Annotated in this window: 50 protein-coding genes; 23 read left to right on the forward strand and 27 right to left on the reverse strand. The window is 66.7% G+C overall.

Annotated features, from left to right (window positions below):
* The 5 genes from GSQ76_RS22710 to gluQRS all read right to left on the reverse strand — a co-directional run.
* A partial coding sequence (locus GSQ76_RS22710) for an antitoxin (RefSeq protein ID WP_216851240.1) occupies positions 1-125 on the reverse strand: 125 nt, incomplete at its 3' end.
* Between the two features lie 50 nt (positions 126-175).
* Positions 176-1,069, reverse strand: a complete 894-nt coding sequence (locus tag GSQ76_RS22715) for an ABC transporter permease (RefSeq protein ID WP_158746397.1) — start codon at positions 1,067-1,069, stop codon at positions 176-178.
* On the reverse strand, positions 1,033-2,091 hold the full coding sequence (locus GSQ76_RS22720; protein WP_158746398.1) for an ABC transporter ATP-binding protein: 1,059 nt from the start codon (positions 2,089-2,091) through the stop codon (positions 1,033-1,035). Before GSQ76_RS22720 ends, GSQ76_RS22715 begins: the two co-directional genes overlap by 37 nt.
* A 4-nt stretch (positions 2,092-2,095) precedes the next feature.
* A complete protein-coding gene (locus tag GSQ76_RS22725) occupies positions 2,096-3,187 on the reverse strand; it encodes an extracellular solute-binding protein (RefSeq protein WP_158746399.1) in 1,092 nt (363 codons plus the stop codon).
* Positions 3,188-3,219: 32 nt separating this feature from the next.
* On the reverse strand, positions 3,220-4,065 hold the full coding sequence (gluQRS, locus tag GSQ76_RS22730) for a tRNA glutamyl-Q(34) synthetase GluQRS (RefSeq protein WP_158746400.1): 846 nt from the start codon (positions 4,063-4,065) through the stop codon (positions 3,220-3,222).
* Between the two features lie 50 nt (positions 4,066-4,115).
* Between gluQRS and GSQ76_RS22735 the strand changes: the two genes are divergently transcribed.
* Positions 4,116-4,766: an alpha/beta hydrolase gene (locus GSQ76_RS22735; protein ID WP_158746401.1), complete on the forward strand. Its 651-nt coding sequence runs from the start codon at positions 4,116-4,118 to the stop codon at positions 4,764-4,766.
* 144 nt (positions 4,767-4,910) lie between these two features.
* Positions 4,911-5,474 (forward strand): HNH endonuclease, encoded by a 564-nt coding sequence (locus GSQ76_RS22740; RefSeq protein WP_408837111.1) that lies wholly within the window; start codon positions 4,911-4,913, stop codon positions 5,472-5,474.
* 6 nt (positions 5,475-5,480) lie between these two features.
* Here GSQ76_RS22740 and GSQ76_RS32855 read toward each other — a convergent pair whose 3' ends face one another.
* From GSQ76_RS32855 to GSQ76_RS22750, 3 genes are read right to left on the reverse strand one after another with little or no spacing between them, the layout of a single operon-like run.
* Positions 5,481-5,705 (reverse strand): HepT-like ribonuclease domain-containing protein, encoded by a 225-nt coding sequence (locus tag GSQ76_RS32855; protein WP_408837126.1) that lies wholly within the window; start codon positions 5,703-5,705, stop codon positions 5,481-5,483.
* Positions 5,669-6,211, reverse strand: a complete 543-nt coding sequence (locus GSQ76_RS22745; protein WP_158746402.1) for a demethoxyubiquinone hydroxylase family protein — start codon at positions 6,209-6,211, stop codon at positions 5,669-5,671. The genes GSQ76_RS32855 and GSQ76_RS22745 overlap by 37 nt, the downstream gene beginning before the upstream one ends.
* Positions 6,208-6,708, reverse strand: coding sequence for a disulfide bond formation protein B (locus GSQ76_RS22750; protein ID WP_158746403.1), 501 nt, complete (start codon positions 6,706-6,708; stop codon positions 6,208-6,210). Before GSQ76_RS22750 ends, GSQ76_RS22745 begins: the two co-directional genes overlap by 4 nt.
* A 76-nt stretch (positions 6,709-6,784) precedes the next feature.
* Between GSQ76_RS22750 and GSQ76_RS22755 the strand changes: the two genes are divergently transcribed.
* From GSQ76_RS22755 to GSQ76_RS22770, 4 genes are all read left to right on the forward strand, one after another.
* Entirely contained in the window at positions 6,785-7,411 is a 627-nt protein-coding gene (locus tag GSQ76_RS22755; protein ID WP_158746404.1) for a glutathione S-transferase family protein, read from the forward strand.
* Between the two features lie 2 nt (positions 7,412-7,413).
* Complete coding sequence (locus GSQ76_RS22760; protein ID WP_158746405.1) at positions 7,414-8,382, forward strand: glycosyltransferase family 2 protein; 969 nt, start codon at positions 7,414-7,416, stop codon at positions 8,380-8,382.
* Between the two features lie 145 nt (positions 8,383-8,527).
* The gene (locus GSQ76_RS22765; RefSeq protein WP_158746406.1) at positions 8,528-10,195 is read left to right on the forward strand and encodes a Hint domain-containing protein; all 1,668 of its coding nucleotides are present in this window, start codon (positions 8,528-8,530) and stop codon (positions 10,193-10,195) included.
* The gene (locus GSQ76_RS22770) at positions 10,192-10,770 is read left to right on the forward strand and encodes a fasciclin domain-containing protein (protein ID WP_158746407.1); all 579 of its coding nucleotides are present in this window, start codon (positions 10,192-10,194) and stop codon (positions 10,768-10,770) included. Before GSQ76_RS22765 ends, GSQ76_RS22770 begins: the two co-directional genes overlap by 4 nt.
* Here GSQ76_RS22770 and GSQ76_RS22775 read toward each other — a convergent pair.
* Together GSQ76_RS22775 and GSQ76_RS22780 are read right to left on the reverse strand one after the other, a co-directional pair.
* The gene (locus GSQ76_RS22775; RefSeq protein ID WP_158746408.1) at positions 10,742-11,440 is read right to left on the reverse strand and encodes an anti-sigma factor domain-containing protein; all 699 of its coding nucleotides are present in this window, start codon (positions 11,438-11,440) and stop codon (positions 10,742-10,744) included. The genes GSQ76_RS22770 and GSQ76_RS22775 overlap by 29 nt on opposite strands.
* On the reverse strand, positions 11,437-12,105 hold the full coding sequence (locus tag GSQ76_RS22780; RefSeq protein WP_158746409.1) for a sigma-70 family RNA polymerase sigma factor: 669 nt from the start codon (positions 12,103-12,105) through the stop codon (positions 11,437-11,439). Before GSQ76_RS22780 ends, GSQ76_RS22775 begins: the two co-directional genes overlap by 4 nt.
* A 150-nt stretch (positions 12,106-12,255) precedes the next feature.
* Between GSQ76_RS22780 and GSQ76_RS22785 the strand changes: the two genes are divergently transcribed.
* From GSQ76_RS22785 to msrA, 5 genes are all read left to right on the forward strand, one after another.
* Positions 12,256-13,308: an ABC transporter ATP-binding protein gene (locus GSQ76_RS22785; RefSeq protein ID WP_158746410.1), complete on the forward strand. Its 1,053-nt coding sequence runs from the start codon at positions 12,256-12,258 to the stop codon at positions 13,306-13,308.
* A 32-nt stretch (positions 13,309-13,340) separates the two neighbouring features.
* Positions 13,341-14,672, forward strand: coding sequence for an ABC transporter substrate-binding protein (locus tag GSQ76_RS22790; RefSeq protein WP_158746411.1), 1,332 nt, complete (start codon positions 13,341-13,343; stop codon positions 14,670-14,672).
* Between the two features lie 5 nt (positions 14,673-14,677).
* A complete protein-coding gene (locus GSQ76_RS22795; protein ID WP_158746412.1) occupies positions 14,678-15,658 on the forward strand; it encodes a carbohydrate ABC transporter permease in 981 nt (326 codons plus the stop codon).
* Positions 15,651-16,526, forward strand: a complete 876-nt coding sequence (locus GSQ76_RS22800; protein WP_158746413.1) for a carbohydrate ABC transporter permease — start codon at positions 15,651-15,653, stop codon at positions 16,524-16,526. Before GSQ76_RS22795 ends, GSQ76_RS22800 begins: the two co-directional genes overlap by 8 nt.
* A 100-nt stretch (positions 16,527-16,626) precedes the next feature.
* Complete coding sequence (gene msrA, locus GSQ76_RS22805; RefSeq protein ID WP_158746414.1) at positions 16,627-17,172, forward strand: peptide-methionine (S)-S-oxide reductase MsrA; 546 nt, start codon at positions 16,627-16,629, stop codon at positions 17,170-17,172.
* Here the strand turns inward: msrA and GSQ76_RS22810 are convergent.
* Positions 17,082-17,894, reverse strand: coding sequence for a DNA cytosine methyltransferase (locus tag GSQ76_RS22810; protein WP_254070582.1), 813 nt, complete (start codon positions 17,892-17,894; stop codon positions 17,082-17,084). The two genes, msrA and GSQ76_RS22810, sit on opposite strands and share 91 nt — an antisense overlap.
* A 187-nt stretch (positions 17,895-18,081) precedes the next feature.
* Between GSQ76_RS22810 and GSQ76_RS22815 the strand changes: the two genes are divergently transcribed.
* A complete protein-coding gene (locus tag GSQ76_RS22815; RefSeq protein WP_256367016.1) occupies positions 18,082-18,381 on the forward strand; it encodes a helix-turn-helix transcriptional regulator in 300 nt (99 codons plus the stop codon).
* A gap of 138 nt (positions 18,382-18,519) precedes the next feature.
* Here the strand turns inward: GSQ76_RS22815 and GSQ76_RS22825 are convergent, their stop codons facing one another.
* Genes GSQ76_RS22825 through GSQ76_RS22840 form a run of 4 tightly spaced genes read right to left on the reverse strand, consistent with a single transcriptional unit; the run spans position 18,520 to position 22,633 of the window.
* A complete protein-coding gene (locus GSQ76_RS22825) occupies positions 18,520-20,349 on the reverse strand; it encodes an amidase family protein (RefSeq protein WP_254070583.1) in 1,830 nt (609 codons plus the stop codon).
* Positions 20,350-20,353: 4 nt separating this feature from the next.
* The gene (locus tag GSQ76_RS22830) at positions 20,354-20,611 is read right to left on the reverse strand and encodes a hypothetical protein (protein ID WP_158746416.1); all 258 of its coding nucleotides are present in this window, start codon (positions 20,609-20,611) and stop codon (positions 20,354-20,356) included.
* Between the two features lie 24 nt (positions 20,612-20,635).
* Positions 20,636-22,207: a gamma-glutamyltransferase gene (locus tag GSQ76_RS22835; protein ID WP_158746417.1), complete on the reverse strand. Its 1,572-nt coding sequence runs from the start codon at positions 22,205-22,207 to the stop codon at positions 20,636-20,638.
* 33 nt (positions 22,208-22,240) lie between these two features.
* Complete coding sequence (locus GSQ76_RS22840; RefSeq protein ID WP_158746418.1) at positions 22,241-22,633, reverse strand: hypothetical protein; 393 nt, start codon at positions 22,631-22,633, stop codon at positions 22,241-22,243.
* A 147-nt stretch (positions 22,634-22,780) separates the two neighbouring features.
* Between GSQ76_RS22840 and GSQ76_RS22845 the strand changes: the two genes are divergently transcribed.
* The 6 genes from GSQ76_RS22845 to tcuB all read left to right on the forward strand — a co-directional run bounded on the left by GSQ76_RS22845 (position 22,781) and on the right by tcuB (position 29,239).
* Positions 22,781-24,379, forward strand: a complete 1,599-nt coding sequence (locus tag GSQ76_RS22845) for an ABC transporter substrate-binding protein (RefSeq protein WP_158746419.1) — start codon at positions 22,781-22,783, stop codon at positions 24,377-24,379.
* Positions 24,380-24,402: 23 nt separating this feature from the next.
* Positions 24,403-25,173, forward strand: a complete 771-nt coding sequence (locus tag GSQ76_RS22850) for an SDR family oxidoreductase (RefSeq protein ID WP_158746420.1) — start codon at positions 24,403-24,405, stop codon at positions 25,171-25,173.
* 3 nt (positions 25,174-25,176) lie between these two features.
* Entirely contained in the window at positions 25,177-26,274 is a 1,098-nt protein-coding gene (locus tag GSQ76_RS22855; RefSeq protein WP_158746421.1) for a malate/lactate/ureidoglycolate dehydrogenase, read from the forward strand.
* Positions 26,275-26,388: 114 nt separating this feature from the next.
* The gene (locus GSQ76_RS22860) at positions 26,389-26,649 is read left to right on the forward strand and encodes a hypothetical protein (RefSeq protein WP_158746422.1); all 261 of its coding nucleotides are present in this window, start codon (positions 26,389-26,391) and stop codon (positions 26,647-26,649) included.
* Between the two features lie 75 nt (positions 26,650-26,724).
* Positions 26,725-28,143, forward strand: coding sequence for an FAD-dependent tricarballylate dehydrogenase TcuA (gene tcuA / locus GSQ76_RS22865; protein WP_174247387.1), 1,419 nt, complete (start codon positions 26,725-26,727; stop codon positions 28,141-28,143).
* On the forward strand, positions 28,127-29,239 hold the full coding sequence (gene tcuB, locus GSQ76_RS22870; RefSeq protein ID WP_158746423.1) for a tricarballylate utilization 4Fe-4S protein TcuB: 1,113 nt from the start codon (positions 28,127-28,129) through the stop codon (positions 29,237-29,239). Before tcuA ends, tcuB begins: the two co-directional genes overlap by 17 nt.
* Before the next feature lie 4 nt (positions 29,240-29,243).
* Here the strand turns inward: tcuB and GSQ76_RS22875 are convergent, their stop codons facing one another.
* The 7 genes from GSQ76_RS22875 to GSQ76_RS22905 all read right to left on the reverse strand — a co-directional run bounded on the left by GSQ76_RS22875 (position 29,244) and on the right by GSQ76_RS22905 (position 36,403).
* The gene (locus tag GSQ76_RS22875) at positions 29,244-30,086 is read right to left on the reverse strand and encodes a CoA ester lyase (protein ID WP_158746424.1); all 843 of its coding nucleotides are present in this window, start codon (positions 30,084-30,086) and stop codon (positions 29,244-29,246) included.
* Positions 30,083-31,210 (reverse strand): anhydro-N-acetylmuramic acid kinase, encoded by a 1,128-nt coding sequence (locus GSQ76_RS22880; RefSeq protein ID WP_158746425.1) that lies wholly within the window; start codon positions 31,208-31,210, stop codon positions 30,083-30,085. Before GSQ76_RS22880 ends, GSQ76_RS22875 begins: the two co-directional genes overlap by 4 nt.
* A gap of 13 nt (positions 31,211-31,223) precedes the next feature.
* Entirely contained in the window at positions 31,224-32,126 is a 903-nt protein-coding gene (gene murQ / locus GSQ76_RS22885; RefSeq protein ID WP_158746426.1) for an N-acetylmuramic acid 6-phosphate etherase, read from the reverse strand.
* Positions 32,119-33,261 (reverse strand): N-acetylglucosamine-6-phosphate deacetylase, encoded by a 1,143-nt coding sequence (locus GSQ76_RS22890; protein ID WP_158746427.1) that lies wholly within the window; start codon positions 33,259-33,261, stop codon positions 32,119-32,121. The genes murQ and GSQ76_RS22890 overlap by 8 nt, the downstream gene beginning before the upstream one ends.
* Complete coding sequence (locus GSQ76_RS22895; protein WP_158746428.1) at positions 33,258-34,304, reverse strand: SIS domain-containing protein; 1,047 nt, start codon at positions 34,302-34,304, stop codon at positions 33,258-33,260. Before GSQ76_RS22895 ends, GSQ76_RS22890 begins: the two co-directional genes overlap by 4 nt.
* A gap of 17 nt (positions 34,305-34,321) precedes the next feature.
* Positions 34,322-35,122, reverse strand: a complete 801-nt coding sequence (map, locus tag GSQ76_RS22900) for a type I methionyl aminopeptidase (RefSeq protein ID WP_158746429.1) — start codon at positions 35,120-35,122, stop codon at positions 34,322-34,324.
* A 96-nt stretch (positions 35,123-35,218) separates the two neighbouring features.
* Complete coding sequence (locus GSQ76_RS22905; RefSeq protein ID WP_158746430.1) at positions 35,219-36,403, reverse strand: D-alanyl-D-alanine carboxypeptidase family protein; 1,185 nt, start codon at positions 36,401-36,403, stop codon at positions 35,219-35,221.
* Positions 36,404-36,689: 286 nt separating this feature from the next.
* On the opposite strand from GSQ76_RS22905, the gene GSQ76_RS22910 reads away from it, so the two are divergent.
* The 5 genes from GSQ76_RS22910 (at position 36,690) to GSQ76_RS22930 (ending at position 41,723) form a co-directional block, all read left to right on the forward strand.
* Positions 36,690-37,163, forward strand: a complete 474-nt coding sequence (locus GSQ76_RS22910) for a phasin family protein (protein ID WP_158746431.1) — start codon at positions 36,690-36,692, stop codon at positions 37,161-37,163.
* Between the two features lie 198 nt (positions 37,164-37,361).
* Complete coding sequence (clpS, locus tag GSQ76_RS22915) at positions 37,362-37,688, forward strand: ATP-dependent Clp protease adapter ClpS (RefSeq protein ID WP_158746432.1); 327 nt, start codon at positions 37,362-37,364, stop codon at positions 37,686-37,688.
* A gap of 142 nt (positions 37,689-37,830) precedes the next feature.
* Positions 37,831-40,182 (forward strand): ATP-dependent Clp protease ATP-binding subunit ClpA, encoded by a 2,352-nt coding sequence (clpA, locus tag GSQ76_RS22920; protein WP_158746433.1) that lies wholly within the window; start codon positions 37,831-37,833, stop codon positions 40,180-40,182.
* On the forward strand, positions 40,179-40,457 hold the full coding sequence (locus GSQ76_RS22925; RefSeq protein ID WP_158746434.1) for a DUF427 domain-containing protein: 279 nt from the start codon (positions 40,179-40,181) through the stop codon (positions 40,455-40,457). Before clpA ends, GSQ76_RS22925 begins: the two co-directional genes overlap by 4 nt.
* 87 nt (positions 40,458-40,544) lie before the next feature.
* Complete coding sequence (locus tag GSQ76_RS22930; RefSeq protein WP_158746435.1) at positions 40,545-41,723, forward strand: MFS transporter; 1,179 nt, start codon at positions 40,545-40,547, stop codon at positions 41,721-41,723.
* On the opposite strand, the gene GSQ76_RS22935 is transcribed toward GSQ76_RS22930, so the two are convergent.
* From GSQ76_RS22935 to GSQ76_RS22955, 5 genes are all read right to left on the reverse strand, one after another.
* Positions 41,720-42,553 (reverse strand): ABC transporter permease, encoded by an 834-nt coding sequence (locus GSQ76_RS22935; protein WP_158746436.1) that lies wholly within the window; start codon positions 42,551-42,553, stop codon positions 41,720-41,722. The two genes, GSQ76_RS22930 and GSQ76_RS22935, sit on opposite strands and share 4 nt — an antisense overlap.
* Positions 42,553-43,452, reverse strand: coding sequence for an ABC transporter permease (locus tag GSQ76_RS22940; RefSeq protein ID WP_158746437.1), 900 nt, complete (start codon positions 43,450-43,452; stop codon positions 42,553-42,555). Before GSQ76_RS22940 ends, GSQ76_RS22935 begins: the two co-directional genes overlap by 1 nt.
* A complete protein-coding gene (locus GSQ76_RS22945) occupies positions 43,449-44,507 on the reverse strand; it encodes an ABC transporter ATP-binding protein (RefSeq protein ID WP_158746438.1) in 1,059 nt (352 codons plus the stop codon). The genes GSQ76_RS22940 and GSQ76_RS22945 overlap by 4 nt, the downstream gene beginning before the upstream one ends.
* Positions 44,508-45,677 carry an extracellular solute-binding protein gene (locus GSQ76_RS22950; protein WP_158746439.1) on the reverse strand — a complete coding sequence of 390 codons (1,170 nt, stop codon included), beginning with the start codon at positions 45,675-45,677 and terminating at the stop codon, positions 44,508-44,510.
* 76 nt (positions 45,678-45,753) lie between these two features.
* Positions 45,754-46,764: a LacI family DNA-binding transcriptional regulator gene (locus GSQ76_RS22955; RefSeq protein ID WP_216851239.1), complete on the reverse strand. Its 1,011-nt coding sequence runs from the start codon at positions 46,762-46,764 to the stop codon at positions 45,754-45,756.
* Positions 46,765-46,831 lie beyond the last annotated feature (67 nt).

The raw sequence follows: 46,831 nt of genomic DNA on the forward strand, positions 1-46,831 counted from the left end.
ACCGGCTCCAGAATCACCGCCTTGCCTTCCCGCCGCACCCGGACTTCCGTGCCCTCGAACCGAAACTCCTTCGGCAGCCGGACCGCCTGCGACCGACCGGACCAGAACACCTTCGCCGTCGCCATGGCATCACCCCATGCTATATACCATTGCTATATACCACCCCTGCCCGTCGTCACAACCGCCGCTGCCCCGCCCGCAGCAGCGCCAGCGGCAGCAGCAGGCCCACCAGCATCACGTTCGCTAGCGCCGCCGCCATCGGCCAATCATGGTTGGCGAAGAACTCATTCCACAGCGCCCGCCCGATCGTCTGCGCCGACGGCCCGCCCATCAGTTCCGGAATCACGTACTCGCCAACTGCGGGCATGAATACCAGCGCCAACCCAGCGGCGATGCCCGGTGCCGACAGTGGCAGCGTCACCGACAGGAACACCCCGACCGGCCCGGCCCCCAAATCGGCGGCTGCTTCCTCCAACGCCGGGTCCAGCTTGGACAGACGGGCGTAGAGCGGCAGGATCATGAACGGCACGTAGCAATAGACAATGCCGACATACATCGCGAACCGGGTGTACAGCATGTGCACCGGCGCCCCGACCAGGCCCGACCACAGCAACACCGCATTGATCCAGCCATCATCCCCCAGCAGCCCGATCCACGCGACGATGCGCAGCAGAAACCCGGTCCAGAACGGCAGCATCACCAGCAGCAGCAGCAACGACCGCCACCTTTCCGGCGCCCGAGCTATCGCCAACGCCATCGGATATCCGATCAGCAGGCACAACACGGACGAGACGGACGCCACCAGCAAACTCTGCAACGCGGCATCGAGGTAGAAATCGTCCTGCACCAGCGTGACGTAATTGTCCGCCAGCAAATGCAGGCTCGGCCACCACCCAACCCACGTCACCAGCGGGTCGTACGGCGGCACGCTCGCCGCCGCCTGGGAGAAGGATAGCGCGAGCACGATCAGCGCCGGGGCGGCGATGAACAGCAGCAGCCACGCCCAAACCGGGCCAAGAACCAACCAGCGCATCATTCCGCCAGCAGGATGCAGGCGTCTGGCGTCCATGACACGCAGACCGCCTCCCCCGGCGGCAATGCGGCCACCCCGGCCCCGTCCCCCAGCGGCTGGCTGACCAGCAAAGCCGCCTCCCCCACCCGCACCCGGTGATCCACCACGATGCCGCGATAGGCGCTCTCGGCCACGACGCCGGCCACCGAATTCGGTCCACCAGCGGACGCCCGGGAAACACGCAGCCGCTCCGGCCGCAGCGCCAGGTGGATGTCGCCTGTCATGCCGCGCGTGTCCGCCTGCGCCACCACGCCCAGGCTGGGCAGATCCAACATGCCGGGCTCGCGCACCGTCGCCGGCAGGATATTGGCCGCCCCCATGAACGCGGCGACGCTGCGGCTCACCGGGCGCTCGTAGATCTCGGTCGGCGTCCCCACCTGCGCCAGCCGACCCTGCTCCAGCAGGCCAATCCGTGTCGCCATGGACAGAGCCTCCTCCTGGTCATGCGTCACCAGCACGAACGTCGTTCCAAGCTGCCGCTGCACCCGCACCAACTCGGCCCGCGTCGCCTCCCGCAGCCCGCGATCCAGCGCCGATAGCGGCTCGTCCAACAACAGCAATTCCGGGCGAGGCGCCAGGCTGCGCGCCAGCGCCACACGCTGCCGCTGCCCGCCGGAAAGCGCATCGGGCCGGCGGTCGGCAAACGCCTCCATCCGCACCAACGCCAGCAACTCGGCAACCCGGCGGTCGGTGTCGGCCCGGTTCATCCCCTGCCGCCGCAGCCCGAACCCGACATTGGCGGCGACGCTCATGTGCGGAAACAGGGCGTAGGATTGGAACATCGTATTCACCGGCCGCTTATGCGGCGGCAACGTCGTGATATCGCGCCCACCCAGCATAATGCGCCCCGCCGCCGGCGCAATGAACCCGGCCAGCGTGCGCAACAACGTCGTCTTGCCCGAGCCGGAGCCACCCAACAACACGAACAACTCGCCCCGGCCAATTCCGAGGTCCAGCCCCTCCAGCGCCGTCCAACCGCCGTAGCGAACTGTCAGCCCGGCGACATCGACATGACTCAAACGCTCAGTGCCCGGCCTTGAACTTCGCCCACATCCTGGTGCGCGCCCGAACCGCGGCTTCCTTCACCGCCGCCACGGTAAAGGACCGGCCTAAGGCCGCCGCGTCCGGATACACGTTCGGATCATCGCGGACGGCAGGGTCCACCTTGTCGCGGCTTGCCGGAACGGCATTCGGATAATGCACCGTGTTGGTCACACCAGCGATCGTCCCCGGCTGTAGGATGAAGTTGATGAATTGCATCGCCAACGCGGCATGCGGCGCATCCTTCGGCACCGCCAGCATGTCGAACCAAAGCTGGGTAAACTCCTTCGGCGCCACATACGTCACCGCGTCCCGCTTGGCCTCCGCCGCCCGGGCGCTGGCCTGGATCACGTCGCCGGAATAGCTCATCACCAGACAGGTCTGCCCGGCGGCCAAAGCCTCTATCGCGCCGCCGCTGGCGAAGGTGCGGATATATGGCCGGATCGCCATCAGCGTCTTCTCGACATCCGCCAGATCCTTCGGGTCGGTACTGGCCGGATCGTGATGCAGGTACTTCAGCACCGACGGAATCACGTCGGTTGCGCTGTCCATCATGGTGATGCCGCACGGCGCCAACTTCTTCGCATTCTCCGGCTTCAGCAGCAGGTCCCAGCTATCCAGCGGCGCATCGGCCATCAGCGGCTTGATCTTGGACGCGACCTCCCCCAGCCCGATCGTGCCCCACAGGTAGATCGCGCCATATTTGTTGCCAGGGTCGGATGTCTCGACCCGCTTCAGCAACGCCGGGTCCTCGCCAGCCATGGCCGGGATCTTGCCCCTGTCCAGCGGCTGCAACGCCCCGGCCGCGATCAGGCGGGAGAAGGTCGGCTCGGCCGTAGGCACGATGACATCGTAGCCCGAGTGCCCGGCGAGCATCTTCCCTTCCAGCGTCTCCAGCGAATCGTAGACGTCGTAGTGGACCTCGATGCCCGTCTCCTTCTTGAACCGCTCCAGCGCCGCCGGGTCGATGTAGTCGGTCCAGTTGTAGACGTTCAGCACCTTTTCCTGCGCATGCGCCCCGTGGACGATCGCGGACGAGACGAACAGTGCGGCAAGGGCGGCGCGAAGCAGCATGGCGGAACCTGTCTTGAGGGTGGCGGACCGTATCATGGCGCCACGCGATTGGAAGCGTCCCGCATCAGCACGCGAACATCCGCCGGCGTCCGTCCCGCCTCCCGCATACCACGCAGGCTGTCGGCACCGTCGCGCTTGGACAGACGGCGGCCATCTGGCCCGGTCAGCAGCGGCAGATGCACGTATTCTGGCTCGGGCCAGCCCATCAGCGCCTGCAGCACGCGATGAATGTCGGTCGCGGCTAGCAGATCGGTCCCGCGCGACACCAGCGTCACACCCTGCGCCGCGTCGTCGTGCGTCACGCACAGATGGTAGCTCCCCACCGCATCCCGGCGGGACAGCACGACGTCGCCAAATCGCTCCGGCTGGCAATCCACCCGCCCCCGCCCCTGCTCCACGAAGCTCAACCGTCCCGTTCGGATGCAGGCAGCGGCCAGATCCAGGCGCAGCGCGAAAGGCGCCCCCGATTCGATCCGCCGCGCGCGCTCGTCCGGGGACAGGTGCCGGCAGGTGCCGGGATACACGGCACCGTCCGGCCCATGCGGCGCGGTGACCGAGCGGGCGACGTCGGCCCGGGTGCAAAAGCACGGGTAGAGCAGCCGCTCGCCCTGCAGCCGGTCCAGCGCGATCCGATACTCCGGCAGATGCGCCGATTGCATGCGCACCGCGCCATCCCAATCCAGCCCGAGCCAGCGCAGATCTTCCAGCAGCGCCCGGGTATAGTCCGGACGGCACCGGTTGGCATCGATGTCCTCCACGCGCAGCAGGAACCGCCCGCCTGCCCGGCGCGCGCGTTGCCATGCATCCAGCGCCACGAAGGCGTGCCCCAGATGCAGCATTCCGGTCGGACTGGGCGCGAAACGCGTCGTGATGGACATGGCGGGGCTGCCGGCGATAGTGGGGCCACCGATCTACACGGGAGGCGACGATGGTGGAATTGCACGCAACACGCTGGGGCCCGGCTTCCGGTGGCATACCCAAGCAACTGATCGTGCTGTGCCACGGCGTGGGCGCGGACGGCCGCGACCTGATCGACCTGGCGCCGCATTGGGGCGCGGCCCTGCCGGACGCCGCCTTCACCGCCCCCGACGCGCCCGAGCCCTACGACGGCGCCCCCATGGGCCGCCAATGGTGGTCCATCGGCGACCGTGACCCGGCACGCATGGCCAACGGAGTCGCCAAGGCGCGCCCCCTGCTGGACGCCTTCATCGACGCCGAATTGGCGCGCCTGTCCCTTCCCGCCGACGCCTATGCGCTGATGGGGTTTAGCCAAGGCGCCATGATGGTGCTGTATGCCGGGCTGCGCCGGGCCACGCCGCCGCGCGCGATCCTGGCCTATTCGGGTGCCCTGGTGGCGCCCGAGCAACTGGCCGACCGCACGAACAGCGCCCCGGTTCTGCTGGTGCATGGCGAGTCGGACGATGTCGTGCCCGCCTTCCGCTCCCGCGACGCCGCCACCGCACTGCGGGCCGCAGGCGTGCCGGTGGAAACCGTGTTCACCGCCGGGCTGGGCCACAGCATTGATCCGCATGGATTGGCCAAAGGTGCCGCAATCCTGCGCACCGGGTTCGGTTTGTGACCGCCCCGTGAATCCTGGGGGGCTGCCTTGCGGGCAACGGGGCGGTCTGCGATAAGCGGGGCGGGTTTTGGCGGCGCATAGATCTGGCGGTCCGGCCTTCGTGTGATCCCAGTTCTTGATGCCGCTCCCGAGAAGGAGCACGCATTGCCTGACGGCGGAATGCATTTCCCGGCTCTGGTCCTCAACGCGGATTTCCGCCCGCTATCCTATTTTCCGCTCTCGGTCTGGGCGTGGCAGGATGCGGTCAAGGCGGTCTTCCTGGATCGCGTCTCCGTGCTCAACGAGTACGAAACGGCGGTCCGCTCCCCTTCGATGTCAATGCGCCTGCCCAGCGTCATCGCGCTGAAGGAATACATCCCCGCAGCCCGGCGCCCAGCCTTCACCCGGTTCAACGTGTTCCTGCGCGACGCCTTCGCCTGCCAATATTGCAACGACCGTTTGCCCACGCACGACCTCACGTTCGATCACGTGATCCCCCGCAGCCGAGGCGGCCGCACCACCTGGGAAAACGTCGTCACCGCCTGCGGCTCGTGCAATCTGGTCAAAGGCTCCCGCCTGCCCCGCGAATGCGGCATGCACCCACGGCAGGTCCCATGCCAGCCCACGACCTGGGAGTTGCAGGAAAACGGCCGCGCCTTTCCGCCGAACTACCTGCACGAAAGCTGGCGCGACTACCTCTATTGGGACTCGGAACTGCTGGACGGCTGATCGAGTTCACCCTTCCACCATGGCCAGTAGCGGCCCAAGATTTCGCTGCACGGTGCGCCAGATCAGATTCTCCTCCACACTGTCGTAATCGTGCCGATGGACGTTCCGAACCCCATGACCACCTTCTACGGCAGCAAAGGCTAGCGGTCGCGCATGCCGGAGTGAAGCGGCGCGCTGCCTCCGGGAGACAGCGCCTAAACTTTCTTGCTGACGGCAATCGCAACCTTGCAGCCCAGCTTGATCACCCGACTCATCAGCGCATAGGCGGGCGCCAACTCCGCCTCGTTCGCCAGGCCGATGTCGCGATGCTCCAACTCCTCCTCGCGAAACTTCTCGATCGTGGAGCGCAAGCCCGCCTCGTCATCGTCCAGGCTGGCGGCCTGTTCGGCGTAATGCTCGTCGATCGCCTCCTCCACCGCCACGGTGCAGGCCATGGCGCCGCGCTCGCCGATCAGCGCCGTCGCCGCGCCCAACGCAAACCCGGCCAAGTGCCAGATCGGCAGCAGTGCCGTGGGGCGCACGCGACGATCGGCGATCAGTTTGGCGAAGGTCTCGCGATGCACCTCCTCCTGCTCCAGCATGTGGCGCAGCATGTCGCCCTTGGCGCCCTTGCCCAGCACCGCCAGTTGCCCGGCATAGATCCGCACCGCGCCATATTCGCCGGCGTGATCGACGCGGATCATGCTGGCCAGGCGCTCGCGCCGCGTGGGGTCGCCGGGCAGTCTCGTCGCGCTCATCCGTGCCTCCGTTCTTCTGGCCTGACCAACGAGATGGCGAGGAACAGCCCGAACACCAGGGACAGCAGGCCATTCATTGCCGCCATCGACACCGGCAGCCCGGGCACCAGGTAGGTCGGGTCGTCACACGGCTTGGCGGGGCGCGCCGGCATGCGGGCGAGTCGCTCGGCCATACTGCCGCCACCCAGGTTCGGGGCCGCGCACTCCGGCAGCGGGCTGGGCCACCATCCCTGCTCCACCCCCACATGCACGCTGGCCGCGCCAAGCGAGAAGATCATGCACAGCACGACGCCCCACAGGAACCAGCGGCCACGCAGCACGCGCCAGGGCACCAGCGCCGCTACGCCGAACACCAGGGCGATTCGGTAGGGCCACCGCTCCACCAGGCACAGCGCGCAGGGCACCAGCCCGCCGTACTTCTCCGACCCAAGGGCCACGCCCAGCGCGGCAATGCCCACCAGGAGGGACAGGAAGGCCAGCACCTTGGTTCTCGTCATACGCGGGTTTTCGCCTGCTTCCGCGCCGCGTGCAAACGCCGTAGCGTGCGGGCGCAGCGAAATCGGGGTGCAAACTATGCGCAAGCTATGGGGCCGGGCGAACTCGTCCAACGTCATGAAAACAATCTGGCTGCTGGAAGAACTGGCACTGCCCTACGAGCGGATCGACGTCGGCGGCGCATACGGCCGCACCCACGATGCGGACTACCTGGCGATGAACCCGAACAGCATGGTCCCCACGCTGCAGGAGGAGAACGGCTTCACCCTGTGGGAGAGCAACGTCATCCTGCGCTACCTGGCCGCCGCCCACGCCGCCGGCACCCCGATCTGGCCGGAAGATCTACAAGCCCGCGCCAATATCGACCGCTGGATGGACTGGCAGCAGACCACCATCACCGCCCCCGGCGGCGCCGTCTTCACCGGCCTGGTTCGCACCCCCGCGGCACAACGCGACATGCCGGCGATTGCGGCGGCGGTCGTCAAACTGGGGGACGTCTGGTCCATCCTGGACCGGCACTTGGCCAAGCACGCCTACGTCGCCGGCCCCGACTTCACCATCGCCGACATCCCGGTCGGCGTGCATGTCCATCGCTGGTTCAGCTTCGACGTCGAGCGACCGGCCCAGCCAAACCTGCGCGCCTGGTATGACCGCCTGCTGGCCCGCCCCGCCTATCGCGACCACTGCGCCGGCCCGATGTCCTAGCCGTGCGTGTCGTTGCCGTCGCCCGGGTGCTGAACGAGGACGACATCATCGAGGCATTCGTCCGTCACACCTTGGCCTTCGTCGGGCACATCGTGCTGATGGACAATGGCAGCACCGACCGCACGTTGGAGATCCTGGCGGCGCTGCGACAGGAAGGGATGCCGCTGACGGTGATGCAATGCCGTTCGGTGTTCTTCAATGAAGCCGAATACAACACGCTGATCTACCGCGTGGCCGACGCGGCGTTCCAACCAGACTGGATCCTGCATCTGGACACGGACGAATTCATCGACAGCCGCATGGGCGACCTGCACGCCGCCTTGGCCGCGATCCCGCCTGAAGCCGTGGCGGCCAAGCTATCGCTGCGCAATTACTTTGCCGATGGCCTGGATGCCAGCGAGTTGCTGATCCCGCGCCGCATGGTGCTGCGCGACGCAGCGGACCGGCGGGTCCTGAAATGCATGCTGCGCGGCGGATTGTCCGAATACATCCATGTCGGCGCCGGCAATCACGACGCCACGTTCAGCGGCGACCCGGTGGCCGCAGTGGAACTGGTCGATATTCCGCTGGCGCACTACCCGGTCCGGCATCCGGCCCAGTTCGTCATGAAGGCGACGCTGGGCCGGCTGAAGGTACTGGCCGCCGGCGCCCCCGCGGTGCAGGCCAACCACGCCGAGCACTACAATCATATGCTGGACGCCCTGTCCCGCAACCCGGGAGAGATCTTTCACGACGCAGCCCGCATGGCCAATGCCCTGCCCGCCATCCCGCTGGTGGAAGACCCGATCCGCTATCTGGGCAGCGAGCTGCGCTACACCACGGCCACCGACCACGCCATGAAGGCACTCCGCACCGCCGCAAACTATGCCGAGCAACTTGCCACATCGCACGGCCGCCTGCTGGATGCATCGCCAGAAGCGCGCGCCCGGGCGCAGTCGGCCGCCATTCAGGCGGAACTGCTCGGTCTTTAACGGGTATTGGCAACAGATCGGGCTTCGATACGGTTGGCCCGCTCAGTTCTGCATGCGAGTGTTGTGTTTCCGTCAATCTGACCCATCGGATGGATAGCAGGCCCGGCGAAGACGCCGTATGGAGTGACGGTATCGAGGAGCGATAATGGTCGACACTGCAATTTTCAGCATCTTCCATCGCCCGGCGCCCGCCCCGGCAGCGCCAGCGCCTGAGCCAGCCGCCAAAGAGCTGCCGCACGCTGAACCCACCCCAATCGCCGCCGCACCCGCCGAGCCGGAGCCAGTTCACGTCGAACCGCCTTCGCCTGAACCCGAACCGCTCGCAGTTGCGCCAGCAGAGCCGGAACCCGAGCCCGCCGCGCCAGCTCCGCAAGAACCGATCGCCGCCGCACCAGTCGAGCCCGAGCCGGTGCACGCTGAGCCGGTGCCCGCTGAGCCCGAGCCGGTCGTCGCCACACCGCCGGAGCCCGAACCGGTCCATGTCGAGCCGCCGCATATCGAGCCGCCGCATATCGAGCCGCTGCATGTCGAGCACGAACCGCACGAGCCCGTGGCCGATCCTGAACCGGTGCATGTCGAGCCGCCGCCCGTCGTGCTCGAGCCGCATGTCCACGCCGCGGCCGCGCTGGTCGAGCCGGAACCCGACTACGCCGACCCCCCGCCCGCCGTGCCGGAACCACACGAACCAGTTGCCGCACTGGCGGAGGCCCCCCTCGTCGAGGTTGAACCTGTCGTCACGGACGAGCCCGGCAACGAGCCCCCTGCACCGGCCCAGGCCAGCCTGTCTGAAGAACCAGAGGCCGAGCCGGCCGAAGACCCTCTGCACGCCCACGACGCATCCGAGCCGTTCGTCCTAGACGGTGACCTGTCACCCGAGGCCGAATCCGAGCCGGATCCGGAACCCGGCGACGTAGAACCCGAGCACGTCCAATACGAGCACGCCCAATACGAGCTCGCCCCGCTTGCCGAAGCCGCCGCCAATCCCGGTTGGGCGTTCGAACCCGAGGCCGAACCCGGGCCAGAGGCGGAGTTGCCCTACACCCCAGAACCCGGGGCAGCCGCCGAATACACCCTGGAAGAACACTCGTTCGAACCAGAGGAGCTTGCCGCCACAGACAGCTACGTCCCACCGCCGACGCTGGACGATTTGGCGCCATTGTATATTCCAGCGCCAGTGCCCGAGCCGCACTCTGAACCGGACACGATCTGGTCCGGGCCGGCCGAACTGACATCGATCCCGCTCGAGGCGGACCAGCTCGGCCTGGCAAACCCCATCGTCTTTACCGTCCTCGCCAGGCTCAGCGACTTCCTGCCGGTAGAACTAGATGCCTCCTACAGCGGCATCTACCGGCCACAAACCTTCCGCGCCGCGCCATGGAGCGGGTTCTCCTACGACCAGGCCGACGACGGGCGATCTGGCGTGGCAGCAGGCACACGCATCCTCACCTCCCGCGGAGAGTTGGAGGTGGAGAAGCTGCTGCCGGGCGATGCCGCCCTGTCGCTGCGGGCACCCGCCCTGCTGCCCATCGCCTGGATCGGCAAAAGCATCGCGACCGCGGCGCCGATCTGGTTCGACGCCGGGGCGCTGGGGCCGGATCTGCCGCGTCGCCCGCTTTGCCTGGCGCCGGATCAACCGGTCTATGTCGACCCGATCCCCGTCCCCGCCGCCCGGCTGGTGAACGGCACCACCATTTGCCAAATGGACTTGGGCCATGTCGACCTGTTCCACGTCGATGTCGGCCGGTCCGAGATCCTGTTTGCCGAGGGAGTGCCGCTTTCCAGCAGCGACCGGTCGAGGCTGCACAGCACATGACGGCGCGGCTGCGGTGGGCCTTGGCAGCAGGGCTTGGCCTGGCCTTGGGGCACGCCGCGCCTGCCCTCGCTCAGAAGGGCGTGCCACCAACCTCGGTGATCGTCGGCGGCGCGGCGATGGTGTCGGACCACGACATCATGGACAACCTGTCGCACTCCACCGACCACACCACGCTGCTCGGCCTGCTGCAATTGGCCGGAATGACGGAGGCACTACGCAGCCACGGCCCATTTACCCTGTTCGCGCCGACGAACGCCGCCTTTGCCGCCCTACCCGGCGGCATGCTCGACTCGCTGCGTAAGCCGGAGAACAAGAACACCCTGGTGGCGCTGCTATCCATGCAGATTCTCGAGGGCAACTACTCCTCCGCCCGGCTGCATTACTTGCTGCGCTACGGCAAGGGCACCACCCAGCTCGATACCGTCAGCGAGGCCAAGCTGACGCTAACCACCAACGGGCCGCCCAACCTTATCCTGAAAGACCCGAGGGGCGGCACCGCGGATATCATCCTCTACGACGCCAAGCAGGCCAACGGCGTCGTGTTCGTTATCGACCGGGTGTTGCAGCCGGGCTGATCGGGACCAGCCGGCCACCGAACAGCACCGCCCCCGTCGGCCCGCCCGTGGTCGATCCACCTGCCGGCTCATCGGAGACCAGCAATTGCTCCTGCGCGGAGGCACGGGCTGGCGGCGTCACGACCTGCGTGCCCGGCGTCAGCAGCCCAAGCGATACCGGCACAGCCGCCCCCTGCGGCAGGGCCCACAACTGATAGGCGCGACCGGACGGCGCCGGCGCGCCATCTAGGCTGGTGATGGCGATGGCGCCATCCGGGCGCGCCTCCGCCATGAACTTTGCGGGTGTGGCCAGTGGCGACAGAGCGGCCGCGAACCGCGCCGGTTCGGTTGGCTGGCCGGGCGGCCGCGGTAGGAACGCGAACAGCGCCAGGCTGGCCGCGATCGCCAACGACCCGGCGGTTGACGCCTGCCAGAACGCACGTCCGCTCGGTCGCGCCGGCTTGCCGATCCCTGTCGCCAGCGCCAGCCGGCTCCACAGGATCGCCGGCGGGGTCACGGGGGGCACCAGCATGTGCAGCGCGCCCAGCCGGGCCTGCCAGTTCACGATCTCGGCCGCGAATGCCGGGTCGCGTGCCGCTTGCGCCTCGGCCTCGCGCATGTCGGCCAGATCCAGGCAACCCAGCGCGTATTCGGCGGCGAACAAGGTCGGATCGTCGGTGCTATCGCTCATGACCGCAGCACCTTGGCACCCTGCTCCAGGCAGGACCGCAGGGACATCAGCACCCGGCGTATGGTGGACTTCACCGTGCCCAGCGGCTGATTGACGCGCACGGCGACCTCGCTCTGGGTCAATCCCTCGATAAAGGCGAGCACGATCAGGCGGCGGCGCGCCGGGTCGACGTCTTCCATGCAGTTGCGCAGGGCGGCGCCATCGGAATCGGCCACCAGCCGGCTGAGCGCGTCTGGGTCTTCGTCCACCTGCTCCGGCGCGTCGACGCCGGTGGTCTCACGGCCGTGCTTGCGGATCATGTCCAACGCGCGATACCGCACCAGGCTCACCAGCCAGCCATCGGCACTGCCGCGATCGGGACTGTAACGGTCGGCATTGCGCCAAACCTGCAGCATCGCGTCATGCACCGCATCGCTGGCCAGCGCCGGGTTGCGCGTAATGCGGAGCGCCACGCCGTATAATTTGGCCGAGCAGAGTTCGTAAAGCTGGCGAAATGCCTTCGCGTCCGCCTGGGCGCACTGCACCAAAAGCTGGGCGGTCTTGGATCCGGCTGCGTCACTCACGACGGTCAGGCGCGGTGGTGCTGCGTCGGGCTGCATTCTGTCAAAAGAGTTAGCCGTAACAAACCCCATCAGCAAGCCGCCGAGGGCAATTGAGCCGGTCATCGGAGCGTCCTTTCGCTAACGACCTGTGCTCCCGTAACGGGACCACTGCAGCTTTGGATGCAAAGCGCCCGCTAGCGTGTTGGTTGTCGCTTCGATATGATGCCCGGGACAGGGCCCGAAAGCGGCTCGTCAGGGGAGTATCGGACGTCCATGGCATCGGTCAGCATCCGGGGCATACGGAAGTCGTTTGGCAGCACCACCGTCCTGCACGGGGTCGATGTCGAAATTGCAGACGGGGAGTTTTGCGTCCTCGTCGGGCCATCCGGCTGCGGCAAATCCACCCTGCTACGGATGATCGCGGGGCTGGAGGCGATTGGCGCCGGGGAGATCGCGATCGGCGGCCAGGTCGTGAACAAGGTCCCCCCGAAGCAGCGCGACATCGCGATGGTATTCCAGAACTACGCGCTGTACCCACACATGACCGTACGCGACAACATGGCGTTCAGCCTGAAACTCGCCGGCGCGCCAAAGGCCGCGATGGACGAACGCGTGGGCCGCGCCGCCGACATATTGGGCCTGGATGCGCTGCTGGACCGCTATCCCCGCCAGCTTTCGGGCGGGCAGCGGCAGCGCGTCGCGATGGGCCGCGCCATCGTGCGCGACCCGCAAGTATTCCTGTTCGACGAGCCACTATCCAACCTGGACGCCAAGCTGCGCGTGAACATGCGGGCCGAGATCAAGGGCCTGCACCAGCGCCTGGGCACCACCACCGTCTACGTCACCCACGACCAGATCGAGGCGATGACCATGGCCGACCGCATCGTGGTGATGCAGGCCGGCCGCGTCGAACAGATCGGCACCCCGCTGGAGTTGTATGACCGCCCCGCGAATCGCTTCGTCGCCGGCTTCATCGGCTCCCCCGCGATGAACTTCATCGATGGCGAAGTCGTCGAGAACGGCTTCCGCGACCAAGGCGGCGCCGTGTGGCCCCTGCCCCCTGGCGCCGAGCCAGGTCGCCCCGCGATCTACGGCGTGCGGCCCGAGCATCTGCGCCTGGCCGAGGGCGGCCTGCCGATGACGGTGCAGGTGCTGGAGCCGACAGGCTCCGAAACCCAGGTGCTGGGCCATGTCGGCGGCTCCCCCCTGCTGGGTGCGTTCCGGGAGCGGATTGCCGTGGCGCCCGGCGAAGCGATCGGCATCGGCGCCGACGCCCATCTTGCCCATCTGTTCGACCGCGACACGGGGCAACGCTTGCTGACCTGACGCCAACAAAAACCAATAAGGGGGAAACAAGAATGAATAGATGGACACGACGCGGCGCGCTGGGCCTTGGCGCCGGGCTGCTATCGGCTGGGCTGGTGCGTGGCGCACAAGCCGCGATCCCGACAGCGGACGTGCCGATGCCGAAGCTGGACATCGAAAAAGGCGCCAGCCTGCGCGTGCTGCGCCCGTCCAAATTCGTCGACCCGGACGAGGCGATCTTCACCGAAAACAGCAATCGCTTCGCCAGCCAGTTCGGCGTGTCGGTTCGCGTGGACTACGCCGGCTGGGAAGATCTACGCCCGCAAACCGCCGTCACCGCCAATACCGGCGCGGGCCCCGACGTGGTGGTCGGCTGGACCGACGACCCGCATCTCTACGCCGACAAGGTTTTGGACCTGACCGATATCGCCGACTACCTCGGCAAGAAATACGGCGGCTGGTATCCGCTGGCCGAGCGCTACGGCAAGAAGTTCGGCACCGACCGCTGGATCGCGATCCCGATGGGCGGTTCCGGCGGCCCGGCAGTTTACCGCGAAAGTTGGGTGAAAGAAGCCGGCTACGACACCTTCCCCACCGACACCGACAAATTCCTGGACCTGTGCCGCAAGCTGAAAAAGAGCGGCCACCCAGCCGGGTTCACCACCGGGCACGCCGTCGGTGACTCCAACGGCTATTGCTACTGGCTGCTCTGGGCCTTCGGCGGCAAAATGGTGGACGAGAACCAGAAGGTCGTCATCAACTCCAAGGAAACGGTCGAGGCGCTGAAGTATAGCAAGGCGCTGTACGAGACCTACATCCCCGGCACCCAATCCTGGCTGGACCCGTCCAACAACAAGGCGCTGATCGCCGGCGACATCGGCCTGACGCAGAACGGCGTGTCGCTGTATTTCTCCATCAAGAACTCGCCCGATCCGAAAGTGGCGGCGATGGCGGCGGACCTGAACCACGCCCGCATGCCGATCGGCCCCGTCGGCCATGCGACGGAGGTGGCACTGGCGATCAACGCCATGGCGTTCAAGCACACCAAATACCCCAACGCCGCCAAGGCCTACCTCGCCTACATGATGGAGGCGCCGCAATACGACCACTGGATGACCGACAGCTTCGGCTACTGGGCCCAGCCGCTAAAGGCCTACGCCGAAAGCGACGTCTGGAAGAAGGACCCGAAGATCGCGGCCTACAAGGACACGATGCAGAACAGCCTCTGGCTGGGATACGCCGGGCCAATCAACGAGGCATCGGGTGCCGTGGTGGCGGACTACGTGGTGGTCGACATGGTCGCATCGGTCAACAGCGGGGACGCCACCCCGGAGGAAGCCGCCAAGGAAGCCGAACGCCGAGCCAAGCGCTACTACAAGGCATAACCCGCATGTCGAACGCCGTGCGGGAGGGCGTACTCCCGATTGCCGAAGCGCACCCCTGGCGCTTCACCACGCGGGAGCCAACGCCGCTCGCGCGGCTGTTCGACAACAAGACCTTCCTGGTCGTGATGTGCCTCACCCCGGCGGTAGGGTTGCTGGTGGTGTTCCTCACCTACCCACTTGGGCTCGGCCTATGGCTGGCCTTCACCGATGCGAAGATCGGCCGCTCCGGCGTGTTCGTCGGGTTGGACAACTTCGACAGCCTGTTCCACGACCGCATCTTCTGGCTGTCAGTCACCAACACCCTGTTCTACACCGCGGCCGCCACGGTCGGAAAATTCGGGCTCGGGCTGTGGCTGGCCCTGCTGCTCAATCACAACATCCCGTTCAAAAGCCTCATCCGCGCCATCGTGCTAATACCCTGGATCGTGCCGACGGTGCTGTCCGCCATCGCGTTCTGGTGGATCTACGACCCGCAATTCTCGATCATCTCCTACCTGCTGAAGGCCATGGGGATCATCGATTACAACATCGACTTCCTCGGCACGCCCTGGCACGCCCGCCTGGCCTTGGTTGCGGCGAATATCTGGCGCGGCATCCCCTTCGTCGCCATCAGCCTGCTGGCCGGGCTGCAAACCATCTCCCCCTCGCTCTACGAGGCGGCGATGCTGGATGGCGCGAGTTCCTGGGCACGGTTCCGCTATGTCACCCTGCCGATGCTGATGCCGGTGCTCTCGGTAGTGCTCACCTTTTCAGTCCTGTTCACCTTCACCGACTTCCAACTGGTCTACGCCATCACCCGCGGCGGCCCGGCCAATGCCACCCACCTGATGGCCACCCTCGCCTTCCAGCGCGGCATCCCCGGCGGCCAGTTGGGCGAGGGCGCGGCCATCGCCATGGCAATGATCCCGTTCCTGGTCGCCGCCACGCTGTTCAGCTATTTCGGCCTGGCCCGGCGCCGCTGGCAGCAGGGTGAAGCCGATGAGTAAATCCTCCGACCAACCCGGCGCCCCACTCGGCTGGGAAAGCCTGCCCCGCAAGATCGTCACCGTCTACACACCGCTGATCCTGTTCATCATCGTGCTGCTGTTTCCGTTCTATTGGATGACCATCACGACGCTGAAGCCGAACAACGAGCTGTATAATTACAAGGACTTCAACCCGCTCTGGGTCCACTCGCCCACCCTGGCGAACGTGAAGAAACTGCTGTTCGACACCGACTATCCACAATGGCTGATGACCACGATGGGCGTGGCAGCGGCGGCGACCATCATCTCCGTCATCTCCAGCGTGCTCGCCGCCTATGCGCTGCAGCGGCTGCGGTTTCGCGGCTCCAACTGGGTGGGGCTGGCGATCTACCTCGCCTATCTCGTCCCCCCGTCGATCCTGTTCATCCCGCTGGCGACCATGGTGTTCCAACTGGGCCTGTTCGACACCCCCTGGGCGCTGATCCTGACCTACCCGACCTTCCTCATCCCGTTTTGCACCTGGCTGCTGATCGGCTACTTCAAGTCGATCCCCTACGAGTTGGAGGAATGCGCCCTGATCGACGGCGCATCCCGCCTGCAGATCCTGCGCCGCATCACCCTACCCTTGGCCGTGCCGGGCCTGATCTCGGCCGGCATCTTCGCCTTCACCCTGTCCTGGAACGAGTTTATCTACGCCCTGGCTTTCATCCAGAGCAGCGAGAAGAAGACCGTGCCCGTCGCCGTGCTAACGCAGTTGGTCCAGGGCGACGACTACCAATGGGGGGCGCTGATGGCCGGCGCATTGTTCGGCTCGATTCCGGTGGCCCTGCTCTACTCGTTCTTCGTAGAATACTACGTGTCCAGCCTCACCGGCGCGGTAAAGGAGTAGCGAGAGCCGCGGTTTTGCGCCGTAGACGACAAGCGCGTGGATCTCGACATCGGCATCGTTCGTTACCACCTGCATCAAACTGTTGGATGGGATGGGGTCAATGGCGACAGAGACGGCGACACTGGGCGGAGGGTGCTTCTGGTGTCTGGAGGCAGTATACCGCGATCTGCGGGGCGTCACCTCGGTGAAGTCTGGCTATATGGGCGGCCGGGTGCCGAACCCGAGTTATGACGCCGTCTGTACCGGTATGACCGGCCATGCCGAAGTGGTGAAGATCGAATTCGATCCGGCCCAACTCGACTACGCCGACCTGCTGCGGGTGTTTTTCACCATTCACGATCCCACCACGCTCAACCGCCAGGGCGCCGACACCGGCACCCAATACCGGTCCGTGATCTTCACCTACTCCGACGCCCAGGCCGAAATCGCGGCGTCGGTGATGGAGGAGATCCATGGCGCCAATATCTACGGCAACGACATGGTGACGGAGATCGTCCCCGCGCCGGAATTCTATCCGGCGGAGGCCGAGCACGACCAGTATTTCGAGCGCAACCCCTACGCCGGGTATTGCCGTGCCGTGGTGGCGCCGAAGGTCGCGAAGTTCCGCAAGGTGTTCGCCGACCGGGTCCGCTCCGCCGCAGCCTGAGCCGCCAGAACCGACTGGCCGATCGCCTGGCCGATCGCCTGGGCGACTTGGGGGACGACGGCGTTGCCCAGCGCCATCAACCTGGCCCGGCGGTTTCGGTCCAGCCCGGTGGGAAGCCCATCAACCACTCGACCCAGGCCGGGTTCAGCCGGCCACCCACTGCATCGCTCAATGGGCAGGACCGGCGGCGGGTCTGCTGGCTGCGGCAACCCGCCTTCCAGTCGCGCGCCAGTGGCGTGGGCCAAAATGAAGACACGCTGCCGCCGGTGGGGCGCCCCGGCATGGACAGCACCCACCACGAGCGGCCAGCAGGCGTAACCCGCCGCCTCCAACCCGGCGAGCACTGCGTCGGCGCCGCGAACGCGCAGCGCAGGAACGTTCTCAACCACCACCCAACCGGGTCGGCATTCCTGCACCAGGCGCAGCAACTCGCGCCACAATCCGCTGCGCCCGCCCTCCAGCCCAGCGCCCTTCCCGGCGGCGCTGACGTCCTGGCAGGGAAAGCCGCCGCACAGCAGCCCCGGCGCCGGAATGCCATCTGCCAGCAGCCCGACAGCGGACACGGTGCGGATGTCGGGGTAACAGGGCGTGCCTGGCCAATGGCGGCGCAAGACGGTGCGGGCAAACGGGTCTGCCTCGCAAAATGCCGCGATGTGGAACCCGGCGCGATGCAACCCGAGAGCCATCCCGCCGATACCACTGAACAGATCAAGGACGATCACAATTTTGTCTTAGGTAGATAGTCTTAGGCAAACCGCATGTTCCGATTGAAAAAGATAGGATAGACCTAGCCTACGGGAGTTCGCAGTTGCAATAGGCGCACCCTAAGGCTAGACGAATGCAGGGATTTTCAACGTCCGTAGGAGGATACTCATGGCGCGATCGACGCCCGCGACACGATTGAAGAAGATGCTGAAGGATCGTGGCATGACTGCCGCCGACCTGGCCCGCAAGCTGGATGTCTCGCAGCCGACCGTTCACGCTTGGGTGACCGGGCTGCACGGCATGCGGCTGAACAACGCCCGCCGGGTCTCTAAAGTGATCGGCGTGCAGGCGTCGTGGTTGATGTTCGGCACCGATGCCAGCGCCGAGGGCGCGGCCCAGGGTGCTGAAGAACTGGCGCTGTTGCGCCTGTGGCGCGAATTGGGCGAGGAAGAACAGACCGCGGCCATGCGCCGGCTGACCGCCATCCGCAAGAAGCAGGGCTAGCCAGCCCCGCCGGGCATAACCCTTCGTGAGCACGGATGACCTCGCCACCCCAGCGCCCCACATCACTGCCGTATAGCAGGGGTCGCTGACGTGAAGCGGATGTTGCGAGTGGTCGTGCCGTTGGCGATGGCGCTGGGTCTATCGGCCTGCGTTTACAGTCCGTATGGCGCTTATGGCGTGGCCGGCGGGTATGGCTATCCCGGCGCATACGCGACCTACGATACGCCCTACGTGTTGGGTGCCAATACGGGCGGGTTCTATGGGCCGGATTATGGCTACATCGGCAACTTTGGCCCCATCGGCGGATATTACGGCGGCTATGGCGGTTTCTACGGCCGTAGCTACGGCGGCTATTTCGGAGGCGGCTACGGCGGTGGGTTCCGCGGCGGTTTCGGCGGATACCGCGGCGGTGGCTTTGGTGGTGGTGGCTTTGGTGGTGGTGGCGGCGGGTTCAGCGGCGGCGGCGGTGGATTTCGCGGCGGTGGGTTCAACGGCGGCGGCGGTGGGTTTCGCGGCGGCGGGTTCGGCGGCGGAGGCGGGGGGTCTCGTGGCGGCGGTGGCGGCCGGCGCTAGTCCAACGCCACGACTGCAAACGCCCCGGCCTGCTCGATCGCCCATGCGCCGCGCAAGGCCAGGTCGTCGCGGTAGAGTGGGGCGGCAAGTTGCACCGACCGCGGCATCCCGTCCGCACCCGGACTCATCGGCACCGTAATCGCGGGCTGGCGCGACAGGTTGTACAGGACCGGTCCAGGGGGCCCACTCGGTCCACAGCGCGCACACCGGGTCCAGCGTCGGGGCATCGGCCAGCGGGGCGCCCTTCGCTACGGTGGGGCTCAGCACCAAATCGTACTGGGCGTGCAGCCGGGCCATGGCGTGCGCCACCTGGATCCGCAGCGTCTCCGCCGCAACGAAATCGGTCGCCAGCATACCGCCCTCCTGGGCCGCAACCTCCAGCAAACCGGGGTCCAGTTTACCGCGATCGCCCTCCGGGATGCTGGCCACCAGGCGTGACAGCGCCACCCCCCACACCCGGCCGAACACGGCACAAATATTGGGCAAATCGGCCGAGGCCATTTCGAGTTCGGCCCCGGCATCCACCAGGATCTGCGCCGCCTCCTCCACCGCCGCAATGCTGTCGCCGTCCGCCGGGGCGTCGAAGCCGGGCTGGCGCAGGACGCCGATCCGCAGCCCCTGCACACCCTGGCTCAGCGTATCCCGCCAATCGCGGCCGTCATCGGGCAGGCAGAACGGGTCCCGCCGGTCGAACTGCGCCAGTACGCTCAGCATCAGCGCGCAGTCCCCGACGGTGCGGGTCATCGGCCCGGCACAGGCAACATTGGCGAACGCGCCCAGCGGCCATTGCGGAATGCGGCCGAAGCTCGGCTTCAGCCCAACCAGCCCGCACCACGCCGCCGGCAACCGCACCGAACCACCGGCATCCGTTCCGATATGCAGAGGGCCAAAGCACGCCGCCCCCGCCGCACCCGCCCCGCAGGACGAGCCGCCCGGCGTTCGCGCCGGGTTCCACGGGTTGCGCGTGATGCCGTGCAGTGGACTATCGCCCGGCGTCTTCCAGCCGTATTCGGTGGTGGTGGTCTTGCCCACGATCACCGCGCCCGCATTCTTCAGCGCCGTCACGGCGGGTGCGTCCTCGCTCACCGGCTCGGGCGAGGTCAAGCGACTGCCGCGCCGGGTCGGGAACCCGGACAGGTCCAGCAGGTCCTTCACCGTGCAGGGCACGCCATCCAGCAAACCCAGCGGCCGCCCGGCGCGCCAGCGGGCAGCACTTTGCCCGGCGGCCTCCAACGCTTGCGGGTTCATCACGGCAAACGCGTTCAGCCGCGGGTTGAACCGGGCGATCCGCTCGATCACCGCCTGCAGCGCCTCCACCGGGCTGAGCGTGCCGCGCCGGTAATGCGCCAACAGCAGCTCCGCCGGCATCAGCGCCGGGTCGGTCAGGTCGGGCATGGTGTCAGTTCAGGCAAGGTTGAGGCACGTCGGCCCCATTTCCCAACGCCTGCACGCCGGGCATCGGGCGGAAGCCGTGCGCCTGGCAGGCCGACAGGCACATGCGCGACACCAGATAGTCGGCCGAACTGCCACCGCTATCCGGCAGTTCACAATCCACGGTGGCGCCGCTATGTGGGTTGACCATGACCATCTTCGGCCCGCTGGCGCAGCCGCCCAGTGTCAGCACGATGCAAAGCGCCGCCCATCGACGGGCCGTCATGCGGTGTAGGTCATCGGGTCACAATCATGCTTGGGCAATCGCCGCCGACCAGGGGGACATCACGTCGCTGATGCCGGTTCGCTCGCCGCCCTGCTGGTGGATCAGGTTGGGGCAGGCGAAGTTCACGGGGACGACGCTGTGCTGGACGACGTCCACCGCGCCATCCGCCTGCAGCGCCGCCAGGACCTCCGCGGGGAGCCGGGAATCCGCGTTTACGCTGCCCGGGTCGGACACGTCGATGCGCGGGTGATGCGCTGCGGCGGACGGGACCATGCCGAAATCCAGCGTGAAGGCCAGCATCTGCGCCACCGCAGCCATGATCCGCCGGCCACCGGATGCGCCAGCCGCGATCATCGGCGCCCCGGCCTTGCTGACGATCACGGGCAGCATATTGGTCAACGGCCGCTTGCCGGGTGCGGCGGAGTTCGGCTGGCCCGGGCGCGGGTCGAACCACATGACGCCGTTGTTCATCAGCACGCCGGAGCCAGGCAGCACCACGCGACTCCCCATGGAGGACAGCAGCGTCGTCGTCATCGCGACCATCGTGCCGTCCGCATCGCAAACGCTCAGATGGGTAGTGCAGCTTTCGGCCGCCTTGGGCTCAGACTCGCCAAGGCCGGCCAGGCGCTCGGCATAGGCATCTTTCATCACCCGGGCCAATGCGGCGAACCAGGCGGCATCGGGCGCGGCACCGCGCGGCACGTCGCGCATCCCTTCCAGCACCCGGGTGAAGGTCGGCCCGGCAGTCAGCCCGGTCGGCAGTTGGATGCTGCGGCCACCCCACTCGACAGTGGTGGCGGGCAGGATGCGTGCCTCGCAGCGGCGCAGATCCTCCGCCGTCAGCAGCGCGCCGACGGTCTTGAAGTCGGCGGCCAGCGTGGCGGCGACGTCGCCCTCGTAAAAATCCCGCAACCCGGCGTGCGACAGCCGCTCCAACGTCTCGGCCAAATTGCCCTGGCGGAAATACCCGGGCGAGCCCTGATACGGCGGCACTGGCGGCAGCCCGCCAGGCAGGTATATCGCCGCACTCTCCTCATACAGCTTCAGCACCGAGGCCGAACTCGCCACCTTCAGCGTGGTGAACCAGTCCTGCGACAGGCCGCGCCGCGCCAGCGCGATCGCCGGGGCAATCACGTCGGACAGCGGCAGCACGCCCCAGCGGCCGTGCATGTGCGCATATCCGGCAACGGCGGATGGGATGGTGAAGGAGTGCGGGCCGTGGATGTTGGCGTTGCCCACCACCTCCGGCCAGGCGAACAGATCGTTCGTCATCCGCCCGGTCAGCTGGAACGCATCCGGCTGCAGGGCGGCGGGCGCCACCGGGCCAAAATCCACCGTCTCCGCCGACGCCTGCCCGGCGCGATGCACCAGGGCGAAGCCGATGCCGCCCAGGCCGGAGTTCCAGGGCTCCGTCGTGGCCAGCGCCAGGGCGGTGCCGACCGCGGCGTCGATGGCGTTGCCGCCGGCGTCCAGGATGGCGACCCCGGCCATGGCGGCGTCGGCGGATTGCGACACCACCATGCCCCGGCGCCCTGTGGCGGCCGGCTTGGTGACGGACCAGTGTTGCGTGGTGTGGGGTGGCGGCTCGTATCTCATGACGCGGATGCTATGCCGCCGCGCCGCCGCTTTCTAGCGCCGATCCAGTAGCAGGGTCGTGATCGCGGTCGTTGCGGTGCGGCAGATCGCAACCAGCGCAATCAGCCACAGCCCGTCCGAAATCAGCGAGCTGGCCGAGTAATAGGACCCGCTCAGATACACATCATGTGGCACATGGTTGCGAACGTTCTGCAGCAGATCGGCGGCCGGCCCCTCCAGCGTGATAGCCTCCAGCGCCTTCGGCACGGCCCACCAGATGATCCCCGCCAGAATGAACAGTGGCGCCAGCAATTCGCCGATCTGCTCGCCAAACACCAACGCGGCGTTCAACACCGACCACACGGCGAGGCGGGCGTAGCGCCCCAGTTGCGGCAGGAAAGCCGGGGGTAGCGGCTCGTCCTCGATGTCCAAATGGCTGTAGCTCATCGGCGGGCCCTCCGGGTCGGTCGGGCGGAGCCATCGCATAACGGGGCCTGCCGGGCAACGGAAACCTCTCGTCTGGCGCGAGAGTTGCTCTCGTCTGGCGCGAGAGTTGCTTAGGAACGAAACAAACCTGAAGAGGAAACGTCCCTTATGCATGCCATTCGCCTGGCCGCTGCCCTGTTGCTGTCCACTGCGCTGTGCGCGGGCGCAGCGCAGGCCGCGGACGACACGCTGCGCATCGGCATGACCGCCTCCGACGTGCCAACCACGACGGGCGCGCCGAATAACGGCTTCGAGGGCGTGCGTTTCCTCGGCTACCCGATCTTCGAGGGGCTGGTGCTGTGGGACCTGTCGCCGACCGGCAAGCCCGCCGTACTGCGCCCCGGCCTGGCGACAAGTTGGGAACAATCCGCCGACAAGCTGACATGGACGTTCCACCTGCGCCCCGGCGTCACCTTCCACGACGGCACCAAGCTGGATGCGGATGCCGTGGTCTGGAACCTGGACCGCTTCTTCAAGACCGACAGCCCGCAGTTCGAGGCCGCTGGGTCCGGCCTCATGCGCGCGCGGGTGCCGGTGCTGGATACCTACCGCAAAGTCGACGACATGACGGTGGCGATCACCACGCGCGTCCCGGCGTCCTATTTCCCCTACCAGGCCGTCTACATCCTGTTCACCTCCCCCGCATCCTACGAAAAGGCCGGGCATGATTGGGGCAAGGTCGCCCTGCTTCCGCCGGCCGGCACCGGGCCGTTCCGCATCGACAGCGTGGTGTCGCGCCAATCCGTGACGCTGGGCCGGTGGGACAATTACTGGGATGCCGGGCACAAGGCGAAAATCGGCCACGTCCTGCTGCTGCCCATTCCGGAGGCGAATACCCGGTTGGCCGCCCTGCGCAATGGGCAGGTGGACTGGATCGAGGTGCCCCCGCCCGACGGCATCGCCTCGCTGAAGCAAGCCGGTTTCGTGGTCACCACCGGGTCCTACCCGCATGTCTGGCCTTGGTTCTTCGGCCTGGGCGAGAACAGCCCCCTGCGCGACGTGCGCGTGCGCCAGGCCCTGAACTACTGCGTCGACCGCGATGGCCTGGTGAGCCTGCTGAACGGCACGGCCGAACCGGCCGTTGGCTGGCTGAAGCCGTCCGACCCGAATTTCGGCAAGCCGGAAAACCATTACGGCTTCGACCCGGCGAAGGGTAAGGCGCTACTGGCTGCCGCCGGGTTCACCGCCACCAAGCCGCTCTCGTTCAAGGTGATGATCAGCAACAGCGGCAGCGGCCAGATGGTGCCCCTGCCGATGAATGAGTTCCTGCAGGAGAACCTCGCCTCGGCCTGCGGGGTGAAGGTGGAGTTCGACGTGGTGGAGTGGCAGGTGCTGCTGACCGCCAGCCGCCAGGCGCCAGATAGCCCGACACTGAAGGGCGCGATCGCGTTGAACACCAGCTCCCCCTCCTCCGACGCCGGAATCCTGGCGCGGTATTTCCTCGCCAGCAGTTGGTCCCCCGCCGGCTTCAACTGGGAGCATTGGAAGGACGACCAGTTCGAAGCCGCCATGACCGCCCTGTCGGAGGCAACCGACCCAGCCGCCATCGCCGCCGCCTACCAGAAGGCGCACGAGCGGTTGGTCGATGATCCGCCCTGGCTGTATGTCGTGCACGACCTGAACCCGCGCGCGATGAGCAAGCGGGTACACGGGTTCGTTCCCGTTCAAAGCTGGTTCGTCGACCTCACAGCCGTCAGTCTGGAGTAGTCGCCAACTAAAAGGAGGATTCGATGGATCGTGTGGTTTGGGTCACCGGGGCTGGCAGCGGGATCGGCCGCGCCACCGCCGTCGCATTCGCCAAGATGGGCGCGCGGGTCGCATTGACCGGGCGGCGAACGGAGGCTTTGGCCGACACCGCCGCCATGATCGGCGACGCCGCCATCGTGGTCGCCGCCGATTTGTCCGACCCGGCGGAGATCACTCGCGCGCATGCGGCCGTCGTCGCCAGCCTGGGCCCGGTGGAGGTCCTGGTGAACAACGCCGGCAGCAACACCAGGCATCGCCATTGGCACGAGCTTGCGCCCGAGGCGATGGCGACCATGATGGACGTGAACCTGCGTGCGCCATTTCTTTGCAGCATGGCGGTGCTTCCGGCCATGCGGGAAAGGAAGACGGGAACACTGATCCACATTGCTTCCGTCTCCGCCGTCACGATGTTCCCCGCCTCAGGCCCGGCCTACGGGGCGTCCAAGGCCGGGGTGAGCATGATGAGCGCCCATCTGAATGCGGAGGAAGGCATTCACGGTATCCGCTCCATCTGCATCAACCCGGGCGAGGTCGCGACGGAGATTTTGGACCGCCGGCCGAAGCCACCCTCGGCAGAGGATCGGGCGCTGATGCTGCATGCCGACGATATTGCTGCGGCTGCGGTGTTCGCTGCCTCCTTGCCAGGACGTGCGACGGTCGCTGATATGACGATCCTGGCGACCGACAATCAGATCTGGCGGCCGTTCGCCCGGGGAATCGCCCAAACAGCCGTCCAAGCAAACGCCAAAGGATAACCCATGGCCGACCTGCCGACCCAATCTGTCCCAGTCGCCACGCTGCAGGACTTCATCGCCGCCATCTTCGCCAAGGCCGGCACCAGCCAGGAGGAAGGCGAGCGCATCGCCCACCACCTGATCGGCGCCAACCTCGCCGGCCATGACAGCCACGGTGTGATCCGCGTGCCGCGCTACGTGTTCTGGCTGCAGAACGGCTCGGTCGTCGCCGGGCGCACGTTGGAGGTGGTGAAGGAAAGCGCCACCCACGCGGTGCTGGATGGTGGTTATGGGTTCGGCCAAACGATCGGGCCGCTGGCCGTCGACATGGGCATCGCCAAGGCCCGCGAGGCGGGCATGGCGGTGATCGCGCTGCGCAACTCCGGACATATCGGACGCATCGGCGATTGGGCGGAGCGAGCGGCCCGGGCCGGGCTCGTGTCGCTCCACTTCGTGAACGTTGCCGGTGGCGAGTTGGTGGCGCCCTTCAACGGTGTCGACCGTCGTTTCTCCACCAACCCGATGTGCATCGGCGCGCCGCAGCCCGGCACCGATCCGCTGATCCTGGATTTCGCCACCTCCACCGTGGCGGAGGGCAAGGTGCTGGTCGCCTCCAACGGCGGCAAGCCGCTGCCGCCCGGCGCGCTGATCGATCCGGACGGCACGCTCTCCACCAACCCGGAATCGCTCTACGGGCCGATTGCGGGGACCAGTCTGCGCGACTCGGCCAATGGTGCCGGGGCGCTACGGGCTTTCGGGGATCACAAAGGATCCGGTATCGCATTCATGTGCGAGATCCTGGCCGGGTGCCTGACCGGCGGCGCAACCTCCGGCCCCATCCCCGGGGGCCGCCGGGGGCGCATCGCAAACGGAATGCTGTCGATCTACTTGGACCCGGGGCATTTCGGCGCCCAACATTTCGCTGAAACCGCGCGGGAATACGCGCTGTATGTCAAGGCATCCCGCCCGGCCGTGCCGGATACCGAGGTGCTGATACCCGGTGAGCCGGAAGCTCGGACCCGCGCCACCCGTCAACGCGATGGGATTCCACTCCAACTCGGCACATGGGCTGCGATTCTCGAGACGGCTGAGAAACTGGGCATTTCCACACCAGCGTTCTAAAATCGCGTCGAGTTGTAGAATAATAAAGAATACAACCGCGCTGCGCTGAGGTAACATAACCGTAAGGTCGCTGGAGCAACCCTTCGGCCAGAATGATCGGGAAGTGCGTTAATAATGACAGACACAAAAGGTCGTCCCGTCGAGAACGCTTCCCTTGCAGCCGAGCGTCGGCGGCCTGGCCGCCGCGCTGTTCCCGCAGAACTGATCCCGCTGCTTCGGAAGCCGGCCGGGGACGGTGTGCTGTTCGAGCCATTGGAGCCCGATGTTGCGCTGCGACCCGGCCAGGATCCGGTGGCACCGGTGCGCGGGATCGCGATGAGCCTGCTATTCTCTGTCCCGTTCTGGGGCCTGGTCGGGCTAGCCCTGCATCATTGACCATCCTTGAGACGATTATAACGCGGTGCTAACCGGAAGCAGTGCTGCGAAGGTGACGCCAAGCTGTTGAGCCCTATGCCGGTCGTCCCTGTTTCGGTGCCGATCTCCGATCGATATGACGTGCTGGTGGTCGGCGGCGGAAATGCCGCCCTCTGTGCTGCCATCAGCGCCCGCCGCGAAGGCGCTTCCGTTCTGGTGCTGGAAGCCGCACCGAAATTCTACCGCGGTGGTAACACGAGGCACACCCGGAACATGCGTTGCGCGCATGATAGCGCCACCGACACGCTGTCCGGTCCCTATTCCGAAGAAGAGTTCTGGGACGACCTGCTGCGTGTAACGGGCGGCCGCACCGACGAAACCCTGGCAAAGATGATGATCCACGAGAGCAAGGACATGCTCCACTGGATTGCAGGCCAGGGCGTCCGCTTCCAGCCCTCGCTGGGTGGCACGCTCAGCCTCGGCCGCACCAACTCGTTCTTCCTCGGCGGCGGCCGCTCCATGCTGAACGCGCTGTATTTCACCGCCGAGCGGCTGGGTATCGACATCCGTTACAACGCGGAGGTCACCGCGCTGGACATCCAGGATGGGCACTTCCTGTCCGCCACCGCGCGGATCGACGGCGTCGAGACGACGGTAAACGCCGGGTCGCTGGTGACGGCCTGCGGCGGCTTCGAGGCGAATATCGAGTGGTTGAAGGAAGGCTGGGGCGAGATCGCCGAGAACTTCCTCATCCGCGGCACACCCTACAACCGCGGCACCGTGCTGCGCATGCTGATCGACCACGGCGCCGAACAAATCGGCGACTCCACACAATGCCACGCCGTTGCCATCGATGCCCGGTCGCCAAAATTCGACGGCGGGATCATCACCCGGCTGGATTGCGTGGTGTTCGGCATCGTGGTGAACAGGCTGGCCGAACGCTTCTACGACGAGGGCGAGGATGTCTGGCCCAAGCGCTACGCCATCTGGGGCCGCCTGGTTGCCAAGCAGCCGGACCAGATCGCCTACATCATCTTCGACGCCCCATCCCTTCGGATGTTCATGCCGTCGCTCTACCCGCCAATCCAGGCCAGCAGCATCGCCGCGCTGGCCGGCGAACTCGGGCTGGACCCGGCGGCGTTGCAGGCAACGGCCGACGGCTTCAACGCCGCCGTGCGCCCCGGCACGTTCAACCACACCATCCTGGACGATTGCCGGACCGAGGGGCTGACCCCGCCCAAGACCCACTGGGCCCGCCGGATCGAAACGGCGCCGTTCTACGCCTACCCGGTTCGGCCCGGGATCACCTTTACCTATCTAGGCACCCGCGTGGACAAAGACTCGCGCATCGCCATGGCATCCGGCCGCCCATCCTCCAACATGTTCGCCGCCGGGGAGATCATGGCGGGCAATGTGCTGGGCCAGGGCTACGCCGCCGGCATCGGCATGACGATCGGCAGCGTGTTCGGCCGCATCGCGGGTCGGGAGGCCGCCAGGAATGCACGCAACCGCTGATCTGACCGAGGCGGACCGGCTGATGACGGTCTGCAATTCCTGCCGCTATTGCGAGGGGCTGTGTGCTGTATTCCCGGCCATGGAAATGCGGCGCGGCTTTGCCGATGCCGATCTGAACTACCTGGCCAATCTCTGCCATTCCTGCGGCGCCTGCTATTACGACTGCCAGTTCTCCCCGCCGCACGAGTTCAATGTGAACGTGCCAGCGACGCTGGCAGCGGTGCGGGCGCAGTCCTATGCGCACTACGCATGGCCAGCCGCTATGGCCCCGATGTTTGCGCGCAACGGCCTGGCGATGGCGGTCGCGACCGCGCTAGGCGTGGCCCTGTTCCTGCTGGGCTTCGCCGCCGCGAACGACACCGCGGCCCTATTCGGCCGCCACACCGGCCCCGGCGCGTTCTATGCGCTGATGCCGCACAATGCGATGGCGCTGCTATTCGGCGCGGCCTTCCTCTACGCGATCCTGGCGCTCGGCATGGGCGTCCGCCGCTTCTGGCGCGACACTGGCGAGCCCACCTCGCGACCCGGCGTGCTGCGCTGGTTATGGCAGGCGCTGAAGGACTCTGCCTCGCTCCGCTACCTCGATGGCGGCGGCGTCGGCTGCATGAACGAGGACGACCGGCCAACCGATACGCGCCGGCTGTATCACCACCTGACGGCCTATGGCTTCATGCTCTGCTTCGCCTCCACCTCGGTCGCCACGCTGTATCATTACCTCCTCGGGCGGGAGGCGCCGTTTGCCTGGTGGGACGTGCCGGTCGTGCTGGGCACGTTAGGTGGCGCCGGGCTGGTGGTGGGCACCGCCGGACTGTTCGCCGCCAAGCTGAAGCGCGACGTCGCCACACGCGACGAGACCCATCGCGGCATGGAGCACGCCTTCATCGCCATGTTGTTCGCCACCGGGCTGACCGGACTGCTGCTGCTGCTGTTCCGCACGACGGGTGCGATGGGCGTTCTGTTGGCGATCCATTTGGGCGTCGTATTCGCCCTGTTCGTCACCATGCCCTACGGCAAGTTCGTCCACGGCATCTACCGCTTCGCCGCCCTGCTCCGCTACGCGAAGGAGCGGGATGAGATGGTGCACGCCGCGGAGTAGCGGGTTATCGCACCCGGGCCAGCAGGCGCCGGGCGCGTTCGACGATCGGCAAATCGACCATCTTGCCCTCGAAGGTGAAGGCTCCCACTCCGCGTGCGGCCTGTTCCTCGTAGACCGCGATCATCCGGCGTGCGGCATCCAGTTCGGCCTCGCCTGGGGAAAATGCGGCATTCAGGACCGGCACGACGTTCGGGTGAATGCAGGTGGCGCCATCGAAACCGAGCGCCCGCGCCTCAGTCGCGCTGGCAGTAATCCCTTCGACATCCTGGAAGTTCGCGACCGACCGCATCAGCCCGACCGACAGCAACCCGGCGGATTTAGCAGCCAAATTCACCATTTGCTTCGGCAACCGCAGCAACTCCGGGCTTGGCTCTGCCCCCATCGCGGTCGCGAGGTCCTCTCCCCCGGTAATGAGCGCCAGGTTCCGCGGCGTGGCCATCGCGATCGGCCGCGCATCTAACACGGCCGCCGGGTCCTCCAGCACGGGAACGAAGCGCAGGGCCGGGCGGCCGAGCGACGCCTCGATTGGGGTTAGCCACTCCGCCAGCGCACGCAGCGCCGCCGGATCGCGCGTTTTGGCCAGCAGCACGCCATCCGCTCCGGCACGACAGGCCGCTTCGACGTCTTGGCGATGCCGCTCCGGCTCCGAATTCACCCGCACCATGATTGTCGCCCCGCCCTTCCGTACGATCGGCACGGCGTCGGCCAGGGCGGCCCGGGCAGCGTCCTTCTCCGCCTCGGCCACACTGTCCTCCAAGTCCAGGATGATGGCGTCGGCACCACGCTCGGCCGCCTTTGCGACGAAGCGCGGTGCAATGGCGGGGACATACAACCAGGAACGGATCATGCGACGGCCCTTCGTGACAGCGTGCCGCCGGTCATGACCGTGGGCACGCCCGTGGTGTTGGGAAAGCTGATGGGCAGGCCGCGCAGCGTGCGCACGGCGAGGAAGGCAAAGCACTCGGCCTCGATCGCGTCACCTCGCCAGCCAGCCTCCTCCGCCATGATCGTCTCGACCCCCGCCCGTATGCGCAGCGCCTGCAAAATGGCCGGGTTCTTGCGCCCGCCACCACAAACGATGAGACGGGTGGGTCGCTGGGGCAAGAGGTCCAGCCCCCGCCCAACCGCCGCCGCTGTGAAGGCAGTGAGCGTGGCGGCGCCGTCTTCCAGGCTCAGCCCCTCGGCCATGTCGGCCTGGAAGCTGAAGCGATCCAGCGACTTGGGATAGGCCGCGGTGAAGAACGGGTGGTCCAGCAACCGGGCCAGCCGCGCCTCGTCCACCTGGCCGGCAAAGGCCAGCGCCCCTTCGCGATCCATGCCGTTCCCAGTGGCGCGTTCCACCCAATCGTTGATCGGGGCGTTAGCCGGCCCGGTGTCGAACGCTGCCAACGAACCGTCGGTCCCACGCCAAGTCAGGTTGGCAACGCCGCCAAGGTTCAGCACCGCGGTGGAGGCAGGCGCGCCCAAGGATCGCAGTAGCGCCGCATGGTAGCTGGCCGAAAGCGGCGCCCCCTGCCCGCCTGCCCGCACGTCGGCGGTGCGGAAATCATGCACCACGTCAATTCCAGTCATTGCCGCCATCAACGCGCCGTCGCCTAGTTGGCGGGTATCACCGATGCGGCCGGGTTGCGGCGGCCGATGGAGCACGGTTTGGCCGTGGAACCCGATGACCGCGATGTCCGCCGGTGACAGGCCGCACTCCGCCAAAAACTGCGTCACGGCAGCGGATTGCGCCCGGGTCAGCGCGTCCTCCGCCTGACGAAAGATCGCCGGGTCGGGGCCGCTGAACTGCCAGGCAGCGGCATCGGCCAGGGCCTGTGCCAGGACGGGGCGGATGTCCGGCGGATAAGGGGCCAGGATCCAGGGTCCGAATTCCTGCACCGTCTCCCCGTCGGTGCGCACCAGCGCCACGTCGATATTGCCGTCCAGTACGGTGCCCGTCATCAACCCTACGGCCCAGACCGGATCCATGGCAGCCTCCCTTCTATCTGGCGGCGATAGCCCGGCGCACGAACCCGCCAGCCTCTTCCAGTCGCCTGTCTGCATCCGCCGCATCGAGTCCCGCCAGTAGGGCGACGATCGCCGGCTTCACCCGGTTGCCCGCCGCCGCCAGGGCTGCAGCGGCAATCGGTTCGTCGGCGCCAGTGATCTCCTGCACCATGCGCAGCGCCCGGCGCCGGAGCTTCGCGTTGGTGGCGCGAACATCCACCATCCGTGCGCCATACGTTTTCCCCATCGCGATCATCACGGCGGTGCTGAGCGTGTTCAGCGCAATCTTCTGCGTCGTGCCCGCCGTCATCCGGGTGCTGCCGGCCACGATTTCCGCCCCGGTCAGGATCTCGACCGCCATCTCCGCGGCTTCGGCTGCCGGGCTGTCCGGGTTGTTGACGATGGCGACCGTCAAAGCGCCCACCCCACGCGCATGACGCAGCCCGCCGACGACGTACGGCGTCCGGCCCGACGCAGCGATCCCGACCACGCAATCCCCGGGCGCCAATCCGTGCTGGCCCAACGCGAGTGCCGCGGCATCCGGGTCGTCCTCCGCGCCCTCTGCAGCGTGGATCATCGCATTGGGGCCACCCGCCAGCAGCGGCACGACCAGGCCCGGCGGCGCGCTGTAGGTCGGGGCCAGTTCGGCCGCATCCAGCGTCGCCAACCGGCCAGGCGTGCCTGCGCCCAGGTAAAACAGCCGCCCGCCCGCCAGCATCCGCGTCGCCACCGCCTCTGCCGCGGCAGCCAGTTGCGGCTCGGCCCGGGCCAGGGCGACCTGCGCCTCCCGCTCCGCTTCCAGCAATACGCCGACCAGCGCGGCGGGGCTGCGCTGATCCAGATCCTCCAGCCCCGGGCGAACGCCTTCCGTGCCCAGGCGATCCAATGTGTCAGACATCCGGCACCTCCACCCCGCCGATCCAGACCCGGCGCGGCATCCAATCGGCATCCCACCACACCAGGTCTGCCAGCGCGCCGGGCGCAATGCGACCCAAATCGGGCCGGCGGATGGCGTCGGCAGCAGCCTCCGTTGCGGCATACATCACGGTGGCGGGCTCGATCCCGGCCGCGATCATCCGCCGCACGCCCTCATCCAGCACAATCCCTGCGCCGCTGATCGTCCCGTCCAGCCGGCGGCCCAGCCCGGTGTCGTCCCCCCGCACCGGCATCCCGCCGAAATCCAGCGTCGTGCCTGGCGGCAACCCGGCGATGACAATCGAGTCGGTCACCGCCACCAGCCGCTTCCCCGCGGCCTGGAACGCCAGGCGACACGCGATCGGGTCCACGTGCTGGCCATCGACGATGAGGCAGCAGGCCAGCCGTGCGTCCGTCAGCGCCACGCCGGGCAACGCAGGGTCGCGATGGCCCAGCGGCCGCATGGCGTTGAACAGATGCGTCACCATGCTCGCGCCAGCATCGATACCGGCCAGCACTTGCGCCGCATTGGCATCCGAATGGCCCAGCGACACCACCACGCCCGCTGCCACGAACCGCCGGATTGCCTCCAGCGCATGGGGGCGCTCGGGCGCCAAGGTGACCGTGCACAGGCCGCGCGGAATGGCCAACAAGGCGTCCACCACACCCGGCTCGGGATCGGCCAGCCAATCCTGCCGATGCGCGCCGCGCTTGGCCGCGGCCAGAAACGGGCCTTCCAAATGCGTGCCCAGGATCCGCGTGACCGGCGATCCGGCCCATTCCTCCTGCCCTACCGCAATGCGACCCAATGCGGCCAGGATATCGGGGATTGGCGCGGTGATGATGGTCGGCTGCACCGAGGTCACGCCACGCGCCGCCAGCCCGGTCAATACCGTGCTCCACCCCGGACCATCGGCCGCCGCGAAATCGACGCCGAACGCGCCGTTATTGTGCAAATCCAGCAACCCAGCCGTCAGCACTCCACCGGACAGCGCGTTCGCGTCCGGCAACGCACCCGGCGACACCCTGACGATGCGCCCATCCGCGATGTCGACAGTCGCCGGACCCGTCCAGACACCACCCGGCGCCAGCAGCGCCGGCACGGCAAGCCGCGTCACATCGTGTCCGTGATCTTGCGGATGCTGCGAGGCGCGTCCGGGTTTTCGCCGCGAATCAATGCCAGATGAATCGCCAGCAACTGGAACGGCAGGATCTCCAGCAGCGGCGACAACTCCTCCGGCGCGCCCGGCGGCAATACAAACCCGGCATCCGCCTGTGCCACGGCCTCCTGCGACCCGACCACGAACAGATCCGCCCCTGCAGTCCGGATCCTCGGCAACACCTGCTCCATCGCCGCCCCCGCCACGCCCGACGGCACGATCGCCAGCACCGGGATCTGCGCGTCCAGCATCGCCAGCGGACCATGCAGCAGATCTGCTCCGGAAAATGCCTGGGCGGAAATGTAGCTGGTCTCCATCAGCTTCAGCCCGGCCTCGCGCGCCGTTGGGTAGGCATAGCCACGGCCCGTCAGCACCATGCGCTGAGCGAACCGGTAGCGCGTTGCCAGCGGCGCCAGGTCCGCCTTGGCCAACAAAGCCTCCCCCAGATCCGGCACCCGATCGGCCGCCGCCCCGGTGCGGCCGCGGATATGGTCCACCAGCAGATACAGCGCCAGCAATTGCGCGGTGTAGGATTTGGTCGCCGCGACCGCCCGCTCCGTGCCCGCGCCGACGTCCAGATGCAGCTGCGCCGCCCGGGCCAGCGGCGAGTCGGCGGTGTTGGTCACCGCGATCGTCAGCGCCCCGCCGCGCCGCCCGGTCTCGACGGTGCGAACCAGGTCCGGCGAGTGCCCAGACTGGCTCACCACCAGCAGCAGCACGTCGCGCATGTGCGGCTGGGTCGCATACGCCGTCATGGTGGAGGGCGAGACCAACCCGGCCGGCAGACCCAGCAGGATCTCAACCAAGTACTTCGCATACAGCGCCGCATGGTCCGACGTGCCACGCGCAGCCAGCAGCACGAACCGCGGCGGGTGTGCGGCAACTTTGGCGGCAACGGTGGCGAACTCGGCGCGCCGGGCCAGCAGGGCGCGCCACAGTCGCGGCTGCTCGGCGATATCGGCCGCCATCAGCTCGCCGGCCGGCACGCCCTCGGCGGTCATGTCCGCCTCAGTCCCGACTAGACATAGGGCGGCTTGGTATATCCCGCCGGCGACATGGTGAAGATCTCGCACCCGTCCTCGGTCACGCCGACCATGTGTTCGAACTGAGCGGACAGGCTGCGGTCGCGCGTAACCGCGGTCCAGCCGTCATCCAGCACCTTCACCTCGGGGCGCCCGGCGTTCACCATCGGCTCGACGGTGAAGAACATGCCCGGGCGCAGCACCGCACCCTCCCCCGGACGGCCGAAATGCAGCACGTTCGGTGCCTCGTGGAAGCGCCGGCCGATGCCGTGGCCGCAGAAATCCCGCACCACGCTGAACCGCTGGGACTCGACGTAGCTTTGGATCGCATGGCCCACATCGCCCAGCGTGCGCCCGGGCTTGATCGCCGCGATGCCCCGCATCAGCGACTCGTACGTCACATCCATCAGCACCCGTGCGCGCGTGCCGGGCTGCCCGGCAACGTACATCCGGCTGCTGTCACCGAACCAGCCATCCAGGATCACGGTGACATCGATGTTGAGGATATCGCCCTCGATCAGCCGCCGCTCGCCAGGGATGCCGTGGCAGACCACGTGATTGATCGAGATACAGACCGATTTCGGATAGCCGCGATAATTCAGCGGCGCCGGAGTGCTGTCATGGTCGACGATGTATTCGTGGCACAATTTGTCCAGATGGCCCGTCGTGACACCCGGCTTCACATGCTCGGTAATCATGTCGAGCGTCTCGGCCGCAAGGCGCCCCGCGGCGCGCACGCCGGCGAAATCGTCCTTCCCATACAGGGTGATGCGCCGCCCGTCCGTGCCGCCGTCCATTTCAGCCCCGCTTACACCCATCCAGACTGCTGAAAATGCGCAAGCTACTCGCCCGGCGCAAGACCAAGCCGGGCAGCTATGTCGATCTAGCCCAAATCAGCCGCGCGGATGGGCCTGCGATGTGCTGGCCGTGGATCGGCCATTGCGGCTCGGGCGAACCAACGGCCGCAACTCCGGCTCCGGCCGGTTGCGCACCCGGCGCTCGCTTTCCTGGACACGCACCGGCTGTAGACGCGCCGGGGCCGCACGACGCTCGCCGCCGCGAGGCATCGCGCGCATGGGCATCTCGGCCTCGCGCTCCCGCACAAACGTGCGGGCGCCGGCGTAATGCACCACCGGACGAGCACCCCGGTGCCAGGTCGGCGGCATCGAGGACGCGGGGAGCGTCGCAGCTGAGGCGGCGGCGATCAGACCCTGCGACCGGGGACGTCGCGGTTCCTCATGCGTGATCGGCACGCCCATTCGCTCGAACCCGGCGTCGAGCAGGGAGGCCATGTGGGTATCACGCTCCCAACCATTCTGCGCGCCCAACACGACCCCGATCATCCGGACATCGCCGCGAACGGCGGAGGTCACCAGGTTGCAGCCGGACGCATCGATATAGCCGGTCTTCAGCCCGTCTGCCCCGGGATAGGTCTGCAGCATACGGTCATGGTTCGGGATCACCCGGCCATGGAACACGAAGGAGGGGACGCTGAAATAATGATATTCCTGCGGGTAATCCTGGATCAGGTGCCGGGCCAGCAGCGCCAGGTCGCGCGCCGTGGTGGTCTGCTCCAGATCGGGCAGGCCGGATGCATTGCGGAACGTGGTCCGGCTCATCCCCAGGGCGCGGGCCCGCAGGGTCATCATCTGGGCAAACCGGTCTTCGTCGCCGCCCATTAGCTCACCCAAAGCGGAGGCCGCGTCGTTGGCGGACTTCGTCACCAGGCCGAACAGCGCCTGCTCCACCGTAATGGACGTGCCCGGCACCAGCCCGAGCTTGGACGGCGGCATCGAGGCGGCATGGGGTGACACCGGAACCAGTTCGGTCAGGCTGACGCGCCGATCGCGCAGGGCCTCGAATAGCATATAGATGGTCATCATCTTGGTGAGGCTGGCCGGATAGCGCGGCTCGTCCGCATTCGCGGCGGACAGAACCTGGCCGGACGCAGCATCCATCACCATGGAGGCGTACCGGGCGGAGCCAACCTGCGCGGCGGCCTGCTTGGTCGGCATCATCGCCAGAAGGACAACAAGGCACGGCACTCCGCGTAGTCCAATCCGCAACCAGCGCAGCATGCCCGAATTCCCCACGTACGACGTTTGCACCCTAAATGCTCGCCCGACGGTATGTCCAGCAAAGACCAACTGTTTCGATGCGATGCCAGGATGTTACGCGACGAATTTGGTTTCTTAGGTCCTGAACACCCTGAAAAGATTAATTGTGCAGCGCACAATTTTTGTTGACTGGGTCGTCACTCCTCTCATACACGAATATTGTGTTGCAGTGCAGCACGGTCACAGACGCCGAAGTTCAAAGAAACTGCCCGGCGGGACGATCAGCCACAACGGAGAGACGTAAAAAATGAGCACGACGATGACCAACGAAAATATTGACCGCACCGTTTCCGGCCTCAAGGACGGAATGGCCGGCGCCACCGCCGGGCTGGAGCAGGCGCAGGCCACCATGCGTGATGGCATGCAGAAGGCCATGAAGTCCGCCGAGGAGATGTTCTCCTTCGGCCAGGGCAACCTTGAAGCCGTTGCCAAATCCAGCCAGATCCTGGCGACCGGCATGCAGACCATGACGCAGAACTTCGCCGCGGTGGCCAAGGCCTCCATGGACGAAACCATGAGCATGTTCAAGGCGATGTCCGGCGTGAAGTCCATCAAGGACGTTATGGACCTGCAGACCAGCCTAATCCGCAGCACCATGGAGAAGGCCGTCTCCCAGACCGGGCAGATCACCGACACCTCCATGAAGCTGTCGGAGCAGGTTTTCGCTCCCATTACCGCCCGCATGACTTTGGCAGCAGAGAAGTTCGGCCGCGTCGGCTGATTTCTGGCCAAGCGCCTCTGGCGCCCCGCCGACTGGAAGGCCCGGGTTCATACCCCGGGCCTTTTTTTCTGTCCGGGCGCCGTAAAACTGGCCGGATCGCACTCCGCGGCCGGTCAAACGAACAGGGGCCTTTTCTGGCGCGCCGCCATTCCGATATGGTCGCACTATGAAAAGTCACGCGGCCCGGACTAACCCCTGATGAGCGATACGGACAAACGAGACGGCGACGGCCCAGGAATCGGCACCGTTACCAAGACACGGCCGAAAACCCGCAAGCCGGCCTTGTATAAAGTCTTGATGCTGAACGACGACTATACGCCCATGGAGTTCGTCGTGCATGTGCTGGAGCGCTTCTTCCAAAAGACGCGGGACGAAGCGACGCGCATCATGCTGCACGTCCATCGCCGCGGCGTCGGGGTCTGCGGCGTCTTCACCTACGAGGTCGCCGAAACCAAGGTGACCCAGGTCATGGACCTGGCCCGGCAGAATCAGCATCCCCTGCAATGCACGATCGAGAAAGAATGAGGGCTGCAAACTTCCCCCAGCACTCCCATGTCTGTGTCATGTCAACTCGATGAAACCGGCTGCACGTTGTTTGCGAACAAGGCTCGACAAGCCTGCGATTTGAGCGTGACGTAGTAGCCGGACGAAGGAGCAGCGTACCCCCATGCTGTCACGTAATTTAGAACAGACGCTGCACCGTGCTCTGTCGTTCGCCAGCGAGCGGCGGCATGAATACGCCACGCTCGAGCATCTTCTGCTTGGCTTGGCCGATGATACCGACGCCGCCACGGTCTTGCGCGCCTGCGGCGTGGACCTGGACAAGCTACGTCAGGAACTCGGTGAGTTCCTCGACAAGGACCTGCCCGGCCTTGCGACCGATCGCCCCGGCGACCCGAAGCCCACCGCCGGCTTCCAACGGGTCGTCCAGCGTGCTGCGATCCACGTTCAAAGCTCGGGCCGCGACGAGGTGACGGGCGCCAACGTGCTCGTCGCCCTGTTCAGTGAGCGGGAGAGCCATGCCGTGTATTTCCTGCAGTTGCAGGACATGACCCGCCTGGACGCGGTGAACTTCATCAGCCACGGCATCGCCAAGGCCCCAGGCCGCCAGCCTGCCCGTCCGCCCGCGGCCGAAAAGCCCGAGAGCGGCAATGGCCCCGAGAACGAGCGCGAGGAGAAGGGTGCCCGCCGCAACCAGGACGCGCTGTCCACCTACTGCGTAAACCTGAACAAGAAGGCGACGGCTGGGAAGATCGACCCGCTGATCGGGCGCGAGATGGAGATCGAGCGCACGATCCAGATCCTGTGCCGCCGCACCAAGAACAACCCCCTGTACGTGGGCGACCCCGGCGTCGGCAAGACCGCCATCGCCGAGGGCCTGGCCAAGCGCATCGTCGAGGGCGACGTGCCGGAGGTGCTGATCAAGAGCACCATCTTCTCCCTGGACATGGGCGCCCTATTGGCCGGCACCCGCTACCGTGGTGATTTCGAGGAGCGGCTGAAGGCGGTTGTGACCGAGCTTGAGGCGCAGCCGAACGCTGTGCTGTTCATCGACGAGATCCACACCGTCATCGGCGCCGGCGCCACCAGCGGCGGCGCGATGGATGCGTCCAACCTGCTGAAGCCGGCCCTGGCCAGCGGCACCATGCGGTGCATCGGGTCCACGACCTACAAGGAGTATCGCAACTACTTCGAAAAGGACCGCGCCCTGGTGCGCCGGTTCCAGAAGATCGACGTGAACGAGCCGTCGATCGAGGACGCGATCAAGATCCTTCGTGGCCTCAAGACCAACTACGAGCGCCATCACAAGGTCCGCTACACCGACGAGGCGATCCGCGGTGCGGTGGAACTGGCGGCGAAGTATATTAACGATCGCAAGCTGCCGGACAAGGCGATCGACGTGATCGACGAGGTCGGCGCCAGCCGGATGCTGCTGCCCGAGGGCAAGCGCCGCAAGACCGTCACCCTGCGCGACGTGGAGGAAGTGGTCGCCAAGATCGCGCGCATCCCGCCCAAGAGCGTGTCCGCCGACGACAAGGAGACGCTGCGCAACCTGGAGCGTGACTTGAAGGCGATGGTGTTCGGCCAGGACAACGCGATCGAAGCGCTGTCCGCCGCCATCAAGCTGAGCCGTGCCGGCCTGCGCGAGGCGGAGAAGCCGATTGGCAACTACCTCTTCAGCGGCCCGACCGGTGTCGGCAAGACGGAAGTCGCGCGCCAACTTGCCTCCACGCTGGGGATCGAACTGATCCGCTTCGACATGTCCGAGTATATGGAGCGGCATAGCGTCTCCCGGCTGATCGGTGCCCCGCCGGGCTACGTGGGGTTCGACCAGGGCGGCCTGCTGACCGACGGGATCGACCAGCATCCCCATTGCGTGCTGCTGCTGGACGAGATCGAGAAAGCGCACCAGGACCTGTTCAACATCCTGTTGCAGGTGATGGACCACGGCAAGCTGACCGACCACAACGGTAAGTCAGTAGATTTCCGCAACGTGATCCTGATCATGACCACCAATGCCGGCGCGTCCGATATGGCAAAAGAAGCCATCGGGTTCGGCCGTACCGAGCGGCAGGGCGAGGATGAGGAAGCGGTCAAGCGCCTGTTCACCCCCGAATTCCGCAACCGCCTCGACGCTATCATCCCGTTCGCCGGGCTGACGGAAGAGACGGTCGGTCGCGTCGTCGAGAAGTTCGTCATGCAGCTTGAGGCCCAGTTGGCCGACCGCAACGTGACGATCGAGCTATCCTCCGGTGCCAAGGAGTGGCTGGCCGAGCGCGGCTACGACAAGCTGTATGGCGCGAGGCCGCTGGCCCGCGTCATTCAGGAGCACATCAAGAAGCCGCTGGCCGAGGAATTGCTGTTCGGCAAGCTGGTCAAGGGTGGCTCGGTCAAGGTCAACCTCGTCGAAGGCAAGCTCGTGTTCGACGTGGCGGAAGCCGCGCTGAAGGATCAGCCGAAGCCCGAGAGCGGCGGCGACGAAGGCGGGACCGAGCGCGAGCCGGAAGAAGTCGAATGAAGGCGACCTGGAACGGCACCACCATTGCCGAAAGCGACGACATCGTGACGGTGGAGGGGAACGCCTACTTCCCCGCCGCCGCCGTGGTGCCCGGCGTGCTGAAGCCGTCCACCCTCACCAGCGTGTGTCCCTGGAAGGGCACGGCGCATTATTACTCGCTCGATGTGGGCGGCGCGATGAACGAGAACGCGGTCTGGTTTTATCCGGAGCCAAAGACGGCTGCAGCAGAGATCAAGGATCGCGTAGCGTTCTGGAAAGGCGTCAAGGTCAGCTAGGCGGACCTTCCCCACCAAACTGAGGGTTGAACCCGGCGCATCCGGCGGCCATTCTATTGTGCACTGCACAATGGATTGCGAGACGTGATGCGCCTTCCCCTCCTTGCCCTCGCTGTCGCGGCCTTCGGAATCGGCACGACCGAATTCGTCATCATGGGCCTGCTGCCCGAGGTCGCGCAGACCCTGGCCGTGACCATTCCACAGGCCGGTTTGCTGGTGACCGGCTACGCGCTCGCAGTGGCGTTCGGCTCACCCTTGGTCGCCATCGCCACCGCTCGCCTGCCCCGGCGACAAACGTTGCTGGGTTTGATGGGCATCTTCATCGTCGGTAACACGCTGTGCGCCCTGGCGCCGAACTATTGGTCGCTGATGGGCGCCCGGGTCGTCACGGCGCTGGCGCATGGGGCATTCTTCGGCATTGGCTCCGTCGTGGCGACGCAGGTAGTCCCGCGCAACCAACGCGCCCAGGCGATTGCGCTCATGTTCATGGGGCTGACGCTCGCCAACGTCACAGGGGTTCCGCTCGGCACATTGCTGGGCCAGGCCTTCGGCTGGCGGGCGACCTTCTGGGCCGTATCGCTGATCGGCGTAGCCGCGGTGGCGGCGCTGTGGGTGTGGGTGCCGGCGATGCCCGTGGACAGGAGCGCAAACCTGCTGGCGGAATTCCGCACCCTTCGCCGGCCGCAAGTCCTGCTGGCGATGGGCATGAGCGTGTTGTCCTCGGTCAGCCTGTTCACCGCCTTCACCTACATCACACCGCTGCTGGAAACCGTCACCGGCCTCAGTGCTCACGCCGTCAGCCTGGTTCTGCTGGTGTTCGGTGCCGGGCTCACGATCGGCAACCTCGTCGGTGGTCGCCTCGCCGATTGGCGGCTGATGCCTGCCGTGTTGGCGCTGTTCGCCCTGCTGGTCGTCGTGCTGCTCGGCTTCTACGTCGCCAGCCCGATGCCGATTCCCGCCATCGCGGTGATGGTCGTCTGGGGCGCCACGACCTTCGCCATCGCCTCCCCGCTGCAAATGCGTGTGGTCGACCAGGCCGTTGACGGACCAAACCTGGCCGCCACGCTCAACCAAGGGGCGTTCAACCTGGGCAACGCCACCGGCGCTTGGATCGGCGCCATGGCGATCTCCGCCGGCTGGTCATACCGCGATCTCCCGTTGCTGGGCGCATTGGTCGCCATGCTCGGCTTCGGCGTGACGGCCTTGTCCTACATCCTGGAACGGCGCGCCGCCTGGAGCGAGGCGGGAGCCGCCGCCCGGGGCTAGGCCCGCTTCGCCCGGCCGACGATCTGGGTCGGATTGACGAAGCGCAGCGCCAGCACCAGCCAGACCAGCGTCGTCGCCATATAGATGACGGCCATGGCGTCGATCGACTGCACCGCCCGCACGCCGGCCGCGAACACCGCGTAATACAGCGCCACCACCAACGTCTGGCTGGTCGGCCCGGCGGTCAGAAACGTCAGTTCGAACATCGCGATGGTGCGCACCAGCACCAACAGCAGCGCAGCTAACACGCCCGGCAACAGCAGCGGCAGCAGCACGTGCAGGAACAGCCGCGGCGTGTTGGCGCCGAACACGCGGGCCGCCGCCTCGATCCGTGGGTCGATCTGTTCGATGAACGGGATCATCACCAGCACCACGAACGGCACCGTCGGCACCAGATTGGCCATCACCACGCCTGACAGCGACCCAGCGAACCCAGCCTGATACAGCACCGTCGCCATGGGAATACCGTAGGTGATCGGCGGGATCAGCAGCGGCAGCAGGAATAGCAGCATGACCAGCCGCTTGCCCGGGAAGTCCCGCCGGGCCAGCGCATAGGCAGCCGGAACGCCCAGCAGGCCGGAGATCAGCACCACCAGGAACACCGCCTCGAACGTCACGATCAGCACGTCGCCCAGTTGGAACTCGTCCCAGGCGGACCCGTACCAACGCGTCGTCCAACCCAGCGGCAACCAGGTGCCCAGCCAACGGGACGCAAAACTGTCCAGCACCACCGTCGCGATCATGGCGAACAGGTTCAGGATGAAGAAGCCAACCAATGCCCAAACCGCGGTTACCCACAGCCGCGCCAGCCAGGACGGGCGTTGAACCATCAGCCCTTCCCCCCGCTGGCACCACGATACAGAAGCCCTCGCCCGGCCAACACCACGACGACCACACCCAGTTGCACCGCGCCCATGATCATCGCGATGGCGGAGGCCAGGCCGTAATCATACTGCTCGAATGCAGCCTCGTAGGCGGCCAGCGAGATCACCCGCGTCGGCCCGGATGGTGCGCCCAGAAGAACGGCCGACGGAAACACGCTGAACGCCTGCACGAAGGACAGGCAGAAGGTGATCGCCAGGCCCGGCAACAACAGCGGCAGCAGAATGGTGCGGAACCGCGACGGCGCCCCGGCACCCAGCGTGGCGGCCGCGTTCTCCAACGCCGGGTCGACCCCGCTGACGTAGGACAGGGTCAGCAGGAAGGTAAACGGCAACCCGGTGATCAGCAGCGACAGGAACACGCCCCAATAATTATGCAGCAGCCGCACTGGCGAACTGATCAGATGCGCCGCCATCAAAGTGCGGTTGAACCAACCCTGCGGCCCCAAATAGTTCAGCAGCCCCTGGGCCACCAAAACCGTCCCCAAGGTGATCGGGATAACGAGGATGGTGGTCAGCACGCGCTGCCGCCGCATCAGCCGCACGCGCAACGCGATGGGAACGGCGATCAGCAGGTTCACCAACGTCACCGGCAACGCCAGGCGCAACGTGGACCAGATCGTGTCGTAGAGGAACGGATCGGAGAAGAACCGGCCATAATTGGCGAAGGCGCCGCCTTCCTTCGGCTGGAACGAAATCCACAGCCCGTACAGGAACGGATACACGAACAGCAGCAACAGAAACGCCGCGGCCGGCAGCATCAGCAGCGTCAATGTATCGACCCCGCGCGCCGCCAGGGACATCCGCAATCCGAGGCGCTGCGGCAAGCTGGGCGCCAAAGCGGTCATGCGAACACCAACGTCCGCTCGGGCGCCGGCCGCAAGCGGACGATGCTGCCGCGCGGCGCGCTGTGTTCGGAGTGGAATACCAACTCCGTCCCATCCGCCATGCGGGCAAACCCGGTATGGTCGCGCCCACGAAATTCGGTGGAGGTGACGGTCGCCACCAGCGCACCATCGTCGGACGCCACCAGATCCTCCGGCCGCACAGCCAGCACCGCTTCCGCACCCGGCGCCAGATCCTCGCGCAATTGCGCCACCACCGTCGCGTTCTCGACCGCCACGATCACCTGGTCGCCGTCACGCTGGGCCACGCGACCGGGCACGCGATTGCGAAAGCCCATGAACTCCGCCACGTCCAGATGGGCCGGGCGATTATACAACTCGTCCGGCGTGCCGACCTGGCGGACGGACCCATCGCGCAGCAACACGATCCGGTCGGCCAGGGACAGCGCCTCCTCCTGGTCGTGCGTCACGTAGATCGTCGTGCCCCCCATGGTCGTATGGATGCGCCGGATCTCCGCCCGCATTTCCAGCCGCAACTTGGCATCCAGGTTGGACAACGGCTCGTCCATCAGCACCAACGGCGGTTCCACCACCACGGCGCGGGCAATCGCCACGCGCTGCTGCTGCCCGCCCGAGAGCTGACCCGGCAGCTTATCCTCCTGCCCTTGCAGCCGCACCAGCGCCACCGCATCCGCCACCCGGCGCGCAATCTCCGCCTTTGACACGCGGCGCATCGTCAGGCCGAAGCCGATATTCTTTCGAACCGACATATGCGGGAACAGCGCGTAGTTCTGGAACACCATGCCGAAGCCGCGCTGCTCCGGCGGCAGGTTGTCGATGCGGCGATCGTCCAGGAAAATCCCGCCCCCCGTCGCCGGCAACAGCCCGGCCAGGCAGTTCAGCGTGGTCGACTTGCCGCAGCCGGATGGCCCCAGCAGCGCGATGAACTCCCCACGCCGGACCGTCAGCGACACGTCGTTCAGCGCGTTCATGGCGCCGAACTGGCGGCTCAGCCGGTCGAGCCGCAGCTCCCGAAAATCGGCGGCGTGGATTGCCATCTACTTGGTCTTCCGCGAACCGATCTGTTCGTCCCATCGGCGGAATGCGTAGACGATCGCGTCCGGATCCAGCGGAATTTCCTTCGGCGCACTGTCGATCCACTGGGCGTATTCGGGGCGGCCATACTCGGCGATCGCCTTCTGACTCTCCTCCGGCGCCATGCTCAGCGGCACGTCCTTCACCGCCGGGCCAGGGTAGAAATACCCCTCGTCATACGCCACCGCCTGCTGCGGCTTCTGCAACATGAAGCTCATCAGGTCGAGCAACACGGCCATCCGCTCGTCCGACACGCCCTTCGGCACGTACATGTACTGCGCGTCCACCACCCAGTGGAATCCCTGCAGCGCCTGCACCTTCACCTCCTTTGGCACGATGCCCAGCACGCGCGGGTTGATGTCCCACCCCGTGGTGCTGACGATCATGTCGCGCGAGCCATCGCCCAGTTCCTTCATCACCGCGGCGGTGCCGGTAGGGTAATATTCGATGCCGTGATCCATTTCCTGCAGGAACGCCCAGGTCTTGTCCCAGCCCTTCTGCGGATCCTTCGGGTTCGAATCGCCCAGCAGATACGGCAGCCCCATGATGAATGTGCGCCCCGGCCCGGAATTGGCCGGGCGGGCGTACATGAACCGGTTAGGATGCGCCTTCACCCAGTCCAGCAAGCCGGCCGCCGTCGTCGGCGGTGTCGGCACGCGATCCGGCGCATATTCCAGTAGCGGACCGGACGGGTAATACACCACGACGCAGCCCTGCCCCTTCGTCAATTGCTGCATCTGCCACGCTGGCTCCAGCAGGATGTCCTTCAGATTCGGCAGCGAGGCAGCATGGGCCGGGAACAACTCAGTCCAGATACCCTGCGCGATGCCGGACGACATGATGTCGGTCCCGCCCAGCACCATGTCGATGTCCAGCCGCTTGGCATCCTGCTGCGCCTTCAGCTTGCCGGGCAGTTCGGGTGCGGGCGCTTTGGTGAAGACGAAGCGCGACACCATCTCGGGCTTGGCCTTGCGATACGCCTCGAACGCCTTCTGCGTCAGCGCCAATGCGCCGCCCACATCGACGATGCTGATGGCCAGTGGCGATTTCGGCTTGGCGGTTTGGGCCATCGCCCCACCTGCCAATCCCACCGCCGCCCCTGCCAATACAGTCCGCCGTCCGATCAGCGCCATTCTCGTTCCCCCTACTCGGCGCCTGGTTGACCCGGCGTCCATTCATCTCAATGGTAGCGATACCACGAAAATCCCGTCAAGGGTCGCGAAGGTTCCGCGTCGACCCACGCTCCTCGATCCGGAACGGTATCGCGATGCGGCGCGGCCCCTCCTGCCCAGCCAGCCGGCCCAGCAGACAGCGCGCCGCGGTCCGGCCGATCTCCGCTCCATCGACGCTGACGGTGCTGATGGGCGGGTTCATCGCCCGCCCCACCTCCAGATCGCCGAACCCGCACACTGCCAGGTCGCCGGGCACTGCCACGCCACGCGACGCGGCCTCGATCATCGCACCCGCCGCCGCAGCGTCGGAGGAGCAGAACAGCGCGATCGGCTCACCGGGGGGCAGCAGCCGAGCCATGGCGTCGCGCCCCCCCTGCATGCTGGCGGGGGCGGACAGAACATGGTCCAGCAACAGGCTGCCCGTCGGCAACGCATCGGTGAAGCCGCGGCGCCGGGCCACGGCGCGCGGATCGTCCGCCCCGATCGCGGCAAACCGGCGGTAGCCCTGGCGTAGGAACATCGCCGCCACCGCCTGCCCCACGGCGCGATGGTCGAACCCCACGACCATGTCGGCGGGGTTGTCGATCAAGTCCCAGATTTCCACCACCGGCACGCCGGCCAGCGCCAAATGCCGGCGGGTGATGGGCGAGTGCTCGGTCCCGGTCAGCAGCAGCCCATCGGGCCGGCGGCCCAGGATGGCGGCGACCAGCGCTTCCTCCGACTCGGCGGGGCCATAACCGCTGAGCCCCAGCACGACGTGATACCCGGCCGCCCCCAGCGCGTCGGTGAAGCTGGCCAGGCTGGCGGCGAAGATCGGGCTGGCCACGGTCGGCACGATGGCGGCAACGATGCGAGACCGGCTGGATGACAGCCCACCCGCCAGCAAATTCGGCACATACCCCAGGGACGCGATCGCGGCCCGCACCCGCTCGGCCGTATCCGGCGCCACCCGCTCGGGCGAGTTGAGCACGCGCGACACGGTCATCGGGGCAACCCCCGCGGCCGCGGCGACGTCACTCAACTTCACCTGGGGGCGACGGATCGACACCGCGCCAGCCTAGCGAGGGCCGACCCGCCTGTCATGGCGCCTCAGCGAATGACGAAACTCAACGGCA

Origin of the sequence: Acidisphaera sp. L21 (assembly GCF_009765685.1) — a bacterium.
Classification (GTDB): Bacteria; Pseudomonadota; Alphaproteobacteria; order Acetobacterales; family Acetobacteraceae; genus LMUY01.

Excerpts from the sequence above, each read along its gene's own strand:
- GSQ76_RS22715 (WP_158746397.1), bottom strand. The coding sequence starts at position 1,069 with ATGGACGCCAGACGCCTGCATCCTGCTGGCGGAATGATGCGCTGGTTG.
- GSQ76_RS22725 (WP_158746399.1), bottom strand. The coding sequence starts at position 3,187 with ATGCTGCTTCGCGCCGCCCTTGCCGCACTGTTCGTCTCGTCCGCGATC.
- gluQRS (WP_158746400.1), bottom strand. The coding sequence starts at position 4,065 with ATGTCCATCACGACGCGTTTCGCGCCCAGTCCGACCGGAATGCTGCAT.
- GSQ76_RS22735 (WP_158746401.1), top strand. The coding sequence starts at position 4,116 with ATGGTGGAATTGCACGCAACACGCTGGGGCCCGGCTTCCGGTGGCATA.
- GSQ76_RS22745 (WP_158746402.1), bottom strand. The coding sequence starts at position 6,211 with ATGAGCGCGACGAGACTGCCCGGCGACCCCACGCGGCGCGAGCGCCTG.
- GSQ76_RS22750 (WP_158746403.1), bottom strand. The coding sequence starts at position 6,708 with ATGACGAGAACCAAGGTGCTGGCCTTCCTGTCCCTCCTGGTGGGCATT.
- GSQ76_RS22755 (WP_158746404.1), top strand. The coding sequence starts at position 6,785 with ATGCGCAAGCTATGGGGCCGGGCGAACTCGTCCAACGTCATGAAAACA.
- GSQ76_RS22765 (WP_158746406.1), top strand. The coding sequence starts at position 8,528 with ATGGTCGACACTGCAATTTTCAGCATCTTCCATCGCCCGGCGCCCGCC.
- GSQ76_RS22770 (WP_158746407.1), top strand. The coding sequence starts at position 10,192 with ATGACGGCGCGGCTGCGGTGGGCCTTGGCAGCAGGGCTTGGCCTGGCC.
- GSQ76_RS22775 (WP_158746408.1), bottom strand. The coding sequence starts at position 11,440 with ATGAGCGATAGCACCGACGATCCGACCTTGTTCGCCGCCGAATACGCG.
- GSQ76_RS22780 (WP_158746409.1), bottom strand. The coding sequence starts at position 12,105 with ATGACCGGCTCAATTGCCCTCGGCGGCTTGCTGATGGGGTTTGTTACG.
- GSQ76_RS22785 (WP_158746410.1), top strand. The coding sequence starts at position 12,256 with ATGGCATCGGTCAGCATCCGGGGCATACGGAAGTCGTTTGGCAGCACC.
- GSQ76_RS22790 (WP_158746411.1), top strand. The coding sequence starts at position 13,341 with ATGAATAGATGGACACGACGCGGCGCGCTGGGCCTTGGCGCCGGGCTG.
- GSQ76_RS22795 (WP_158746412.1), top strand. The coding sequence starts at position 14,678 with ATGTCGAACGCCGTGCGGGAGGGCGTACTCCCGATTGCCGAAGCGCAC.
- GSQ76_RS22800 (WP_158746413.1), top strand. The coding sequence starts at position 15,651 with ATGAGTAAATCCTCCGACCAACCCGGCGCCCCACTCGGCTGGGAAAGC.
- msrA (WP_158746414.1), top strand. The coding sequence starts at position 16,627 with ATGGCGACAGAGACGGCGACACTGGGCGGAGGGTGCTTCTGGTGTCTG.
- GSQ76_RS22815 (WP_256367016.1), top strand. The coding sequence starts at position 18,082 with ATGCTGAAGGATCGTGGCATGACTGCCGCCGACCTGGCCCGCAAGCTG.
- GSQ76_RS22825 (WP_254070583.1), bottom strand. The coding sequence starts at position 20,349 with ATGCCCGACCTGACCGACCCGGCGCTGATGCCGGCGGAGCTGCTGTTG.
- GSQ76_RS22830 (WP_158746416.1), bottom strand. The coding sequence starts at position 20,611 with ATGACGGCCCGTCGATGGGCGGCGCTTTGCATCGTGCTGACACTGGGC.
- GSQ76_RS22835 (WP_158746417.1), bottom strand. The coding sequence starts at position 22,207 with ATGAGATACGAGCCGCCACCCCACACCACGCAACACTGGTCCGTCACC.
- GSQ76_RS22840 (WP_158746418.1), bottom strand. The coding sequence starts at position 22,633 with ATGAGCTACAGCCATTTGGACATCGAGGACGAGCCGCTACCCCCGGCT.
- GSQ76_RS22845 (WP_158746419.1), top strand. The coding sequence starts at position 22,781 with ATGCATGCCATTCGCCTGGCCGCTGCCCTGTTGCTGTCCACTGCGCTG.
- GSQ76_RS22850 (WP_158746420.1), top strand. The coding sequence starts at position 24,403 with ATGGATCGTGTGGTTTGGGTCACCGGGGCTGGCAGCGGGATCGGCCGC.
- GSQ76_RS22855 (WP_158746421.1), top strand. The coding sequence starts at position 25,177 with ATGGCCGACCTGCCGACCCAATCTGTCCCAGTCGCCACGCTGCAGGAC.
- GSQ76_RS22860 (WP_158746422.1), top strand. The coding sequence starts at position 26,389 with ATGACAGACACAAAAGGTCGTCCCGTCGAGAACGCTTCCCTTGCAGCC.
- tcuA (WP_174247387.1), top strand. The coding sequence starts at position 26,725 with ATGCCGGTCGTCCCTGTTTCGGTGCCGATCTCCGATCGATATGACGTG.
- tcuB (WP_158746423.1), top strand. The coding sequence starts at position 28,127 with ATGCACGCAACCGCTGATCTGACCGAGGCGGACCGGCTGATGACGGTC.
- GSQ76_RS22875 (WP_158746424.1), bottom strand. The coding sequence starts at position 30,086 with ATGATCCGTTCCTGGTTGTATGTCCCCGCCATTGCACCGCGCTTCGTC.
- GSQ76_RS22880 (WP_158746425.1), bottom strand. The coding sequence starts at position 31,210 with ATGGATCCGGTCTGGGCCGTAGGGTTGATGACGGGCACCGTACTGGAC.
- murQ (WP_158746426.1), bottom strand. The coding sequence starts at position 32,126 with ATGTCTGACACATTGGATCGCCTGGGCACGGAAGGCGTTCGCCCGGGG.
- GSQ76_RS22895 (WP_158746428.1), bottom strand. The coding sequence starts at position 34,304 with ATGACCGCCGAGGGCGTGCCGGCCGGCGAGCTGATGGCGGCCGATATC.
- map (WP_158746429.1), bottom strand. The coding sequence starts at position 35,122 with ATGGACGGCGGCACGGACGGGCGGCGCATCACCCTGTATGGGAAGGAC.
- GSQ76_RS22905 (WP_158746430.1), bottom strand. The coding sequence starts at position 36,403 with ATGCTGCGCTGGTTGCGGATTGGACTACGCGGAGTGCCGTGCCTTGTT.
- GSQ76_RS22910 (WP_158746431.1), top strand. The coding sequence starts at position 36,690 with ATGAGCACGACGATGACCAACGAAAATATTGACCGCACCGTTTCCGGC.
- clpS (WP_158746432.1), top strand. The coding sequence starts at position 37,362 with ATGAGCGATACGGACAAACGAGACGGCGACGGCCCAGGAATCGGCACC.
- clpA (WP_158746433.1), top strand. The coding sequence starts at position 37,831 with ATGCTGTCACGTAATTTAGAACAGACGCTGCACCGTGCTCTGTCGTTC.
- GSQ76_RS22925 (WP_158746434.1), top strand. The coding sequence starts at position 40,179 with ATGAAGGCGACCTGGAACGGCACCACCATTGCCGAAAGCGACGACATC.
- GSQ76_RS22930 (WP_158746435.1), top strand. The coding sequence starts at position 40,545 with ATGCGCCTTCCCCTCCTTGCCCTCGCTGTCGCGGCCTTCGGAATCGGC.
- GSQ76_RS22935 (WP_158746436.1), bottom strand. The coding sequence starts at position 42,553 with ATGGTTCAACGCCCGTCCTGGCTGGCGCGGCTGTGGGTAACCGCGGTT.
- GSQ76_RS22940 (WP_158746437.1), bottom strand. The coding sequence starts at position 43,452 with ATGACCGCTTTGGCGCCCAGCTTGCCGCAGCGCCTCGGATTGCGGATG.
- GSQ76_RS22945 (WP_158746438.1), bottom strand. The coding sequence starts at position 44,507 with ATGGCAATCCACGCCGCCGATTTTCGGGAGCTGCGGCTCGACCGGCTG.
- GSQ76_RS22950 (WP_158746439.1), bottom strand. The coding sequence starts at position 45,677 with ATGGCGCTGATCGGACGGCGGACTGTATTGGCAGGGGCGGCGGTGGGA.